Origin of the sequence: Paraclostridium bifermentans, assembly GCF_019916025.1 — a bacterium.
GTDB classification, from domain to species: Bacteria; Bacillota; Clostridia; order Peptostreptococcales; family Peptostreptococcaceae; genus Paraclostridium; species Paraclostridium bifermentans.
Map to the genome: position 1 here is coordinate 403699 of NZ_CP079737.1, position 57671 is coordinate 461369.

Annotated in this window: 50 protein-coding genes and 1 pseudogene (2 of these 51 only partly in view); 42 read left to right on the plus strand and 9 right to left on the minus strand. The window is 28.0% G+C overall.

Annotated features, from left to right (window positions below):
- Together KXZ80_RS02135 and megL are read left to right on the plus strand one after the other, a co-directional pair.
- Nucleotides 1-59: the end of a sigma 54-interacting transcriptional regulator gene (locus KXZ80_RS02135; RefSeq protein WP_021434037.1), read on the plus strand. 1519 nt of this gene lie to the left of the window's left edge; 59 of the gene's 1578 nt are visible here — the last part of the coding sequence; its start codon lies beyond the left edge, outside the window; its stop codon occupies nt 57-59.
- A 247-nt stretch (nt 60-306) separates the two neighbouring features.
- Nucleotides 307-1500, plus strand: coding sequence for a methionine gamma-lyase (gene megL, locus KXZ80_RS02140; RefSeq protein ID WP_021434036.1), 1194 nt, complete (start codon nt 307-309; stop codon nt 1498-1500).
- Nucleotides 1501-1553: 53 nt separating this feature from the next.
- Here the strand turns inward: megL and KXZ80_RS02145 are convergent, their stop codons facing one another.
- Nucleotides 1554-3488, minus strand: coding sequence for an FUSC family protein (locus KXZ80_RS02145; protein ID WP_021434035.1), 1935 nt, complete (start codon nt 3486-3488; stop codon nt 1554-1556).
- 369 nt (nt 3489-3857) lie between these two features.
- Here KXZ80_RS02145 and nhaA point away from each other — a divergent pair.
- Nucleotides 3858-4988: pseudogene (nhaA, locus tag KXZ80_RS02150) on the plus strand (Na+/H+ antiporter NhaA); the annotation flags it as partial.
- 110 nt (nt 4989-5098) lie between these two features.
- Here nhaA and KXZ80_RS02155 read toward each other — a convergent pair.
- Nucleotides 5099-5845 (minus strand): glycosyltransferase family A protein, encoded by a 747-nt coding sequence (locus KXZ80_RS02155; protein WP_021434033.1) that lies wholly within the window; start codon nt 5843-5845, stop codon nt 5099-5101.
- Nucleotides 5846-6172: 327 nt separating this feature from the next.
- Between KXZ80_RS02155 and KXZ80_RS02160 the strand changes: the two genes are divergently transcribed.
- From KXZ80_RS02160 to KXZ80_RS02215, 12 genes are all read left to right on the plus strand, one after another.
- Nucleotides 6173-7240, plus strand: a complete 1068-nt coding sequence (locus KXZ80_RS02160) for a sulfurtransferase (protein ID WP_021434032.1) — start codon at nt 6173-6175, stop codon at nt 7238-7240.
- A 95-nt stretch (nt 7241-7335) separates the two neighbouring features.
- Nucleotides 7336-7767 carry a hypothetical protein gene (locus KXZ80_RS02165; protein WP_021434031.1) on the plus strand — a complete coding sequence of 144 codons (432 nt, stop codon included), beginning with the start codon at nt 7336-7338 and terminating at the stop codon, nt 7765-7767.
- A gap of 188 nt (nt 7768-7955) precedes the next feature.
- Complete coding sequence (locus KXZ80_RS02170; RefSeq protein ID WP_021434030.1) at nt 7956-8828, plus strand: 4Fe-4S dicluster domain-containing protein; 873 nt, start codon at nt 7956-7958, stop codon at nt 8826-8828.
- 232 nt (nt 8829-9060) lie between these two features.
- On the plus strand, nt 9061-9567 hold the full coding sequence (locus KXZ80_RS02175; protein WP_021434029.1) for a CarD family transcriptional regulator: 507 nt from the start codon (nt 9061-9063) through the stop codon (nt 9565-9567).
- A gap of 104 nt (nt 9568-9671) precedes the next feature.
- On the plus strand, nt 9672-10127 hold the full coding sequence (gene bcp / locus KXZ80_RS02180) for a thioredoxin-dependent thiol peroxidase (protein WP_021434028.1): 456 nt from the start codon (nt 9672-9674) through the stop codon (nt 10125-10127).
- 102 nt (nt 10128-10229) lie between these two features.
- Complete coding sequence (locus KXZ80_RS02185; RefSeq protein WP_021434027.1) at nt 10230-10679, plus strand: GNAT family N-acetyltransferase; 450 nt, start codon at nt 10230-10232, stop codon at nt 10677-10679.
- Nucleotides 10680-10900: 221 nt separating this feature from the next.
- Entirely contained in the window at nt 10901-12796 is a 1896-nt protein-coding gene (locus KXZ80_RS02190) for a BglG family transcription antiterminator (protein ID WP_021434026.1), read from the plus strand.
- Nucleotides 12797-12808: 12 nt separating this feature from the next.
- Entirely contained in the window at nt 12809-13270 is a 462-nt protein-coding gene (locus KXZ80_RS02195) for a PTS sugar transporter subunit IIA (RefSeq protein ID WP_021434025.1), read from the plus strand.
- A 2-nt stretch (nt 13271-13272) separates the two neighbouring features.
- Entirely contained in the window at nt 13273-14670 is a 1398-nt protein-coding gene (locus tag KXZ80_RS02200; protein ID WP_021434024.1) for a PTS fructose transporter subunit IIC, read from the plus strand.
- Nucleotides 14671-14815: 145 nt separating this feature from the next.
- Nucleotides 14816-15253: a MarR family winged helix-turn-helix transcriptional regulator gene (locus KXZ80_RS02205; RefSeq protein WP_021434023.1), complete on the plus strand. Its 438-nt coding sequence runs from the start codon at nt 14816-14818 to the stop codon at nt 15251-15253.
- Nucleotides 15254-15265: 12 nt separating this feature from the next.
- Entirely contained in the window at nt 15266-16648 is a 1383-nt protein-coding gene (locus KXZ80_RS02210) for an MATE family efflux transporter (protein ID WP_021434022.1), read from the plus strand.
- Between the two features lie 159 nt (nt 16649-16807).
- Complete coding sequence (locus KXZ80_RS02215; protein WP_021434021.1) at nt 16808-17320, plus strand: superoxide dismutase family protein; 513 nt, start codon at nt 16808-16810, stop codon at nt 17318-17320.
- Between the two features lie 103 nt (nt 17321-17423).
- On the opposite strand, the gene KXZ80_RS02220 is transcribed toward KXZ80_RS02215, so the two are convergent.
- Entirely contained in the window at nt 17424-17777 is a 354-nt protein-coding gene (locus tag KXZ80_RS02220) for a hypothetical protein (RefSeq protein ID WP_021434020.1), read from the minus strand.
- Between the two features lie 238 nt (nt 17778-18015).
- Here KXZ80_RS02220 and KXZ80_RS02225 point away from each other — a divergent pair, with 238 nt between their 5' ends.
- From KXZ80_RS02225 to KXZ80_RS02300, 16 genes are all read left to right on the plus strand, one after another.
- A complete protein-coding gene (locus tag KXZ80_RS02225; protein ID WP_223132723.1) occupies nt 18016-20445 on the plus strand; it encodes a hypothetical protein in 2430 nt (809 codons plus the stop codon).
- A 1332-nt stretch (nt 20446-21777) separates the two neighbouring features.
- Nucleotides 21778-23136 (plus strand): peptide MFS transporter, encoded by a 1359-nt coding sequence (locus tag KXZ80_RS02230; RefSeq protein ID WP_021434018.1) that lies wholly within the window; start codon nt 21778-21780, stop codon nt 23134-23136.
- A gap of 182 nt (nt 23137-23318) precedes the next feature.
- Complete coding sequence (locus KXZ80_RS02235) at nt 23319-24419, plus strand: TlpA family protein disulfide reductase (protein WP_021434017.1); 1101 nt, start codon at nt 23319-23321, stop codon at nt 24417-24419.
- A gap of 9 nt (nt 24420-24428) precedes the next feature.
- Nucleotides 24429-24566 (plus strand): CD1871A family CXXC motif-containing protein, encoded by a 138-nt coding sequence (locus tag KXZ80_RS02240; protein WP_021430316.1) that lies wholly within the window; start codon nt 24429-24431, stop codon nt 24564-24566.
- Nucleotides 24559-25389, plus strand: a complete 831-nt coding sequence (locus KXZ80_RS02245) for a 4Fe-4S binding protein (protein WP_021434016.1) — start codon at nt 24559-24561, stop codon at nt 25387-25389. The genes KXZ80_RS02240 and KXZ80_RS02245 overlap by 8 nt, the downstream gene beginning before the upstream one ends.
- A gap of 118 nt (nt 25390-25507) precedes the next feature.
- The gene (locus KXZ80_RS02250; RefSeq protein ID WP_021434015.1) at nt 25508-26092 is read left to right on the plus strand and encodes a helix-turn-helix domain-containing protein; all 585 of its coding nucleotides are present in this window, start codon (nt 25508-25510) and stop codon (nt 26090-26092) included.
- Between the two features lie 149 nt (nt 26093-26241).
- A complete protein-coding gene (locus KXZ80_RS02255; RefSeq protein ID WP_021434014.1) occupies nt 26242-26967 on the plus strand; it encodes a TraX family protein in 726 nt (241 codons plus the stop codon).
- A gap of 185 nt (nt 26968-27152) precedes the next feature.
- Nucleotides 27153-27449, plus strand: a complete 297-nt coding sequence (locus KXZ80_RS02260; RefSeq protein WP_021434013.1) for a hypothetical protein — start codon at nt 27153-27155, stop codon at nt 27447-27449.
- A gap of 147 nt (nt 27450-27596) precedes the next feature.
- Complete coding sequence (locus KXZ80_RS02265; protein ID WP_021434012.1) at nt 27597-28265, plus strand: response regulator transcription factor; 669 nt, start codon at nt 27597-27599, stop codon at nt 28263-28265.
- Between the two features lie 181 nt (nt 28266-28446).
- Nucleotides 28447-29991 carry a murein biosynthesis integral membrane protein MurJ gene (gene murJ / locus KXZ80_RS02270; RefSeq protein ID WP_021434011.1) on the plus strand — a complete coding sequence of 515 codons (1545 nt, stop codon included), beginning with the start codon at nt 28447-28449 and terminating at the stop codon, nt 29989-29991.
- Nucleotides 29992-30129: 138 nt separating this feature from the next.
- A complete protein-coding gene (locus KXZ80_RS02275) occupies nt 30130-30894 on the plus strand; it encodes an ABC transporter ATP-binding protein (protein WP_021434010.1) in 765 nt (254 codons plus the stop codon).
- Nucleotides 30881-32782: an ABC transporter permease gene (locus KXZ80_RS02280; protein ID WP_021434009.1), complete on the plus strand. Its 1902-nt coding sequence runs from the start codon at nt 30881-30883 to the stop codon at nt 32780-32782. The genes KXZ80_RS02275 and KXZ80_RS02280 overlap by 14 nt, the downstream gene beginning before the upstream one ends.
- Before the next feature lie 196 nt (nt 32783-32978).
- Nucleotides 32979-33743, plus strand: coding sequence for an ABC transporter ATP-binding protein (locus tag KXZ80_RS02285; RefSeq protein WP_021434008.1), 765 nt, complete (start codon nt 32979-32981; stop codon nt 33741-33743).
- Nucleotides 33730-35649 (plus strand): ABC transporter permease, encoded by a 1920-nt coding sequence (locus KXZ80_RS02290; protein WP_021434007.1) that lies wholly within the window; start codon nt 33730-33732, stop codon nt 35647-35649. Before KXZ80_RS02285 ends, KXZ80_RS02290 begins: the two co-directional genes overlap by 14 nt.
- Before the next feature lie 10 nt (nt 35650-35659).
- Nucleotides 35660-36163, plus strand: coding sequence for a transglycosylase SLT domain-containing protein (locus KXZ80_RS02295; protein ID WP_021434006.1), 504 nt, complete (start codon nt 35660-35662; stop codon nt 36161-36163).
- A 104-nt stretch (nt 36164-36267) separates the two neighbouring features.
- Nucleotides 36268-36600: a winged helix-turn-helix transcriptional regulator gene (locus tag KXZ80_RS02300; protein ID WP_021434005.1), complete on the plus strand. Its 333-nt coding sequence runs from the start codon at nt 36268-36270 to the stop codon at nt 36598-36600.
- Nucleotides 36601-36636: 36 nt separating this feature from the next.
- On the opposite strand, the gene KXZ80_RS02305 is transcribed toward KXZ80_RS02300, so the two are convergent.
- Nucleotides 36637-37560, minus strand: coding sequence for a DUF5692 family protein (locus KXZ80_RS02305; protein ID WP_021434004.1), 924 nt, complete (start codon nt 37558-37560; stop codon nt 36637-36639).
- Nucleotides 37561-37777: 217 nt separating this feature from the next.
- Here KXZ80_RS02305 and KXZ80_RS02310 point away from each other — a divergent pair, with 217 nt between their 5' ends.
- Nucleotides 37778-38119: a hydrogenase maturation nickel metallochaperone HypA/HybF gene (locus tag KXZ80_RS02310; protein ID WP_021434003.1), complete on the plus strand. Its 342-nt coding sequence runs from the start codon at nt 37778-37780 to the stop codon at nt 38117-38119.
- Nucleotides 38120-38168: 49 nt separating this feature from the next.
- On the opposite strand, the gene KXZ80_RS02315 is transcribed toward KXZ80_RS02310, so the two are convergent.
- Both KXZ80_RS02315 and KXZ80_RS02320 read right to left on the minus strand, forming a co-directional pair.
- Nucleotides 38169-38642, minus strand: a complete 474-nt coding sequence (locus KXZ80_RS02315; RefSeq protein ID WP_021434002.1) for a cupin domain-containing protein — start codon at nt 38640-38642, stop codon at nt 38169-38171.
- A 103-nt stretch (nt 38643-38745) separates the two neighbouring features.
- A complete protein-coding gene (locus tag KXZ80_RS02320) occupies nt 38746-39303 on the minus strand; it encodes a DUF6143 family protein (protein WP_021434001.1) in 558 nt (185 codons plus the stop codon).
- A 300-nt stretch (nt 39304-39603) separates the two neighbouring features.
- Between KXZ80_RS02320 and KXZ80_RS02325 the strand changes: the two genes are divergently transcribed.
- Nucleotides 39604-41685: a methyl-accepting chemotaxis protein gene (locus KXZ80_RS02325; protein WP_021434000.1), complete on the plus strand. Its 2082-nt coding sequence runs from the start codon at nt 39604-39606 to the stop codon at nt 41683-41685.
- Nucleotides 41686-41725: 40 nt separating this feature from the next.
- On the opposite strand, the gene KXZ80_RS02330 is transcribed toward KXZ80_RS02325, so the two are convergent.
- Nucleotides 41726-42574: a patatin-like phospholipase family protein gene (locus tag KXZ80_RS02330; protein ID WP_021433999.1), complete on the minus strand. Its 849-nt coding sequence runs from the start codon at nt 42572-42574 to the stop codon at nt 41726-41728.
- Nucleotides 42575-42764: 190 nt separating this feature from the next.
- On the opposite strand from KXZ80_RS02330, the gene KXZ80_RS02335 reads away from it, so the two are divergent.
- On the plus strand, nt 42765-43640 hold the full coding sequence (locus KXZ80_RS02335; protein ID WP_021433998.1) for a hypothetical protein: 876 nt from the start codon (nt 42765-42767) through the stop codon (nt 43638-43640).
- 116 nt (nt 43641-43756) lie between these two features.
- Nucleotides 43757-44683 carry a chemotaxis protein gene (locus KXZ80_RS02340; protein ID WP_021433997.1) on the plus strand — a complete coding sequence of 309 codons (927 nt, stop codon included), beginning with the start codon at nt 43757-43759 and terminating at the stop codon, nt 44681-44683.
- Between the two features lie 33 nt (nt 44684-44716).
- On the opposite strand, the gene KXZ80_RS02345 is transcribed toward KXZ80_RS02340, so the two are convergent.
- On the minus strand, nt 44717-45247 hold the full coding sequence (locus KXZ80_RS02345; RefSeq protein WP_021433996.1) for a GNAT family N-acetyltransferase: 531 nt from the start codon (nt 45245-45247) through the stop codon (nt 44717-44719).
- A gap of 176 nt (nt 45248-45423) precedes the next feature.
- On the opposite strand from KXZ80_RS02345, the gene KXZ80_RS02350 reads away from it, so the two are divergent.
- From KXZ80_RS02350 to mprF, 6 genes are all read left to right on the plus strand, one after another.
- A complete protein-coding gene (locus tag KXZ80_RS02350) occupies nt 45424-47403 on the plus strand; it encodes a molybdopterin-dependent oxidoreductase (protein WP_021433995.1) in 1980 nt (659 codons plus the stop codon).
- A 190-nt stretch (nt 47404-47593) separates the two neighbouring features.
- On the plus strand, nt 47594-48094 hold the full coding sequence (locus KXZ80_RS02355; RefSeq protein WP_021433994.1) for a thioredoxin family protein: 501 nt from the start codon (nt 47594-47596) through the stop codon (nt 48092-48094).
- A 117-nt stretch (nt 48095-48211) separates the two neighbouring features.
- Nucleotides 48212-50272: a sigma-54 interaction domain-containing protein gene (locus KXZ80_RS02360; RefSeq protein WP_021433993.1), complete on the plus strand. Its 2061-nt coding sequence runs from the start codon at nt 48212-48214 to the stop codon at nt 50270-50272.
- Between the two features lie 132 nt (nt 50273-50404).
- The gene (locus KXZ80_RS02365) at nt 50405-51187 is read left to right on the plus strand and encodes a GH25 family lysozyme (protein ID WP_021433992.1); all 783 of its coding nucleotides are present in this window, start codon (nt 50405-50407) and stop codon (nt 51185-51187) included.
- Nucleotides 51188-51372: 185 nt separating this feature from the next.
- Complete coding sequence (locus KXZ80_RS02370; protein ID WP_021433991.1) at nt 51373-52503, plus strand: DUF975 family protein; 1131 nt, start codon at nt 51373-51375, stop codon at nt 52501-52503.
- A gap of 272 nt (nt 52504-52775) precedes the next feature.
- Nucleotides 52776-55367 carry a bifunctional lysylphosphatidylglycerol flippase/synthetase MprF gene (mprF, locus tag KXZ80_RS02375; RefSeq protein ID WP_021433990.1) on the plus strand — a complete coding sequence of 864 codons (2592 nt, stop codon included), beginning with the start codon at nt 52776-52778 and terminating at the stop codon, nt 55365-55367.
- A gap of 46 nt (nt 55368-55413) precedes the next feature.
- Here the strand turns inward: mprF and KXZ80_RS02380 are convergent, their stop codons facing one another.
- Nucleotides 55414-56241: a Cof-type HAD-IIB family hydrolase gene (locus KXZ80_RS02380; RefSeq protein ID WP_021433989.1), complete on the minus strand. Its 828-nt coding sequence runs from the start codon at nt 56239-56241 to the stop codon at nt 55414-55416.
- Nucleotides 56242-56663: 422 nt separating this feature from the next.
- On the opposite strand from KXZ80_RS02380, the gene KXZ80_RS02385 reads away from it, so the two are divergent.
- Nucleotides 56664-57671, plus strand: partial view of a MalY/PatB family protein gene (locus KXZ80_RS02385; RefSeq protein ID WP_226883827.1) — the 5' portion only. It continues 168 nt past the right edge of the window; only the first 1008 of its 1176 coding nucleotides appear in the window; its start codon is at nt 56664-56666; its stop codon lies off the right edge, out of view.

Genomic DNA, 57671 nt, shown 5'->3' on the forward strand with positions numbered 1-57671 from the left:
CTCACACTGCAGTTATGAATAAAATTAAAAAATATAATATAAAGGAAGATGATTTGTAAATAAAGCTTTACATATGTAAATAAATATTTACAGTAAGTATAATGATTTGTAAATAAAGGTTTACATTAAAAAATTATCTTTGAAAATATAAATTCCAACTTTGTGTAAACGTTTCGAAAAATAGCGTATTTTCAATGTTTTTGCGTTTTTAAAATTAAATAAATATTTTTATTCGAAAATAAAAAAGTTTGGCATGAGAGTTGCTCATATATAATAGCGTAAATAAATTTAAAGGGGGAACTCAAAATGGAAAACTTAAAGAATAAAAAATTCGCAACAAAAGCTATACACGGAGGTCATAAAAAGGATCCAGTATCAGGGGCTTTAACTACACCTATATATCAAACATCAACTTTCGTATTTGATAGTGCTGAACAAGGTGGTAGAAGATTTGCATTAGAAGAAGATGGATTTATATATTCAAGACTTGGGAACCCAACAAATGCGCAACTAGAAGAAAAAATGGCACTATTAGAAAATGGAGAAGCTTGTATGTCAACAGGTTCAGGAATAGGTGCTATAACTTCAGCATTATGGACTGCATTAAAAGCAGGAGATCATATAGTTGCAAGTAAAACTTTATATGGTTGCACTTATGCAATGTTAAACCATGGAATAAGCAGATACGGAGTAGAAGTTACTTTTGTAGATGCAACTAACTTAGATGAAGTAAAAGGAGCTATGAAAGAAAACACTAAAGTTGTTTACTTAGAAACTCCAGCTAACCCAGACTTAAAATTAGTTGATATAGAAGCTATATCTAAAATAGCTCATGAAGTAGAAGGTTGTATGGTATTTGTTGATAACACTTTCTGTACTCCATACTTACAAAGACCAATTGAATTAGGAGCTGACGTTGTTGTACACTCTGCTACTAAGTACTTAAATGGACACGGAGATGTTATAGCAGGTTTCGTTGTTGGGAAAAAAGACTTTATAACTCAAGTAAGATTATTCGGAGTTAAGGATATGACAGGTTCTGTTTTATCTCCATTTGATGCTTACTTAATATTAAGAGGTATGAAAACTTTACAAATAAGAATGGATAGACATACTAAGAATGCTATAGAAGTTGCTAAATTCTTAGAATCTCATCCAAATGTAGAAACAGTTAGCTACCCAGGATTAGAAAGTTTCCCACAATATGAATTAGCTAAAAAACAAATGGACATGCCAGGAGGTATGATAGCATTTGAAGTTAAAGGCGGACTTGAAGGTGGTAAAAAATTACTAAACTCTTTAGAGTTATGTACTCTTGCAGTTAGTTTAGGTGATTGTGAAACATTAATACAACATCCTGCTTCAATGACTCACTCTCCATATACTCAAGAAGAAAGAGCTGAAGCTGGAATATCTGAAGGATTAATAAGAATATCTGTTGGTCTTGAAGATGCAGAAGATATAATAGCAGATTTAAAACAAGGTTTAGATAGATTATAATAAATATTTATAAATAAAAAAGGCTACAATTCTATGAAATTGTAGCCTTTTTATTAATTAAAAGCAGTTAGATAGTTATATAAAGTAGATTGATTTGATTCGCTGTAATTCATGTCATTTATTATATTTAATATTCTAGATATTTTTATAAATAAAATCTTTTCTTTTATGTTAGATGTAGACTTGGTAGCTTCCTGTATTCGTGATTCCATGATATCTAGATTACTAGAATTAATTAATATAGATTCTACATTAAATAGTATTTTATTAAATACTTGATCATCTTTTTCTAGTAAATATATTTGGTATAAATCATTCATTAAAACTTTGTTTTTATTTATAAATGATTTATCCATATTTAAACCATTTTGATTTAAGTAACTTATTCTTAAATCTATTAAATCTGGGATTAAATATAATATTCCTATAACACTTGTACTTTTATTACCCTCATTAAGAAGAACTTCTCCAAGCATTTTTCTAGAAGAATCTCTTTGAATGTTGTTTAAGTTATTTTCCTCATCTAAGAGTTTACGACTAAATACGAATTTATTGGCTAATAAAGATATAGCAATACCTATAACAACAAATACTATTCTATTGATTATTATAAAGTTAGGATTTGGAACGTATAATGCAGCTGAAGCTACAGCTGATACTGTAACAAATGCAACTAAATTTCTATAATCAGATACATACGACATTAGGTATCCAGCTAGTACTAGCATTACAGTCCTTAAGCCAGGGTCGGTAACTATATTAAATAAAATAGCCATCACAATTGAGCCCATTATAGTACCTATTATCCTCTTTTTTGACTTGCGAATAGTGTACTCAGAATGTGGTTGTGATAATGCAAAAACTGTGTAAACTGCCCATTCGCCATATTCTATATTGAAGAATTTAACAATAAAGAATGTCAATGAAACAACTAAACCTAATCGTATACCATAAGCAAATCGAGGAGACTTGAGGTTCATAAGATTTTTCTGAACGTGCAGTTCTTTGAACTCTTGAGGTATAGAAAGTTCATTTTGTACATTTTTTTGATTATTAATCGTATTTTTATATATTTTTAACTCTACATTTAAAGTTTTAACTACATCAATGAAATCATAAACAACTTCGATATCTACAATATCTAGTAAGCATAAATTAAGTTCACTATACTTACACTCTAAGTCGGTTATATTAACATCAAATTTATCATTTTTTATATCATTTACTACAGTAAATATATCGTCTAGAATTTGTGAAGAATAACTTTTGTTTTCTACATTACTTAGTATATAATTTATTTTCTCTAGACAAGATAATATATTCAATGTGTTTACTCCACATTCTGTAAAATGAGATTCACTTTTCCCACTCTCAAATATTAACGATTTAAGATTAGCTATATTTAAAGATAAAGATGTATCTATATTTTTAGTATCACTTTGTGATCTTAATAAATCAATTTTAATCAATAAATCATCTACTATTTTGTTGAACATAGAATTTCTTGATTTAGTTAGTTTATTTTTATTAGCTAATAATTGAACACCCATTATCATAAATGCTCCAGCAACCAGAGATAAAAGTCTTAGAGGTAATTGAGATATTGATATAGGGGAAACTATCATTAACATATAGTGTAAGCCTACCATCATATTAACGGGTTTTTTTAATTCATAACTAAAATAATAACCTATAAATAACATTATTGAAAAGTTAAGTATTAATCCTAATAATACATTTTGAGAAACTAAAAAAGCAGATAATCCAAATGCTAAATTAAGAACTATTAAGTTCAATAGATTTTTAATTGGATTTAGTGTTAAATCCGTTTGCAATAGTACAAGCATAAGTACAACTGTCGTAACCCCTATAAGGGAATTTTCTGGCTTGAATATACTTTTAAACAAACTCACTAATAAAACTACAAATATAAAAATTAAAGTTTTAGAAAAAATTAGTGATATAATTTCTTTTTTATTTTTTTTCATTCTTCTATTTTCGCTCCTTCACATATGAACATTTTCAAAATAATATCATATGTTTTAATAAAAACCAAGTTGTTCATACGATACGTGAGTGAACTAAAAAAAATTTTATTTATAAAATGTTCTCTAGAAAATGCAATATATTTGTACTTTTCTTATTATATTTCGAATGCGTCTGTATGAATTTTAATAAATAAAGTGAATAATTCATCTGTAAAATAATTTTAAAATAAAACGAATTGACACCTATTAAGGATATAGAGTAAAATTTCTCAGTACAGTAGAACTTATAATTTTAAAAGAAAGGAAATTTGAAATGTATGAAAAGTAGGTTTAAGAATATAATTAGCTCAGAGGTGTTTACCAGGCGTATTACTTATAGTTTCAACAATAGTTTCTTTATTAATAGCAAATAGTCAACAAGGAGAAGTATACCATCATTTATTAAGTAAAATTCCCCTATTAGGAGACTTTAATATTCATATGATAATAAATGATTTTTTAATGGCAATATTTTTCTTATTTGTAGGACTTGAAATTAAAAATGAGATATTAAATGGGAATTTATCTAGTTTTAAAAAGGCTTCATTTCCTATAATAGGTGCTATTGGTGGAGTTCTGGTTCCAGCAATTATATTTTTAATATTTAATTCTAATACAAATTATTCTATTGGCGTAGGAGTGCCTATATCAACTGACATAGCCTTTGCAATAGGTATATTTATGATATTAAAAAACAAATTAAATCCAGCATTAAAGATATTTTTATTATCTTTAGCTGTTGTTGATGACTTGATATCTATTTTAGTAATAGGAGTATTGTATTCTTCAGATATAGACATAGGTTTTTTAATACTTTCAGTTATAACATTTGGGGTATTAATTTTAATGAATAGAAGAAACATAGATAAAGTTACTCCATACATGATGATAGGTATGGTTTTATGGATATTTATTTACTATAGTGGCATACATGCGACTATAAGTGGGGTACTAATTGCTATAGCTATACCATCTAAAAAAATAATAGCCTCAAAACAACCTATGATGTATAGGTTAGAACATAAGTTAGCTCCTTTATGTAACTTAGTTATATTACCTTTATTTGCTTTAGCAAATACAGCTATAAATTTAAACATAGATATAGACTTTAATTCAACTAATACATTAATAACAGGAGTAGTAATGGGGTTAGTAGTTGGAAAGCCACTTGGTATAATGTTATTCACTTGGCTAGGAACTAAACTTAATATAACAGAAAAGCCAGAAGGCATAGAATGGGCAGATATAATACCTGTTTCGTTACTAGCGGGAATAGGTTTTACAATGTCTATATTCGTGTCTGAAATAGCTTTTGTGGGTAATGGAGAACTCGTTAATATATGTAAAATATCGATATTGTCATCCTCTATAGTTTCTATAGTCGCGACATACTTAGTTTCGTCTATGATTTATTTATATAAACAAAAAACTGATCATGTAATTGAGGCTAAGAGTGCATGATCTTTATAAATAATATACAAATTTATGAAATTAATTAAGTAAAATCTAGCTCGTATGTTATATCTATAGCTATTTATAGATTCGGCGAGCTAGATTTATTTATAAAATGGTTACTTTATTTTGAAAAACTTTAAAGCTTTTTCTTTTTCTTCTTCGCTAGCAAGCCAAGTTTTTATAAATGGATATTCTAAAATAACTTGAAAATCATTACTAACATTAAGTTTATGAATGATAATCATATAACTTGGAGTAGGAATTACTTCATGAATATAGCTTATCGCACCCCAATGATCATCTTTTACAGGGTATCTTAAACCTAAAAGAAAGTTTTCTACTGTATAAATAAAAGCATAAAAAGATGGAGAAGGATGATCCATATTTGCTAAAATATCTCTATTAGCATCATACATATATCCCTTTTGAGATAAAATACATTGTAAGTTTTTATAGTTTTCAATTTTATATAATTGATCTATATAGTCAGGGCTAAACATGTTATCACTATCAATTCTTATATGAAACACGTATTTATATGGACTAATAATTTCTTTTATTAGGTTATCGGCATCATCTGTAAAAATTATATTGTCAGGTAACTTTGGATATCTAGAAAGAGAATTATCTATTATCTCTTTTGTTCCAGGTGTATGTCTTAATATACATTTGAAATTTTGATTAGTTTGATTTATGAGACTTTTAGCTGTATAATCCATAAACACATCTACTCTTGGATCTATCCATTCTTTAGTTTGAGCCTTTTGGGATATGGGGGAGTAAAGAATTTTGAACCCACACCAAAAAGGATGATCTAATATATTGAATGGAATATCTATAATCATTATCTTTTCATCAATCATGAAAATTACACTCTCCTATAGAGTTATAAGTTAGATAAAAAAATATTATCTAGTTTATAATATTCGAAGTTCACAACTATTGTCACATTTTGATTTAATATAAAAATGCACAACGAATATAGAAAATATAAATACCATTGAGATGATATATAGATTTTTTCTATAAAGATTGGCGATTTATAGTGTATATGGTAGAATGTTGGAGAAAATTTTAATAAATTTAAAATTTTTAGAATTATTTTTATTGGGAAAAGCCAAAATAAATATTGAAATCATCCGAAAGAAAAATTATTTTAAGACAATGAAAATCATAACGGAGGAAGATGTATGAAAAGAAAATTAATTAGTGCATTGGTTGGAATCACAATGGTAGCAACAATGGCAGTAGGATGTAGTAAATCTTCGAATGAATCACAAGAGTCAGCGAAGGCAAAATCAGATGTAAAAGCTGAACAAGTAGATGCAAAAAAAGTCTTTGTATCTCCTCAGTGGGTACAAAGTGTGATAGATGGTAATCAACCAGAATCTAAAAATTATGAGATTTTAGAAGTTTCTTGGGGAACTTACAAAGATAGTCCAACTTATACAAAAGGACATATTCCAGGGGCAATACATGTAGATACTTCAAGTGTTGAATCTGAACCAATTTGGAATATATCAGATCCTAAAGTAGTTGAAAAAGGAATGTTAGATTTAGGAGTTACAAAAGATAAAACTATTATATTATATGGAAATGATATTTCTGCAGTAAGTAGAGTTGCATATGCATATCTTTGGGCAGGAGTTGAAAATGTTAAAGTATTAGACGGAGGAATTGATGCTTGGGAAAAAGCTGGATACAAGACTGAAACTAAAGTAGAAAAGGCTACTCCAGCAAAAGACTTTGGAGCTAAAGTACCTTCACACCCAGAATATTGGATGTCTATAGATGAAGTTAAAAAGAAATTAAAAGACGATTCTAATTTCCGTTTAGTTAGTATAAGAAGTAAAGAAGAGTTTGATGGGAAAACAAGTGGATACACTTATATAGATAGAGCTGGAGAACCTAAAGGTGCTGTTTGGGGTCATGCAGGAAGTGATCCTTACAATATGCAAGATTACTTACACAAAGATGGAACAGTTATAAGCGCTGATGAAATGCAAAAATTATGGTCAGATTCTGATATCAAAAAAGATAATGAACTTTCATTCTATTGTGGTACAGGATGGAGAGCTTCAGTTCCTTGGTTAATTGCTTACGATGCAGGATGGGAAGGAATGACTGTTTATGATGGTGGATGGAATGAGTGGCAAATGCATGGAAATCTTCCAGTACAAGTAGGAGATCCTAATAGCGGGGATTGTCAATACACTACAGTAGATAAACTACCAACAGATAAAGCTGCAAAAAAATAAATTATATAAAATTATATAAAATATATTATAATAAGGATAAGCACTGCATAGATTGCAGTGCTTATCTTAGATTTTAGACAAGGAAGTTGATATTTATGGGAACAGCAAAGAAAATTTTTTATGTTTTAGTAACTATAGTAGAAGCACTGATGTTAGTTGGTGCATATTTAGTAAATTACTTTACCCATGCTAAAATGGGAATGTTAAGACATGTAGTACATAAAAACTATATTTGGGAGCAAGAATATCCTATTCAAACTATAAAATATGTATCTATATTAGCTTTGTTTATATTAATGATTATTGTATTAGTAATGTATTTCAAAAAAAAGAATATGCTTAAAAAAATAGTAACTACAATGAGTATTACTATGGTTTTATTTGTAATTGCATTTGCTATATTTGTATTAATGTATTCATCTGAAGAAATAAGAGCATTTTATTATATGAGTGCCATATTTGGAGCAGTAACTTTAATCCAAATTATAAAAACTTTTATAGGTGTTATATGGTATAAAATTAAATAAGAAAATTAATTGAACTGAAAAAGAGTCTCAATGATAATAAGGCAATTATTATTATTGAGACTTTTTTACTATTAAAAAAAAGTATAATTACTATAAACAATTTCAATTAATGAATGAGCAAATGTAATGATATAATTTATCAAGTATGAAATTATATATTAATTAAAGTCATATTAGGAGGTAAATACATGGAACCAATATTATCATTACAAGAAAAAAATGAATTAAAGTCTAAAGGAATAGTTCCTCAAAAACAAGATGGTTACTTTGCTATAAGAGTAATAGGTAAATCAGGAGTATTTACTTCGAAAGAATTTAGCATATTATCTAAAGTTGCAGAGCAATATGGAAACAAAGAATTGAATTTAACTAGCAGGTTAACTGTGGAAATACCGTATATAAAGTATGATGATATAGAAAAAGTTATAAACATAATACAAGAAAATGGATTAATAGTAGGTGGAGGAGGTAAGACTGTAAGAGCAATTTTATCTTGCAAAGGAAGTGTCTGCTCTAACGGTCTTATAGATACTCAAAAAATATCAAAAGAAGTACATAATGAGTTTTTTGGAAGAGAGCTACCTGCCAAATTTAAAATAGCAGTATTAGGCTGTAAAAATAGCTATGGCAAGGCTCAATCTAATGATTTGAGTATATTACCATTAACAGGGGTTAGGATAGACAATAGGAAGTGTATTGAATGTAAAGTATGTTTAAAGGTATGTCCTGATAAAGCATTTGAGTACAAGGATGGTAAGTATTCAATAATAGAGGATAAATGTAGCAATTGTGGGAAATGCATTAGTTTTTGCCCAGCACATGCAGTAGAGAGTGATAGCAAAAAAATAGATATATTAGTATTTATAGGTGGAAGAATGGGTAGAGAAGCTAGTTTAGGAAAGCCATTAAGAAAGAAATTTAAAGAAGAAGATATATTAAAAGTTATAGATACAATTGTTAATTACTTTAAAGAAAATGCAAATGAAGGTGAGAGATTTGCCAAGCTTATAGACAGAGTTGGATTTGATAAAGTAGAAGAATGTATTATGAATTCTATATAGTTTTATATAAAAAAAAGTTTTTACTTACATGAAAAGCTTAAAATGTGGTAAAATAATAATACAACGAGTAGTTTTGATGACGTAAGTCCTGTTGTCAAAACTACTTTTTTTATATAATGAATATGAAATTGTATTTTAAAATATATGTATAAATATAATTTCTATTATGGGTCAAAAAAGCCAACCTAAAAGTAGGTAGCTTTTTTATTATTTTAAGGATGGTGAAATCTTAATGTTTAAGATTGACGATTGTGTAATGTACGGTATGACAGGAGCATGTAAAGTTATAGACATAACTAATGAAAAGTTTATAAATGGAGAAGACAGAAGATATTATGTATTAAGTCCAGTTTATGCTGAAAATATAATAATAAAAGCCCCTGTGGATAATAAAAATATTCCAATGAGAAAGACTATATCTAAAAGCAGTGCAACTTCACTACTAAATGATATGGCTAATATGGATGTTTCATGGATCGACGATGATAAAACAAGAAATAAAGAGTTTAATGCAATGCTGAAAAGCGGTAAATGTGAAGAACTTATAAAACTAATAAGAAATATATATTGCAATAATGAAAAAGTAAAATCTATTGGAAAAAAACCACATCAAGTAGATGATAATGTTATGAAAGAAGCAGAAAGACTTTTAAACGAAGAACTTGCAATTGCTTTAAACATATCTCCAGATGAAGTAATTCCATATATAACAAATCATATACCGCAACAAAATATTTAATTAAATCATTTTAAATGTAGCCTAAAAAAATATAGTAAGTAAAAGTTTAATAACAAAACATATTAGGTATATATTTAATAAATATATATCGGAGGAAAAAGAATATGTTAGAAGCAGGAGTTAAAGCACCAGATTTCAGACTACAAGATAAAGATGGAAACTTAGTAAGTTTATCAGATTTTAAAAATAAAAAAGTAGTATTATATTTCTACCCTAAGGATAGTACTCCAGGGTGTACTAAGCAAGCATGTTCATTTAGAGATAATTTTGAGAGTTTTAAATCAAAAGATATGGTAGTAATAGGTATAAGTAAGGATAGTGTAAAATCACATGAAAGATTTGCACAAAAAAATGAATTACCATTTATACTTTTATCAGATCCTGATCTTGATGCAATAAAAGCTTACGATGTATGGCAAGAAAAGAAATTATATGGGAAACTTGGGTTTGGAGTTATTAGAACAACTTACATCATAGATGAAAATGGTATTATAGAAAAGGCATACAACAAAGTTAAGGCAGATAAAAATGTAGGTGAAATATTAGAATATATAGGATAGATATATATTTTATTTACATCATAGAGATAATAAAGTACATTGATATTTATCAATGTACTTTTTATTTGCAATTATTTAAAATAGTATTAGGGAGTGATAAAAATGAATTTGAACATAAAAGAAATTAATGAAAAAAATTATCAAGAAATAACTAGTTTAAAAGTAGGGAAAGAACAACTTGGATATATTGAGAGCGTAGAAGTTTGTTTAAAAGAGTCAAAGGAATTTTCGTTATGGAGACCAGTAGGAATATACGATGGAGATAAAGCTATAGGATTTGCTATGTATGGCTTATTTAAAAATGAAGGTGAGAGAGGTAGGGTTTGGCTAGACAGATTTTTAATTTCTCACGAAAATCAAGGCAAGGGATATGGAGAATCAGGAGTAAGATTTTTACTAAATAGGTTAAAAGATGAATATGGATACAATAAAATTTATTTAAGCGTATATGATAATAATATAGGAGCTATTTCTTTATATAAAAAAATTGGATTTGAATTTAATGGAGAGTTTGATATAAATGGCGAAAAAGTAATGGTAATAAACATTTAGAGAAAAATTATAAATTTATTTTAAAGATAATAAAAAAGAAGCTGAATATAGCTTCTTTTTTGATTTATAATATAAATACAAATTTAACAATTAAGAAAAATGTAGAAAATTGATATAAACACACGAAATTTTTAAAAGGGTAAATTATTGTATGTTTTACAAAAAAAGAACATAGGATAAAATTAAATCATAATAGAGAGTCTGGAGGATGAAACCTAAAGATGAAAATTAGTAAACGCCAAAGTTTAATATTAAATTACTTAAATGAGTATCATTATATTTCACTAAAGCAAGTTGCTAAAAAGTTTAAAATAACTACAGCAACAGTAAAAAATGAAATAATATTAATTAATGAAATATTGATAAATTATGATACACAGTTAGTAATACAAGAAAATAATAAAATAAAGATTATAAATAAAGAAAATTTTATAGTTTTTCTAAAAGAAGCCCAGTCTCTTATAGAGTTTCCAATTCAAAATCAAATATTGATGACAATATTATTAGAAAGAGATTTTATAACAATACAAGAAATAGCAGATAAATTATTTGTTAGTAAATCATTAATAGAAAAACAATTGGTATCAATATTAAAAGAGTATAAGGATGATATTCAATCTATTAGGCATTATGGGATAAGGTATTCATCTTCAAAATTAGATAGGATGTCTTTATTTGTAAAGTTAGTGATTCCTTATATGAAAGGAATAGATTTTTTCGAAGAAGTAAATATGTTTGATAACTTGCATTTTAATATGAGGGATTATTTTGAAGTTCGGGAAATCGATATCTGTATATTGGTTATAGATTATATAAAAGAAATCAATATATTTACATTTACAGATGAATCTATAAAACAATTATTTGTATATTTATTATATTTATTGAAAGATATAAGAGAAGAAAATCTTCATAAAGAAAATAAATCTTTCACTAGACTAATAAAAGATTTACCAAACTTCAATAAGTATTCTGAAATAGTTAGCGATATAAATAAAAGATTTGAGCTATCTTTAAGGGAAGGCGATAAGTACTATCTATGTTATTTATTTTCAGTATTGAAAAAAAATAACTCACTAAACAAAAGCGAGAAGATAGAAAAACTAAAACCGACTATAAATAGGATTTTAGACAGAATTAAAAATGAATTGTCAATTGACTTATTTATGGATGAACAATTAAAAAAAGGATTATCCATACATTTATATTCGACTATAAGTAGAGGTGGATATTCTGTATTAAGTGAAATTTATAGGGTAAGTGATATAAAAAAGTTATACCCATTTGCATTTGAAATGTCTACTATAACAGCAGATGTAATAAATGAAGATTATAAATATCGCTTTTTAGATAATGAGCTTATATATTTATCACTACATTTTCAAACAGCGATAGAGAGAGCAAAGAGCAATAAAGATAAGATTAGAGTATTAATTGTTTGCCATTTAGGACAAGTATCAATGGATTTAATAGTAAACAGAATACAAAATATATACAAAGATATAGAAATTATTGGAGCATATTCAGTTCAAACTTTTTTAAAGATGAAAAAAAATTGCTATGATTTTATAATATCAACTGAAAAACTTCCAAATCAACATAAAGATGTAATTTACGTATCACCTCTTATTAAAGACCAAGATAAAGAAAATATCGAAGCTTATATAAAAAGAAGTGAAAGTAAAAAATTATTTGAAGAATTATTACAAAAAGGAGCATTTATAGAAATTGAAAATGCTAAAACCTATGAAGATGTTTTAAAAGAAATGGTAAAAGTTTTTAATAAAAACTCTAGTGTAGATGATAAATATTTAGATAGTGTTATAAATAGAGAAAAACTATCTACAACTAATATAAATAACATAGCAATTCCACATGGAAAAGCTAGTCATGTTATTGAAAGCTCAATATGTATAGCGTATATAAAAGATGGAGTAAAGTGGGGAGACACAACAGTGTACCATGTATTCTTAATTGCTTTTGATAATGGTTTATTAGAACAAAATCCAGAGTTTTTTAATAATTTTTATAGGAAAATTGCACAAATAGATAGTGAAGAATCTATAGAAAATATGGAAGCTATAGATAAAAATAAATTAATTGAATTAATGTATTAGGAGGAAATAAAAATGATAAAAAATTTATTAAAAAAAGAATTAATATTTGATGGTATAAAAGTAAATGGAAGCAACAAAGATGAAGCATTAAAGGTTATAAGTGAATTAGTTGTAAATAGTTCAGATGTATGTTCACAAGATTTATTAAATGGATTTTTAAAGAGAGAAGAAGAATCATCAACTGGATTTGGTGGATATGTGGCAATACCACATACAAAACTTGAAGGAGTTAAGAATCCATTTATATCTATAGTTAAATTTGAAAATGATATAGAGTGGGAGTCGTTAGATGATGAACCTGTAAAAGTTGCAATAGCCTTAGTTATGCCTGCTACAGATGAAGGCAATATTCACCTTCAAATTATATCAAAGTTTGCAAGAAAACTTATGGATGATGACTTTGTAGAAGTATTACTAAATGAAAGTGATAAAGAAAAGTTATACAACTATATAATATCTGAAATGGAGGGATAAGTATGAAAATATTGGGAGTTACTAAATGCCCAGTGGGGGTAGCTCATACCTATATGGCAGCTGAAAAGCTTGAAATTGTAGGTAAAAAATTAGGACACGAAATGAAAATTGAAACTCAAGGATCACAAGGTGTAGAAAATTCACTTACTGATGAAGATATAAAAAATTGTGATTATATAATAATCGCAGCAGATGTTGCAATAGAAGGAAAAGAGAGGTTTGCAGGTAAAAAGGTTATAGAGGTTCCGATAAAAGAATCTATAAAAAATGCAAAATCTCTTATAGAAAATTTATCTACTACTGCAAAAATACAAGAAGGAAAAGTTGAAAATAAGTCGGATAAAAAATCTGCTTCAGGTGGGTCTGTAAAAGAACTTATGAATGGAGTTTCACATATGATACCATTCGTTGTTGTAGGTGGATTATTTATAGCATTGGCTATTGCAATAGGAGGAAACCCTACTGCATCTGGAATGGTGATACCAGAAGGTTCTATATGGAACAAAGTTAGTGCAATAGGCGGAATTGGATTTACATTAATGATACCTATACTTGCTGGATTTATAGCAATGTCTATAGCAGGAAGAGCTGCATTAGCACCAGCTATGATATGTGCTATGGTTGCAAATGATGGAGCAATATTAGGAACTTCAAATGGTACAGGATTTATAGGTGCAATAATAGTTGGATTTATGGCTGGATATTTAGTTAAATGGATGAACACATGGAAAGTGCCAAAAGATTTAAGAGCAGTTATGCCTATATTTGTTATTCCAATAATAAGTGTTTCAATTATATCAGCAGCTTTAATATTAGTATTAGGAGCACCAATTTCATGGATTATGGATGGTTTAAACTTAATGTTATCATCTCTTGCAGCAAATCCAGCATTAAGCGTTGTTTTAGGATTAGTACTTGGAGCTATGGTTGCAATAGATATGGGTGGTCCAATTAATAAAACTGCGTTCCTATTTGGAGTTGCATCAATAGCAGCAGGAAACCCTTTAGTAATGGGAGCTGTGGCTTGTGCTATACCTGTTCCACCATTAGCTATGGGGCTTGCAACATTTATAGCTAAGGACAAGTTTACGGAAGAAGAAAGAGGAGCTGGATTATCAGCATTCTTAATGGGACTTATAGGAATTACAGAAGGGGCAATACCTTTTGCATCAGGAGATCCTAAACGTGTTATACCTTCTATAGTAGTAGGAAGTGCAATAGCGGGTGCTATGGGAATGGTATTTAAAATAACTGATAATGTTCCTCATGGAGGTCCAATTGTTGGATTGCTAGGAGCAACAAGTAACTTACTGTTATTCTTAGCTGCAATAGCAATAGGAACAGTTGTAGCAGCATTACTTTTAATAGCGATTAAGAAAAAAAGCTTAAATGCAAACTAAATATATTAATTAAAAAGACTTGGAAAATCCAAGTCTTTTTTACGTTTAAGCAAATTATGATTACTAAAAATATTAGTTGTATATGCAACTAATATATGATAAACTAATATAGTTGCATATACAACTAATGAAAGGTGATAAAAACATGTGTGAAAAAAAATGTGATGACAAAAAATATGTTGGTAAGTTTATTTCTCAATTATATAGAAAATCTAGAGTATTTATAAATAGAGAAGTTGCAAAGTATGATTTAAGCTCAGGTCAACTTATGTATTTAATGGATTTATATGTTAAAGATGGGAAAAATCAAGAGGAAATATCAGAAGTTTTAAAAATTGATAAAGGAACGACTGCTAGAGCTATAAAAAAATTAGAAAAACAAAATCTTATAACTAGAGTAAAAAATAGTGAAGATAAAAGATCTAATAAAATTTTTTTAACACAAAAAGCTAATGATATTAAACCAAACATTTATAGTGTTTTTAATGATTGGAATAAAATTATCAGTGAAAGTTTAACTGATGAAGAGGAAATTATGTTGAAGAATTTACTTGAAAAAGTATGTAATCATATAGACATATAAAGGAGGATTTGTATGGACAATAGTAAAAATATATTAGGGACAGAGTCAATAGGTCGATTATTACTTAAATACTCAGTTCCAGCAATTATTGGGATGATGGTGAATGCACTTTATAATGTTGTAGATAGAGTATTTATAGGAAACATACCAGGGGTTGGGCCTTTGGCTATAACAGGACTTGGAGTAACAATGCCAATAATGTCTATAATAATTGCTTTTGGAACTTTAATAGGTGTTGGAGCTACAACTAATGTATCATTAAAATTAGGGCAAGGAGATAGAAACAAAGCTGAACAAATAGTAGGAAATGCAATGAGTTTGTCAGTTTTAATAGGTATACTAATAGCTATATTTGGGACTATATTTTTAAATAAAATGCTTATGGTATTTGGAGCAAGTCAATCGACGATAGGATATGCAAAAGATTATATGGGTATAATCTTAATAGGAGCAACATTCAATATAATGTCAATGATGTTTAGTAACTTAATAAGAGGTGATGGAAATCCAAAACTTTCAGCGGCTATAATGGCAGCAGGATGTTTTATGAATATAGTTTTAGATGCAATTTTTATATTTGGGTTTAATATGGGTATACAAGGTGCAGCACTTGCGACTATAATATCTCAAGCTGTTTCAACAATTTGGGGTTTAACATACTACCTCAGAGGAAAGTCAAATGTTGAATTTAAAAAAATAAATTTAAAATTAGATAAAACAATTATAAAAACTATATTTGCAATAGGAATGTCGCCATTTGCAATGCAGCTAGCTAATAGTATGGTTCAGCTTATGTTCAACACTTCATTAAAAGTATATGGCGGAGATTTGGCAATAGGGGCAATGGCAACAATAAGTTCTATAAATATGTTGTTTGTAATGCCTGCATTTGGGTTTGTTCAAGGAATGCAACCTATAGTCGGATTCAACTATGGAGCCAAAAAATATGATAGAGCCAAGAAAACTTTACAAATAAGCCTAATGTTAGCAACTGTTGTATTTATAATAGGAGCTTTAGTTATTCAGATTGCACCACAACTTTTAGTAGGAGCATTTAATAAAGATCAAGAGCTTATGAATATAACTGTAAATGGACTTAGAAAATATGCATTTGCAATGCCTATAGTAGGAATATCAATAGTAGGAAGTAATTTTATCCAATCAATAGGAAAGGCTAAAATGTCTATGCTATTGGGATTACTAAGACAAGTTATTGTGTTAATACCAATGATAATGATATTACCAAACTTTATAGGGTTAAATGGAATTTGGTTAGCTCAACCTACTGCAGATATTGCATCAGCAATTATAACTGGTATAGTTTTAGTTAAAGAAATAAAAAAATATGATTTAGATGAAGAAGTAGAATGTATTGAAGAATTAGAAGTTGTATAAATAAAATAATTTAATTAAAATGGAAATTATTTTAAAATGGATATTATCGTTTAGATAATATCCATTTTTATGTTTAAGTAAAAGTACATATTAACATTTTGAAAGTTCTAATCATAAGATAGAGAGCGAGAAAATTTATTACAACTTAAGGAGGATATTATGGACAATTCTTGTAAAAAGTATGATATTCAAAAAGTTTTTTCAAACTATAATCCATCTAAACCAGATGCATATGCAAAAATAACTGGAGGCCCATTAGCACCTTGTATAAAGGGAATGGTATATTTATATCAATTAGATAAAGGCGTATATGTAAAAGCATATATAACTGGAATTCCTAATAAAAACAATCAAACTAGCGCATTTCATGGATTCCATATTCATGAGGTTGGAGATTGTTCAGTAGGAAATGAAAAGGAAACATTTATGGCAGCTAAATCTCACTATAATCCAACTAAAGTGGAACATCCTATGCATTCAGGGGATTTACCACCAATACTATCTGCTGATGGAGTAGGCTTGCTTTCTACATTTAGCAATAGGTTTACTGTTGATGAAATAATAGGAAAATCCTTTATAATTCATGAAGGATATGATGATTTTACTTCTCAACCAGCAGGAAATGCAGGAGCTAGGTTAGCCTGTGGTTTAATTATTTCTAATTATATGTAAAATTAAAATAGATAAAAAAGTTATTATATAATGAGAAATGGTGAGCTTGTTTAATGCTCACCATTTCATTTTAGACTATTTCAATTTTAAAATTTATAATAAACTATTTTTCATCTACAACTTTGCCATTATGAACATGTTGGTACTTATGGTCAGATGAATGCTTACTATTCTTAGAAGGTTTAAAATCATCATCATCGTCTACAATTTCACCATTATGAACATGTTGGTGTTGATGATCAGATATATGATTATTATTAGAGTTAGATTCGATACCATCACTAGGGATATTATTAAAATCATCCTCTATAACTTCACCATTAAGAATATACTTGTGTTTAACATCGTCTTGTATAACTTCACCATTATGAATGCGTTGGCGTTTAACAGTTGATATATGGTGACTCTCTTTTTTAGGAGCTTGATTTTTATTATTTACATTTTTTTCTTGATTCATAGTACTTAATCCCCTTTACAATTAATCTTCTATATTCTCGTCTTCACATTCTTCACTTGTAGTAACTTCTATATCAGGATTAGATCTAAACACTCCACCTCTATTACAGAAATGTGTTTCACAATGATCTGTTTGACAGTGATGTGTTTTACCACAACATGGACAAGTTATATATATATTTATAGGTGTACTAACAGTTATTGGCCCAACGTTATTAGTTGCAGTAGATTGGTTATTATTGTTTGCATTAGATTCAGCTGCAGAATCAACATTAGCAGTAGAAGTAGTATCAGCATCAGCAGTAGCATCTACAGTAGAGTTAGAGTCAGATACAGAAGCTGAATCAGTATCTGCAGTAGAAGTTGAATCAGAAGTAGTATTAGCGTCAGCATTATTATCTACAGTAGAAGTTGAGTCAGCGTCAGCAGTAGAAGTAGTGTCAGCATCGGCAGTAGAGTTAGCAGCTGAATCAGAGTCAGAAGTAGCATCTACAGTAGAAGTAGCATCTGAACCAGAAAGAGAAGCTGAGTCAGTATCTGCAGTAGAAGTAGTATCAGCATCAGCAGTAGAATTAGCAGCTGAGTCAGAGTCAGAAGTAGTATCTACAGTAGAGTTGGCAGCTGAATCAGAAGTAGAATCAGTGTCAGCAGTAGAAGTAGCATCTGAACCAGAAAGAGAAGCTGAATCAGTATCTGCAGTAGAAGTAGTATCAGCATCAGCAGTAGAATTAGCAGCTGAGTCAGAGTCAGAAGTAGTATCTACAGTAGAGTTGGCAGCTGAATCAGAAGTAGAATCAGTGTCAGCAGTAGAAGTAGCATCTGAACCAGAAAGAGAAGCTGAATCAGTATCTGCAGTAGAAGTAGTATCAGCATCAGCAGTAGAATTAGCAGCTGAGTCAGAGTCAGAAGTAGTATCTACAGTAGAGTTGGCAGCTGAATCAGAAGTAGAATCAGTGTCAGCAGTAGAAGTAGCATCTGAACCAGAAAGAGAAGCTGAATCAGTATCTGCAGTAGAAGTAGTATCAGCATCAGCAGTAGAATTAGCAGCTGAGTCAGAGTCAGAAGTAGTATCTACAGTAGAGTTGGCAGCTGAATCAGAAGTAGAATCAGTGTCAGCAGTAGAAGTAGCATCTGAACCAGAAAGAGAAGCTGAATCAGTATCTGCAGTAGAAGTAGTATCAGCATCAGCAGTAGAATTAGCAGCTGAGTCAGAGTCAGAAGTAGTATCTACAGTAGAGTTGGCAGCTGAATCAGAAGTAGAATCAGTGTCAGCAGTAGAAGTAGCATCTGAACCAGAAAGAGAAGCTGAATCAGTATCTGCAGTAGAAGTAGTATCAGCATCAGCAGTAGAATTAGCAGCTGAGTCAGAGTCAGAAGTAGTATCTACAGTAGAGTTGGCAGCTGAATCAGAAGTAGAATCAGTGTCAGCAGTAGAAGTAGCATCTGAACCAGAAAGAGAAGCTGAATCAGTATCTGCAGTAGAAGTAGTATCAGCATCAGCAGTAGAATTAGCAGCTGAGTCAGAGTCAGAAGTAGTATCTACAGTAGAGTTGGCAGCTGAATCAGAAGTAGAATCAGTGTCAGCAGTAGAAGTAGCATCTGAACCAGAAAGAGAAGCTGAGTCAGTATCTGCAGTAGAAGTAGTATCAGCATCAGCAGTAGAATTAGCAGCTGAGTCAGAGTCAGAAGTAGTATCTACAGTAGAGTTGGCAGCTGAATCAGAAGTAGAATCAGTGTCAGCAGTAGAAGTAGCATCTGAACCAGAAAGAGAAGCTGAATCAGTATCTGCAGTAGAAGTAGTATCAGCATCAGCAGTAGAATTAGCAGCTGAGTCAGAGTCAGAAGTAGTATCTACAGTAGAGTTGGCAGCTGAGTCAGAAGTAGAATCAGTGTCGGCAGTAGAATTAGCAGTAGCGTCTGAGTCAGAAGTAGAATCAGAGTTAGCATCGGCATCAGCAGTAGCGTCTGAGTCAGAAGTGGAATCAGAGTTAGCATCGGCATCAGCAGTAGCATCTGAGTCAGAAGTAGAATCAGAGTTAGCATCGGCATCAGCAGTAGCGTCTGAGTCAGAAGTAGAATCAGAGTTAGCGTCGGCATCAGCAGTAGCGTCTGAGTCAGAAGTAGAATCAGAGTTAGCGTCGGCATCAGCAGTAGCATCTGAGTCAGAAGTAGAATCAGAGTTAGCATCGGCATCAGCAGTAGCGTCTGAGTCAGAAGTAGAATCGGAGTTAGCGTCAGCATCAGCAGTAGCATCTGAGTCAGAAGTAGAATCAGAGTTAGCATCAGCAGTAGCATCTGAATCAGCAGTAGAATCAGAGTTAGCGTCAGCATCAGCAGTAGCATCTGAGTCAGAAGTAGAATCAGAGTTAGCATCGGCATCAGCAGTAGCGTCTGAGTCAGAAGTAGAATCGGAGTTAGCGTCAGCATCAGCAGTAGCATCTGAGTCAGAAGTAGAATCAGAGTTAGCATCAGCAGTAGCATCTGAATCAGCAGTAGAATCAGAGTTAGCGTCAGCATCAGCAGTAGCATCTGAGTCAGAAGTAGAATCAGAGTTAGCGTCGGCATCAGCAGTAGAGCAAGAATCTGAATCTGCATCAGCACAAGAACAAGATTTAGAATCATTATCTAAGCTAGTGTTTATATCTAAATTTGCGCTTGGATTTATATAATCATCGTCATCATCAAAATGACAACTATTTTTTCTTTTACATTGAGCTTCTTCAAGCATTTTTATTAAATCTCTAAGAGAACTCATTTGATCATTATTGTTTTTACAACAAGACTTTGGCATAGATCTATTCTCAATTATTGGTTTGCGCATATATTTCTCTCCTATATGTGTTTTTTAGTGTAGGTAGCTTTTATCTACCCATATAATATGTATATAGAATTTTGCAAAATTTGACACTCAAATTAACAATTTTGTGTAAAAAAATGGGGGATTTTATATAAGTGATTTTATATTAAAGAAAAGCTATATAAAAAGCATGTTAAATTTTTTTATTGTGTACATATAACAGTTAGTTTTCGAATAAGTTTATTGTGAGATAATTAATAATATATTTATATTTTCTCACAATAATTTTAAATAAATGAGGAAGTGATGTTTCATGTGAAATTATTTATTTAGAAGTCGTGTAAAATTAGTTTATTAGTAAAGAAATAAGTGTACCAATTTAATAAATAAACCATAATGATGATATTGATTAATTATAAATTGGACCTTAGATTTAAAATGTTTATATTAAAAAGACATGTGTAGAAATAAGTTTTTAATATAAAGAATATTTATATTGACAGTAAAATGTTTTTTTGATAAATTTCTCATAAGGGGGTAAACAGTTTAAGGGAGGGTATAATGTAAATTGTTGGAAAATTGTTAAAATTGGATGTGATTATAATCATCACTTTTATTTTAACAAAAACGATATAGTACACGCATAAATATTTAACAGAAAAAAGTACTCAAATTTCAACTAGTGTAGTGAAATACTACTTCATAAAATGACTAAATTAAAAAATATATAGCGAAAAGTTAATCTTACATATTATTTAAATGCAGCTATATAGACATCTAAAATTTATAATGAAATTTATCAATTCAGACATAATCTTAACAGACTAAATAAAATTAGTTTTCAAATTCTTAAAAGTATCAGAGAACATCTAAGTGTATCAAACAATAATTCAAGAAATATTGAAAAAATCATATTAAGAATTCAAGTTAAAAAGCAGTGTCTAAGTCAAAATGGAATCATTACATTTATTTATTATATTCAGAATATTTATACTTAATTGACACTGATGAGTAGTAAAAAATGAAATTATAACGTTAATAGTTGGATAGGTATATCCAACGAAATTTAACAGGGGGTAGCTAGTTATCTTTTAGAGACACTAGCAATTTGTATATGCAATAATTAAAGTTTCATTATGTAGGGGTATGTAATGAAATTAGCCATGTACAAGAAAATATTATATTAAATATTTTGGAGGGGAATATGGAAAGCGCAGTAAAAAATAAAAAGAAATATCCTTTTGGGTTTTATGTTTGTTCATTCTCATATACATTAGAACGTATGGCATTTTATTCTTCTAAATGGTTAATCGGAATATTCATAGTTGCGGCAGTTGCAAAAGGGGGGCTTGGACTAAGTGCATCAGATGGAGCTAAAATGATTGCAAACTTAGTAGCATTTACTTATGTAACTCCTATACTTGGAGGATATATAGCGGATAAATGGTTAAGTCCAAGATTATGTGTTCCTATAGGAACAGTACTTATGGGACTTGGATATATGTGTGGATGGCAAGCATCTGCTCAAACATCAATCGGACTTGTATGGGCAATGATAATACTTGTATCAATAGGTACAGGATTATTTAAAGGGAATCTAGCAGGTATAAATGGTAGATTATTTGAAAACAAAGAAGATCTTGACGGTGCATTTTCTGTTCAATATTCTTTTGTTAACATAGGTGCATTTATAGGAACAACAGCTGTATCTTTTATAGCTTATTCTGCAGTAGGATTTGGGGGAACATTTTTAATATGTGGATTGCTTTTATTCTTAGATACAGTATGGTTTGTAGTTGGAGGAAAAGCTTCATTTGGAGATGTTGGTAAAAAACCATTTAAAATAAATGAAGCTAACGCTGCATCAGAATCAGAAGCGCAAAAATCTTCTGAAGAACCTTTAACTAAAAAAGATAAATTAAGAGTAAGTGCAATTATATTCCTTACAGTATTCTCTATAGCATTTTGGTTAGTTTATTACTTAGCAACGCTACCAATATTATATCATTGGGGGCCAGATTTTGCTGATGCTAATAAAGCTAATTGGATGATAGGAACATTTAGAGTACCATCAGCTTGGTTTGACTCATTAAATTCTCTTTCTTGTATAATTCTTGGACCAATACTAGCTATGGTTTGGAATAAGCGTGCAAGATCTCCTAAAGGAGACTTAAGTATGTTCAAGAAAACTGCATTAGGTATGGTATTACTAGGATTATCATTTGCGGTAATGGCATTAGCAGAAGTATTAAGAGGCGATGGTCAAGCAAGTTTAATATGGATAGTTATGTTTGGAGTATTAATGACTCTTGGGGAAATGGTATTCTCTCCACTTGGAAACTCATTTATAAGTAAATTTTCACCTGCTAAAGTGCTAGGTTTAATGATGGGTATATGGCCGTTAGCAGTATTTATAGCTGCTAAAGCACATGGGTATTTATATGAATTCTTATCAAAATTCTCATTTGCACCTGCATATGCTATAGTAGGAGCTGTAGTAATTGTATGTGGAATAGTACTATGGAGCTGTGATAAAAAACTAAGTAAACTTGTAGAAGATTAATATAAATAAAAACATCGGATGCTAAAAAGCATCCGATGTTTTTTTATGCTTAAAAACTATTAATTTTAATAAAGGTGTTAAAAATTTATTTTTTAAGGTTTATTTAAGCTTAAGTTTAATTACAGTTAAAGTTAATCATTTAATATGTATAGTGTAAATAATAAAAAACGAGGAGCGATAAAATGAAAAGAAGATTTCTAATGACAGGTTTTTTAATAGCAGCTTTAGCATTAGGGGGATGTAGCAATTTAGGAAGCAAAACTTCTGATAAAAATAAGTCAGCACAAACACAAAGCAGTAATCAAGAAAGTTCTGATGAAACAGTAATACAAGATTTAGGTGTTAAGTTTAAATTACCTACTTCTTGGGAAAAAATTGGTGTCGAAGGAATATTAGCAGGTGAAAATGAAATGTCATTTAGTTTCATATGCCCTGATGATGCAAAAGAACTAGCTGAACTATCTAAAAAAATAGATGAAAAGAAAGTAGATAATAACGGGAAAAAAGACAAAGCAGATGAAGAAAAATTAATGAATTTATATATGGAAAAAATGAAAAATATAGGTTCTATATTAAGATTAAATAAAAATGACGCTGAGAAAGTATTAAAAAGTGAGGAGTATTCAAATTATAGTAAAAAAGATAAAGTTGGAGAGTTAAATAACTCTGTGTACTATTTTGTATATAACGAAAAAATAGATGATAGTAACTTATCAGATGCTTCAAAATCTGAAGTTAAAAATATTGAAAAATCTATAAATGAGTTTAAGAATAGTATAAAACCAATTGATCCATCTAAAATAAAGTCTAATGATAAAGGTGAAAAAGCAAGTGAAGAGAGTATAAATGGAACTATATCTTTTAAATCAAAAACTATTCAAGGAAAAAGTATAGATAGTTCTATATTTAAAGATAGTAAACTTACAATGATAAATATATGGGGTACATCATGTATGCCATGTATAGACGAAATGCCAGAATTACAGAAATTATATAAAGATGTTAAATCTAAAGGAGTTAATATTATAGGAGTTGTAGCAGATACACCAGATGAAGACAATGAGGCATTAGCTAAATCTATATTAGATAAAAAAGGTGTTAAATTCGATAATGTAATACCAGATAAAGATTTACATGAGTGGATACTTAAAAATGTTAAGGGAACTCCAACTACAATATTCGTAGATAAAGACGGTAAAATAGTAAGCACAGCTTTAGTAGGAACAGCGAGTAAAGCTGAATACAATGCAAAAATAGATGAAGTTTTAAAATCTATTAAGTAGGATTAGTATATGAAAGAGAAATTAACAAGATATATAGTGTTAGCTATGAGTATTTGTTTTATTGTAGTAGGATCTAGTAGAGGTGAGGTTAAAGTAGTATTAAAGAAAGCTGTTAACATATGCTTGGAGTGTATTGGAATTGGATAAAAGGAATATAACTCAATTAATAGCTACTTTACTCACAAATGCTAACTTCAAAGGATTCATTGAAAAAGGTATATATCAAGGAGATACTAAGAAATTGTGTGTTCCAGGACTTAATTGCTACTCATGTCCTGGAGCATTAGGTTCATGCCCTATAGGATCATTACAAGCTGTTTTAGGAAGTATAAAGTACAATTTTTCCTATTATATAGTAGGATTAATGACTTTATTTGGTGTTGTATTTGGAAGATTTATATGTGGGTGGTTATGCCCATTTGGATTTATCCAAGATTTATTATACAAAGTTAAGGTAAAAAAAGTTAAAGTGAATAAAACGCTGGATGGAGCTTTAAAATATCTTAAATATGTAATATTATTGGTATTTGTAATAATTTTACCTATGTTTGTTACTAATGAGTTTGGATTATCAAAGCCATATTTCTGTGAATTTATATGTCCAGCAGGTACTTTAGAGGGAGGTATACCCCTAGTACTATTAAATGAATCTTTAAGAAGCACTATAGGGTTTTTATATGCTTGGAAATTATTTATACTTATAGCAATCATTATATTATCTATATTTGTATATAGACCGTTTTGTAGATACCTTTGCCCATTAGGAGCATTTTATTCAATCTTTAATAAATTTAGCTTTTATAAATACAGTATTGATAAAGAGAAGTGCGTAGGATGTAATGCATGTACTAAAAAATGTCATATGGAAATAGAAGTTTATAAAAAGCCCAATAGCATAGATTGCATAAGATGTGGAGAATGTGTTAAGTCATGTCCAACTAATGCTATAAAAAAAGGATTTAAACTATAATATTTAAAATAAATTGAGGCATACTTGAATTATCAGGTATGTCTTTTGTTTTACTCTACGATTCGTTTATTGAATAAAATCTTTAAGTAGTTTAAATTATTATTAAGAGGTGGGGCCGATGGATTGTAAAAAAATTGGTAATTTAATTTATCAGTTAAGAAAAGAAAAAAATATGACGCAAAAACAAGTTGCTGATGAAATGAATATAAGTGATAAAACGATAAGCAAATGGGAACGAGGGCAAGGTTGCCCAGATATTTCATTATTACCAGAGTTAGCACAAATATTAGGAACAAGTGTTGATGGAATTTTATCAGGAGAAATAAATTTAAACGAATTCGTAGGAGGAAATATGAACAAATTAAAATTTTATGTATGTCCACAATGTAATAATTTAATGACTGCTACAGGTGATGCAAGTATATCATGTTGTGGGAAAAAAATAGAACCGTTAGAAGTTAAAAAAGCAGATGAGAAACATTCCCTTAATATAGAACCTGTTGAAGATGAATTATTCGTAACTTCTGAACATGAGATGAATAAGGAACATTATATTTCATTTGTAGCATACGTAAGAGGTGATAGAGCACTTATCGTAAAGCAATACCCTGAATGGAATATGCAATTTAGATTCCGAAAACAAGGACATGGAAGATTATATTTTTACTGCACAAATGATGGACTATATTATCAAATAGTTTAAAACTATAAATTAGAGAAACTCATATCAAACAAGATATGAGTTTTTTCTTTATTCTTTCAAATATGTAATGTTAATGTAAGTATGGTGTCAATTCAAATTAAAATGTATTAGGTATAATAAACGTATCATTGTATGAGAAGGAGAAAGATATGAAAAAATTTAATGCATTTCAAATAAAAATAGTATTATTAATACTTATGCTATTAGATCACTTATGGTTTGCATTTCCAACAGTATTTCCATCGTATATTCATGGAATAACTAGATTAGTATCGCCGATGTTTGCATACTTTTTAGTTGAAGGGTTCTTTTATACAAGGAGCAGAACTAAGTATGGGTTTAGATTACTTGGATTTGCTATATTTATGGAGGCTGGAAATTATATTTTGAACTTAATGCTTGCATCAAAACATGTTAGTGTTCATAACAATATTATGGCTACACTATTTATAGGTTTTGTTATTATTAATTTATTTGAATTAAGTAAAAATAAAGCAGGTATGAAAAAAGTATTTTTTATAATTTTAGGAATAACTGTATCTATAATAGCATTTCTAGAGGCTGGAATATTAGAAGGCTCAAACTCAATCATACCATTTATAATAATAACATATTGTTTTAGAGGGAACTTAAAAAAGCAATCAATAGGATATTTAATTATAGCTTTGATATTAGCAATTATTACACTAAGTGTTGATACAAGTTTTGATACTATCATGTTCAATTCGGACTTTTTATTGGTATTAGTTATACCAGTTATATTATTATATAATGGAGAAAGAGGCTTAAATAATAAGTTTAGTAAATATATGTTCTATGTATTCTACCCGTTACACTTATGGATATTAGCGATTATAAAATTTATGGTATCTTAATTTTAGCTAAAATTAGTATCAACAGTATTTTATGATAAAAACATTAAAAATAAATAAATTATTAGAAATATAAAATAATGAGCTCGTATCAATTGATATGAGCTTATTTTTTATGCTTAAAAAAATTGTAAAGTAACAAGGTTAAGAATAATTCATATTATGGTAAAGGAAGGAGATGAAAAAAGATGAATACAGCTAGAAATATAAATAAAATGCAAGAAAAATGTAAAGACCTAAAAGACTTTCATGTAATTATAAATTTAAAAGATGGAAGTAAATTTGATGGAATAATAACAGATTCAGACGACTATGGGGTAACTGTGTTAGTTGGAGAGGATGTTATAGATAATGAAGGCGAAATGACATCAAGACAAATGCCTAGAAGATATAGACGTTATAGAAGTAGAAGATTTCCATTTACATCATTAGTTGGACTATCATTATTACTTTATCCATTTATTGCACCGCCTTATCCATATTAATAAATATAGCCCATATAAAAAATTATGTGGGCTATATTTATTAATATGGACTTTTAGAGAAAATATTTTAATAACAATATAATAAAATTTAATTTATTAATATATAATATTTATTAAGGTTAATGATATCTATAGAAAGGATTTCATATGAAAAAGATACTTATAATAGAGGATGAAAAAAATATATCTTCATTTGTTAAAATGGAATTAGAATTTGAAGGATATATAACTCAAGTTATAGAGGATGGAAAACAAGGATTAGATGAAGCTATAAATAAAGATTATGATTTGATTTTATTAGATTTGATGCTTCCAAGTCTTAATGGTATAGAGATATGCAGAAGATTAAAAAAAGAAAAAAATACACCGATAATTATGTTGAGTGCAAAAGATAGTATTATGGATAAAGTATCGGGGCTTCAGATGGGAGCTGACGACTATGTAGCAAAGCCATTTGCAATTGAGGAGTTATTAGCAAGAATTCAAGTTGTTTTTAGAAGAGAAAATAAATCAAATTCTAAAAAATTAATTTTTAAAGATTTATCTATAAATATAGAATCTAGGTTAGTAAAAAAAGGTGATGAAGAATTGAACTTAACTAATAAGGAATATGAACTATTATTATATCTTATGGAAAATAAAGAGAAAGTTATATCGAGAGTTAGTTTACTAGAAAGTGTATGGGGATATAACTATGAAACAGAAACAAATGTTGTAGATGTTTATGTAAGACATTTAAGAAATAAGTTAGATACTGAAGATAAGGAAGAATATATAAAAACAGTAAGATCTATAGGATACGTAATGAGGTCTTAGTAATATTAAAGTGTGAAAAACAAAACATATAACCTGATTTTATTAGGATATATGTTTTGTTTTTTTATTTTGTTTTTAATCAAATTTTCATTTTTAGTTAATTTTATTTTAACTTTTGATAATTATAATAGTATGAAGAGTAAAATAATAAGATTAAATAAAAATATAAGGAGAAGTATGTATGTCAAAAGTAGCAAAAGCAGCTGTCGGATTAATGATAGCTACACTAATAGCGAAAGTTTTAGGGTTTGCAAGAGAGCTTACATTAGCTTCAGTATATGGAGCTTCTGGGACAAGCGATGCATTTTTAGTAGCTATGAATATACCTGCGGTTATATTTGCAGCAATAGGAACCTCTTTAGATACAGCGTTTATTCCTTTGTATCATGATATAAGAAAAAATGGCGGTAAAGAAGAATCAAATAAATTTACAAATAATGTATTAAATACAGTAATACTAATTTGTTTAGGACTTTCTGTGATAGGATTAATATTTACACCTCAAATTGTAAAATTATTTGCAGTTGGATTTAAAGGTGATGTATTTAACCAGGCAGTTTACTTTACAAGGGTCATGATACTTGGATTATCAGTTTTAGGTATGAGTTATATTATGACTGCATATTTACAGGTTAAAGATAATTTTGTAATTCCAGGATTGATGAGTGTACCAAATAATATTATAGTAATAGCTTCTATTATTTTAAGTGCAACAATAAATATACACTTACTTCCATGGGGAGCTTTACTAGGACTATCATTACAGTTTTTATTCCAATATCCCTTTGCAAGAAAAAAAGGATTTAAATACAAGCTATTTGTGGATTTTAATGATAAGTACCTAAGAAGATTACTTTGGCTTGTAATACCAGTTTTAATAGGTGTTGCAGTAAACCAAGTAAGTATTATTGTCGACAGAACTATAGCATCTACACTTGGTGAAGGAAGTATATCTGCATTAAACTATGCCAGCAAATTAAATCAATTCGTAATGGGTATGTTTATAGTATCAATTTCATCTGTAATTTATCCTATGTTATCTAAATTAACTACAGAAAATAATAAAGAAGAATTTTATAAGTCTATAAAAACATCTGTAAATACAGTAACACTTTTAGTTATACCTATATCAGCAGGAGCTATGATACTTGCTGAACCAATAGTAAGAATGCTTTTTGAAAGAGGAGAATTTGATGCAAGAGCAACACAAATGACTGCAATAGCTCTTGTGTTTTACTCTATAGGAATGATAGGTTTTGGGCTTAGAGATATACTTGGAAAAGTATTTTATTCACTACAAGATACAAAAACACCTATGAAAAATGCTATAATAACAATTGTCTTAAATATAGTATTAAATTTATTGTTTGTAAACTTTACTAATATGGGAATAGCTGGATTGGCGTTTGCAACTAGTATATCTGCTATTGTTACTATAGTATTGTTGTTTATAAGTTTAAGAAAAAAAATTGGACAATTTGGTGGCAAAGAAATTCTAATAGTTTTAATAAAATCAATTGTGTCAGCAGGATTAATGTCAGTAGTTACAATGTTTATATATAAGTTTTTAGGCGGAATGTTACCAGTTGGAAAATTATACGAAACTATATCGTTAGCTATATCTATAGGATGTGGAGCATTGACATATGGTATATGTATAATATTACTAAAGGTAGATGAAGTAAATTTAATTTTAGAGACTTTAAAAAACAAAATAAAAAGATAAGCAAAAAGGTATTGATGAAGATCAATGCCTTTTTTGATAAGCTTACAAATATGTAACAGTAATGATATATTAATCGATATTAGAAATTTAAAAAAGATTATATACTAGCCTTGTAATAATAAAAGGAGGTTGGTTAATATGGAAAAGATACTTGAAGTTAGAAATTTAATGAAATCATATGGGATAAATAAAAATACACAAACAGTATTAAATGGTATAGATCTTGATATAAACAAAGGTGAATTTGTAGGAGTAATGGGACCATCTGGGGCAGGAAAAAGTACACTTTTAAATATAGTATCAACTATAGACACTGCAACTAGCGGAGATGTGAAAATAGAAGGTAAAAACATAACAAACTTAAATAATAAACAAATATCAAAGTTTAGAAGAGAAAGTTTAGGATTTATATTCCAAGATTTTAACTTACTAGATACATTATCAGTAAAAGATAATATTGCACTACCTTTAGCACTTGCTCGTGCAAATGAAAAGACAATAAACAAGACTGTATTTTCAATTTCTAAAACACTAGGGATTGAAATGTTACTTGATAAATACCCCTATGAAATATCAGGAGGACAAAAACAAAGAACGGCTTGTGCAAGAGCTATAATTACAAATCCATCGTTGATATTAGCAGATGAGCCAACAGGAGCACTTGATTCTAAGTCATCAACAGATCTTTTAAATGCAATGACAAAGTTAAATGAAGAGCAAGATGCAACTATAATGATGGTTACACATGATGCATTTGCAGCTAGTTATTGTAAGAGAGTTTTATTTATTAAAGATGGATTAATATTTAAAGAAATAAATAGAAGAGGAACAAGAAAAGAATTTTTTAAAGAAATTTTAGATATATTATCGTTGATAGGTGGTGGAGATAATGATCTTATTTAATATAGCTAAGAAAAATGTACAAAAAAATTTTAAAGGATACTTTTTATACTTTTTTTCTATAGTTTTCACAGTAGCAATATATTATTCATTTAAAAATCTTCAATATAATCAAAGTTTAGGCGGTGCTTTAAAATTACTTGATAGGGCAGGAATAATATTTAATACAGCATCAATTGTAATAGCATTATTTTCAATTTTATTTATATGGTATTCAAATAGTTTTTTTATAAAAAAAAGAAAACAAGAGATTGGATTATATGCACTTTTAGGAATTGAAAATAAAGAGATAGGACTTTTACTATTCTTTGAAACATTAATAATAGGATTAACTGCACTTGTAATAGGCATATTATCTGGAGTGTTAATCTCTAAAGTAATGATAGATATACTTATACATCTTATCGGACTAGATTTAGATATAGCGCTTACTATATCATTAAAGGGAATAATTGACACATCAATATTATTTATTGGAATATTTTTAGTTATTGCGTATCAAAGTAATAGAATAATATACAAATTTAAGTTAATAGATTTATTTAAGGCTGAAAATATTTCAGAAAAACCTATAAAAGAATCTAAATTATTAGCTTTAATGTCAATGATATTTATACTTGGTGGATATTGTGTATATCTGTCAGTATTAAAAGGGTTTAGCGTAGTTGCAGCATCGTTTACAACTTTAATAATGGTAATAATCGGGACGATGTTATTTTTTAGCTCTTTGTTATACTTTATAATAAAAATGCAAAAAAAGAATGAGGCAAAATATTATAAAGGATTAAATATGTTATCGACATCTCAATTACTTTATAGAATAAGAAGCAATGCAAAAATGTTAGCTACAATAGCTATATTAAGTGCTACAACATTAACAGCTATAGGAGCGTCAATTTCGCTTTACTATTCTACTTATGATGCGGTAGAAAGAGAAACTCCATATTCATACACTATAATGAAAGATGATAAAAATTATGTAAAAGAATTTGAACAAGCTTTAAGTAAATCTAAAAACAATAAGTTAATTAATAAGTCTATATTCACTTATATAACATTAAATGCACCAAAAGAAACTAAAAATGGGTTTAGACCAAAATATATAGTAATATCACAATCCAATTTAAATCAAATATTAAAGATAAATAAACATAAAGAAGTAGACAAGATAAAGAATAATGAATTTATTTATGTAAATCCTAAAAGTTCAGGGTTTGATGGTGAAAAATTTAATGCTATAGATAAAGATGGTAAAAATATAGAATTAAAATTAAAATCAAATTCAAAAGAAAGACTATACAATTTATTCTCATCAGATGAAACTTTTGTTGTATCAGATAGTCAATTTGAAAATTTGAAATCTAATAATGAAACTAGTAATTATTACACATACAATATAACAAACCCAAAAGATGAAACTTTTAATCAAACTATTTTGAAATTATTAAAAAAATATGAAACATCTAATGAGCTGTTAATTGTATCATATTATGAAAATTTAAAAAGTGAATTTTCAATTTCAGGATTGTTGATGTTTATAGGTGTATTTATAGGACTGGTATTTATAATTTGTACAGGAAGTATAATCTTCTTTAAATTACTATCTGAAGGTCAAGATGAGGCACCTAGATATGCTATATTAAAGAAAATAGGGGTAGAAGATGAGGACATAAAGACATCTGTGTATAAACAAGTTGGAGTTAACTTTTTGATACCTTTAGCGGTAGGGAGTATGCACAGTACTGTAGCTAACTATGTTATTTGTCGTTCGGCTGGTCAAAACTTATCTGTAATAATGATGTGGACATTAATCCCATATTCAATAATTTATATAATATACTATTTAATTACTTCTAAGTTTTACTTTAATATAGTAACAAAATCAAAATAAGCAAAGAAGAATTAAAATTAAATATATAGGATATTTAGTATATAAAATTTGCTCAAAAAGATATTGATTTTTATCAATATCTTTTTTATTTTAATAAACTTACAAATCTGTAATTTTAATGATAGATAAATCGATATTAGAAAGTCATAAAAAATTATATACTTAGTATTGTAATAATCAAAGGAGGTTAACAAACATGACAAAAATACTTGAAGTTAGAAATTTAATGAAATCATATGGAACAAATAAAAATACACAAACAGTATTAAATGGTATAGATCTTGATATAAACAAAGGTGAGTTTGTAGGAGTAATGGGACCATCTGGGGCAGGGAAAAGTACACTTTTAAATATAGTATCAACTATAGATACTGCAACTAGCGGAGATGTGAAAATAGAAGGTAAAAATATAACAAACTTAAATAATAAACAAATATCAAAGTTTAGAAGAGAAAGTTTAGGATTTATATTCCAAGATTTTAACTTACTAGATACATTATCAGTAAAAGATAATATTGCACTACCTTTAGCACTTGCTCGTGCAAACGAAAAGACAATAAACAAAACTGTATTTTCAATTTCTAAAACACTAGGGATTGAAACATTACTTGATAAATACCCTTATGAAATATCAGGAGGACAAAAACAAAGAACGGCTTGTGCAAGAGCTATAATTACAAATCCATCGTTGATATTAGCAGATGAGCCAACAGGAGCACTTGATTCTAAGTCATCAACAGATCTTTTAAATGCAATGACAAAGTTAAATGAGGAACAGGATGCAACGATAATGATGGTTACACACGATGCATTTGCAGCTAGTTATTGTAAACGAGTTTTATTTATTAAAGACGGATTAATATTTAAAGAGATAAATAGAAGAGGAACAAGAAAAGAATTTTTTAAAGAAATTTTAGATGTATTATCATTGATAGGTGGTGGGGATAGTGATCTTATTTAATATAGCTAAGAAAAATGTACAAAAAAATCTTAAAGGATATTTTTTATACTTTTTCTCTATAGTTTTTACAGTAGGAATATATTATGCATTTAAAAACTTACAATATAATCCCAGTATAGATGCAGCTTTATCAGCAAGTTCTAAAGCATCAGCAGCATTTAATGCAGCATCAATTGTAATAGCATTATTCTCAGTACTGTTTATATGGTACTCAAATAGTTTCTTCATTAAAAAGAGGAAAAAAGAGATTGGACTATATGCATTATTAGGAATTGAAAACAAGGAGATAGGACTTTTATTATTCTTTGAAACATTAATAATAGGGGTAGCGGCTATTGTAATAGGTATAATATCGGGAATAGTATTTTCTAAACTGATGCTAGGAATACTTATAAAGCTTATAGGATTAGATTTAAGTATAAATTTTGCGGTTTCAATAAAAGGAATTTTTGACACATTTGTATTATTTATATTAATATTTTTAGTTATTGCGTATCAAAGTAATAGAATAATATATAAATTTAAGCTTATTGAATTATTTAAAGCTTCGAGCACATCTGAAAAAGCTAAAAAAGGATCAAAGCTATTAGCTATACTATCGATAGTTTTTATATTAGTTGGATATGGAGTGTATCTTTCTACAACAAATGGAATAGATTTAATTATTGGAGCATTTGTTACATTATTTATGGAAGTTATTGGTACATTTTTATTCTTTAGCTCATTTATGTTTTTTATAATTAAAAAACAACAAAAAAATGGGGCAAATTATTATAAAGGATTAAATATGATATCAACATCTCAATTACTATATAGAATAAAAAGTAATGCAAAGATGTTATCAGTAATAGCTATATTAAGTGCTACTACATTAACTGCAATAGGGGTATCTATATCGGTTTACTTTATGAGTTCTCAAGTTGTTGAAGAACAAGCACCATACTCTTATACTTTATCACTTGATAATAGAGAGTATATAAAAGAATTTGAAAAGACTTTATCAGATTCAAAAGATCACAAACTAGTTGATAAATTTGTAATTAGCTATATAAATTTAGATTCATATAAGGAAAATTCGCATGGATTTAAAGATTCATATCAAATAATATCTTTATCAAATTTAAATGAAATATTAAATTTAAATGGAGATAAAGAAATAGGTAATATAAACGATAATGAGTTTATTCATGTGTATCCTAAAGAAAGAGGATTTGATGCTAAATCATCTATAAATATAAACAATAATGGAAAAGATGTTGAATTAAATCTTAAATCACATATAGATGAAAAATTATATAATTCATTTAGTCCAGTAGATATGATTGTTGTTTCAGATACTGAATTTGAAAACTTAAAAATAAACAATAAAGTAGAAAATTATTACACATATAATATAACAAATCAAAAAGATGGAGAAAAATTTGATAAAGAAGTATTGAAATTAACAGAAAAATACTATACTGGAGATCAAAAAAGGCCAGCTTCAAGTTATGTTTTATCTTATTATGAAGCTTTTAAAGATGGATTTACAACTTCAGGAATTATGGTGTTTATAGGTGTATTTGTAGGTTTAGTATTCTTAGTTTGTACAGGTAGTGTAATTTTCTTCAAATTACTATCAGAAGCTCAAGATGAAGCACCTAGATACACTGTGTTAAATAAAATAGGAGTAGATGAAGATGATATAAAGTCATCTGTATATAAACAAGTTGGATTTAATTTCTTTTTACCTTTAGTATTAGGAGGTTTACACAGTGTTGTGGCAAATTATGTTGTTTGCCATATACTTGGACAAAATTTATCGGTAGTAATGTTGTGGACGTTAATTCCATATTCGATAATTTATATAACATATTATTTAATTACTTCTAAGTTCTATTTCAACATAGTAACTAAACGAAATTAGGAGGAATATTATGAAAAAAACATTATCTATAATAATAATATCACTACTAGTATTAATAGTAGGAGGAGTTGTTGTTGCAAGAACTGTTGTATATCCAGTAAAAGATATATCTGAAATAAAATCTATATCTAAAGAATATAATATTGATCCATACTTCTTAGCAGCGATAGGACACTTTGAATCTAGATTTGATGAAAAAGATTATGCAAAGAATGATAATAATGGGATATTAAGGCTTAGTGATGAAACTTCAATAAAATTAGCACATGAATTAAATATGAAAAATTTTAAACCAAGTGACTTAGTAGATGATAGAACAAGTTTAAAATTAGGTGCATATTATTTATCTAAATTTAAAGATGAAGGTTTAAGCAAAATGGTACAAGAATGGAATGTAAGAAATAAAGTAGATGATACTATGGATAGAAGAGCATATGCTAAAGAATATTATGTTCCTAAGATAGAAAATAACATAAAAATAATTAAAATGTTATACCCAGAAATGAGTTTTTAATAAAAGCGTAGATTATTCTACGCTTTTATTTTTGAAATATATAAGTATAATAGGTATAATAAAGTTTAAATTAAACAAAATTATGATAAGTAGGAGGAGTGAGAATGTACAACGTAGAGGATATGATATATGATTGTCCGGTTGAAGCTCTATCTAGTATTTTAGGTAAAAAATGGATACCTGCTATAATATGGCAAATCCAAGATACCAAAATAAGATTTGGAGAGTTGCAAAGATCTATAGAAGGATGTAGTAAGAAAATGCTAATCCAACAACTAGAAGTATTAATAGAAAATGGTATCATAATTAATGAAAAAAATACTGATAGCAAAGTAGTTGAATCTATTTATTATTTAAGCGAATCTGGATTAAGCTTATTACCAATAATGAAGAATATGATAATTTGGAGCAATAAAAATCTTGAATGTGGCAAATAAAAAAACCATCTCAAAATTATTGAGATGGCTTTTTATTTATTCAGCATATGCTTTTACTTCTTCATAGCACTGTAAATCAGTGTAAAGTTCTGAAGTATATGGATTACGTTTAGTTTTTCTTATTTTATAAATCATATAAATGAATAATGCTACATTAGCAATTAAAGCAACTGAACTTATTACAAGAAGTGCAGTTGGATTTTGTGTAGACTTAACAGCGAACTGTGATTCATCTATAAAAGAAGGACATGTCATTGCAAACATACACCATAGTGCTAGTGTTTGAGCACGATGTTGTAGCCAAGCTCCTTTTTTCAAAGTGAAAGCAGCTACAGTTGGAGCAACGAGTAAAGCAATTCCACAATACCAAGCATGATCACTTAAACAGTTGTAAGTGTATGCAAAGTTCCAAAGGTCATAAGCTATAATCCAGAACCAACACATATCTGGCCATAACATATCTTTACTTTTATCTTTACTAATACATATTCCCATCCAACCTGTGATAGTAATAATATTTAAAATTCCAGCAACACCGTTTAAGTAGTTCCAAGAACCACTGTATGTCATCATACCTTCAAAAACTTGTCTTGTAAGTCCAAGAGAACCTATTTGGAAATCACGAGCAACAGCCTCCATAATATTAATTGCAAGTATTAATGGTGGAAAGCATAAAACCCATTTATGCTTAGTAGCTCCATCTATATGACGTAATAACCAGAAACCTACACAACCAGCTAAGGCAGAGTAAACTTTTGCATAATGGAACCAATCATTTACGCTAGTACCTTTTGTAGTTTTAGGCCAAACAAAGAACGTAAGAATAATTGGAAGTATTATAAATAGTGAAACCCCACCCCACTTATAACGTCGCCCAACTTCATTTAATAGAACTAATACTATAAATACAAAAAATAACATTAGCCAATTTGATATTGGCTGAGATTCGAATAAAAACATTTTAATTATCCCCCCATCAACTGTAAAGTGTTTATTCACGAATATTGTAGCACTATTTATTTATAAATGAAAGCGATTTACCAAAAAAAGTAAGAAAACGAACAAAATATGTTCTTGAGTAATGAATTGACAAAAAAATGGTGTTATAATACTAGCGAGGGATTTATATTGTAAATATACCTTAAAAAATCAGCAGAAATAGGGGTAGGTGAATGACTTGCATGAGTTAGGGGTTGTAATTGAGGTTGTAAAAACTGTAGAAAGAGTTGTGTTAGAGCAAAATTTAAATAAGGTTGACACTATAGTACTTCAAATAGGAGAATTATCATCTATGATACCAAAATATATTAGAGAGTGTTATCCTGCTGCAGTTGATGGGACTATGTTACATGATACAAAGTTAGAAATAGAAATTTTACCAGGTAACGGTATTTGTAAAAAGTGTAATAAGGTATTTAATTTACTTGAAAATAATCGTAAATGCCCAAACTGTAATAGTGCAGAGTGGGAAATTTTAGGTGGGAAAGAATTTTTTATAAAAGAAATTATTGCTTGTTGATGCAAAACTTAAATAAAGAGTATGCAATATAATTGCATACTCTTTTTGATTAATTTCTAGTTAATTTGATTATTACATCTTCAAGATGAGGATACATTTTTAATAAATCATTTCTTTTGAATAATTCAAAGTCTTCAAATGTAAATGCAGGTGCTACCATACATCCAACTAATGCAAAACCATCATTATTCATTGAAGATCCAAATATATATCCTTTAGGAACTAAAATTTGTGGAAGTTCTCCGTTTTCAATATCTAGCCCTAATTGTTTAGTAATTAGCTCACCCTCTGGAGTAATCATATATATAGTAAGGGGTTGCCCATCATGATAGTACCACATTTCATCTGACTTTAGTCTATGAAAATTAGACACCTCTCCAGTCTCAAGTAAGAAGTATATACTAGTAAATAAATTTTTATCTTCTCTAAATAAATCTTTTGAAACTACTGACTCCTTATAGTAACCACCTTCAACATGAGGTGTCATACCTAGGTTTTCTATATAATATTTTGCTGATTTCATACTGTACCTCCTATGTATAATGTTTTCATTATAACATAAATCAAGGCACTCTGATCTTAGTTTAACAAGAGTGCCTTTAGTTAGATTTAATTAAAATATAAAATTAGCAAGTATGCTCATGATAATAGTATTTACAAGTATAAGGATATTCTTCCCACCATCCAAAAGCAACTACAACGTTTGAAGTAGTAGTCAATCCAGTTAAGTAAACAACTAGAGATTGACCTGGAGGAAGTATTATTTGTCCACCATCTACGATTTCTGTTGAAACAGGACCTACCACTCTAGAAAAAATTGGAACACCAGAAGGTGTAGAAGCATTAATCATATATTGTACTTGACCATAAGGAACAGGTTGGGGATTAATAGTTAAATTAGTTACGTTTACTAGATTACTAGTACTCATTCCAACTGGCAAAGTAGAATTAACGTAGAAAGCAGCATCTACTGCAGCACCTGATGGATTTTTTATAGTTATCACATTTACAAATAAATTTCTAGCAGAACCAGCTGGGTTAACTAATGCAGCTATAGCTGTAGTATTTACTCCTGTTGGATTCAATGCTGGAGTTTGACCTATAAAATATCTTCCTAATTCAGATTGATACAAAGCATAAGGGATAGAAATTTCTCTTTCAAATGAATTATTACCACATGTCATATATTATCACCTTTATATATATATTAGGGATAATAGTTATCCCTAATATATATTATTCAAAATTATTTAAAATGTGTTAAAAAATTTAATTAAATATACGAAAAATATCGAAGAAAGATGATTAAAAAATTATAAAAAATAATGATGAATTATTGAATTTAGTGTTAAAGAAAATCATCGATGGTTCGTAATATTATAAGTAGAACATTTTAGAGGTTAAATGTTGAAAATGGGTTGTTAAAAAGTTGTTAATATAAATTATATGTTAACAAATAAGGTTAAAAAAGGAGGAATAATTGTATGAAATCAAAAATTAAAACTAATATTAAGTACAAAAATAAAAGTATAAAAACTCAGCTTACTTTTATAATAGTATGTGTAGTAGTAGTTTGTTGTTTACTGTTAGGATCAATTACGAGTTACTTAAACTATAAAACTTCGAATGAGATTTTAGCAAATGCTGCTTTAGAAAATACTAAACAAGCATCACAAACAGTTGCACAAAAGATAAAGAATCTTAAAGATGCAACAATACAAACTGGTACAATAAAGGAACTTTCAGATCCTAAGGTAAGTGTTGAGGAGAAGAAAAATATTATAGCTAGAGAAGAGAAACTTACAGGATTAACTCTAGGACAAATTATATATGCAGATGGAAAGGATCTTTTCAGTGGAAAAGATTATTCATCTAGAGACTATTTTAAAATATCTATGCAAGGAGACGCATACATGAGTAGTCCTGTTGTAAGTAAAGTAACAGGAGATCTTACAATGGTAGTTTCAGCACCTATTTGGGAAAATGGAATACAAGGAAGCAAGATTGTAGGTATAGTAACTTTTGACGTAGATAAAAACTTTTTAAATGATATAGTTAATAATATAAAGATAAGTAAAAATAGTTATGCTTATTTAATAGATAGCAAGGGAACAACTATTGCACATAAGGATGTGAGTCTTGTAGCTGTTCAAAACTCTATAAAAGAGGCAAAAACAAATTCAAGTGTAAAATCATTTGCAGAAGCTGATAAAAAACTTATATCAGGTGAAACAGGAAATGCAGATGTAGAATTAAAAGGAGAAAAATGGATACTATCATATGCTCCAGTTGAAAATACTGATGGATGGGGAGTTGGAATAATGACCAACAAAGCAGATTTCCTTGGGCCGGTATATACTTCAATTGGGACAACTATTGGATTAGCAATAATATTTACTATAGTATCATTTATAGCAGCTATAAAGTTTGCTAATAAGATAGGAAATCCACTAAAAGCTTGTAGCGAAAGACTTAAAAAATTAGCAGAAGGAGATTTAAACTCAGAAACTCCACAAATAAATGAAGAAAATGAAATTGGATTATTAGCTAATGCTACAAATAAAATAGTTATTGATATGAGTGAAATGATTAGTACATTAATGTATGTATTAACAGAGATAAGTAATGGAAATTTAGATTTAGATACAAATGATGAAAAATTAAGTCATTTATTCATAAATGATTTTGAACCTATGTTAGTAGCTGTAAATAAAATTATTGATAGTTTAAATAGTACATTAGATCAAATAAACATAGCTGGAGAACAAGTTGCAATTAGCTCGATACAGTTATCAGAAGGAGCTCAAGTTCTTTCTCAAGGAGCAACGGAACAAGCTAGTTCTATCCAAGAACTTTCTGCAACTATAAGTGAAGTATCAGATCAAATTCAACAAACAGCTAAAAATGCAGTAAAAGCTAAGGCTATTTCAACAAAATCAAGTGTTGCTACAGATAAAGGTAAAAAGCAAATGCAAGAGATGATTACAGCTATGGATGAAATAAGCAGCACTTCAAATAGAATTGGAGATATAATTAAAAATATTGATGACATAGCATTCCAAACTAATATTTTAGCATTAAATGCAGCAGTAGAAGCAGCTCGTGCTGGAGAAGCAGGTAAAGGATTTGCAGTAGTTGCGGATGAAGTAAGAAATCTAGCTGAAAAATCAGCACAAAGTGCAAAAGATACAGCTGAGCTAATTGAAAGATCTTTACTAGCTATAGAAAATGGATCAAAGATTGTATCAGAAACAGCAATATCTCTTGAAGAAGTTGTTAATGGAGCTAAGACTTCATCTGAAGTTATACAAGAAATAGCGGACGCAAGTAATGAACAAGCTCAGCATATAAATCAAGTAAATACTGGAATGGAACAAATTTCAGTAGTAGTTCAAACAAACTCAGCAACTTCTGAAGAAAGTGCTGCAGCAAGCGAAGAACTATCAAGCCAAGCTAATATGTTAAGAGATCTTATTGGACAGTTTAAATTAAAAAATAATCAAGATAAGAAAGATAAGTATTTTGATGGAAAAATGTTATTTGACACAGAAGATTTTGAAATGTAACATTAAATAAAAATAACTGAACTTACATAAGTAAGTTCAGTTATTTTTTTATAAAATCTAAAATTTTATCATATAACTCCTTAGCATCATCATATCCTTCTTCATATAATGATGTGAGTTTTTTAGCATTCTTTTCAATTTGGCTAACATTAACTGGTTTTTTAGGTCTAATAACTAAGACATCCCCATCTTTTTCTAATTGATTTACTAAAGTAAGACTTTTGTTATAATTTAAATGTCTATTTTCAATTACTTTAATAAGATTTGGGTATTTCTTGTATTTTTTATTTACAATAGGAAGAAATTTTTGTTTGTTTTTTTTGTAAGTAACATCTCTAGTTAAAACAACTATATTCTTTTTATATCCTTGATTTAAAGAATACTCGATAGGTATTGAATCGGATACACCACCATCTACCAATTTAAAATCATCTATTTCTACTATATTTGCAAACATAGGTATTGAACAAGATGCTTGCATATAAATTATTTCTTTTTTCAAATCTTTTAACTCAAAGTATTCTGGAGATCCAGTTTCACAATTAGTAGCAACCACTACGAATTTAGATTTAGATTTAGCAAAAGTATCATAGTCATAAATATTTAGTTCATTAGGAATTTTATTGAACATAAAATCCATACCAAAAATTGATCCAGTTTTAATTAAATTAGAAAAACTTAAATACCTTTTATCGTTTAGATAGTCTACAGTAGCATTATATGCTCTTTTATATTGTTTTGATAAATACGAAGAAGCATGACAACTACCAGCAGATACACCGATTGTTATATCAACTTCTATATTTTTTTCTATAAAAAAATCTAAAACTCCAGCGGTGTATATACCACGCATACCGCCACCTTCTAATATTAAGCCTATTTTATTCATAGTATATCCTTTCTACAAAAACATTGATATATGCAAAGTTATTAACTTATAAATTGCTTTAAATATAAAATTATTATAAATTAATAACTTTATATTGTCTAGCTTTGAAGAATTTAACTTAGCTATAAATTATTTAATCCGTATATAAATAATATGATTATAAATTATTATCATATTTAGGAGTGAACTGATGATTAATAGTATAAATAAAAATTCTTATGATGTAGGAAATAAAACAAATATGGCTACAAGTAATAAAGAACAGTTAAAACAACAAATAAAAACTCCAAGCCAAGAATGTGAAGCTATAGTAAGTAGAATTAAAGATGAATTGAAAAAATCAACCTTAATAGCGATAAAAATTATAAGTGGAGAAAATATAAATAAATCAGAAGAAAAATTTATAAACCTTAAATATCCTGATATAAAAAAATTAGCTGAAAAATTGAACAAAGATATAAAGCAATTAAAGATTTTAATAAAAAATTGTAATTCAGATGAAGAAAGAAAAGAATTAATAAATAGAGAAATAAATAATGTAAAGCTTATGGGGAAAAAGGGGTTAATATCGGAAGTTGAAGTGAAGTTAAAATTAGGAGCTTTAAGTGAAGTAGAAAAATTTTCGAATACAGTGAAAATAGAAAATAAAAAGATTGAGGTTATAGCAATAAAGTTATTGAAGAATCAAAATTTAACTTCAAAAGAACTTGCTTTAATAGAAGAAAAAATACCAGATATAAAGCAAATAATTAACAAAATAATTAAAGAGAATAAATCATTAAAAGATGAGATTAACAATTGTAATAGAACTGAAGAAAAACAACAAAAAATATCAAAGACTTTTAATGACTTAGACAGTTTATTTAAGAATAATAGAATTTCAGATTTAGAGTTTAAGTTAAATTTATTTTATATAAATAGTTTAGAAAAGGAAATTAAAAAAGAAAAAAATAAACAGATTTGGATTAATCCTTATTTTTATTTAAATACTTCATCACTAGTTGATAATTTAAGTGGAGTGTTAATAATTATAGTAATTATTATAGCTATTTTAAAATTTATATAATATTTTAATAATAGATACACGAATATAGGTAAATACGTATCTCTAGATTTAAAAGAATCTTCCGTATATATAGAAAGTATATTTTATAGTTGAAAATAAGAAATCGGGAGGTAACTATGGGCGTTTCAGAGAACACTAGTAAAACAAAAATTCTTTTAGAATCGGGAACAAATGAACTTGAAATTATGGAGTTTACTATAGCAGGTGAATTATTTGGTATAAATGTTGCGAAAGTTAGAGAAATAATGATTGCGCAACCAGTAAAACAAATGCCTAACTCACATGAATTAGTAGAAGGTGTATTTAAGCCTAGAAATGAAATTATAACAGTTATAGATTTAGGTAGATATCTAAACTTACCTAAAACAGAAAATAAAAATAATGATATATTTATTGTAACTCATTTTAACAAATTAAACTTTGCTTTCCATGTTGAATCTGTAGTAGGTATTGCAAGAGTATCATGGCAAGCTATAAAAAAACCAGATAAAGTAATTTACGGTGGAGATGAAGGAGTATCAACTGGTATAGCAGAATATAAAGATAGACTTATAACTATACTAGACTTTGAAAAAATTATTGCAGAAATAAGTCCTGAGTCAAGTATTCAATATGAAGAAATAGATAGATTAGGTAAGCGTAAAGACACTGACAAAACTATACTAATAGTAGAAGATTCAATGTTACTTTCTAAGATGATAGTTGAATGTTTACACAAAGCGGGATACAAAAACACAATAAAAGTTGATAATGGGCAAGAGGCATGGGAATACTTAGAAGAAGTTAAGACTTGCGGAGAGCCAGTTAAAAAGCATGTTTCATGTATAGTTTCAGACATTGAAATGCCATTAATGGATGGACATAGATTAACAAAACTTGTAAAAGATGATAGTGTGCTTAAAGACATACCTTTAATATTATTCTCTTCATTAATAAGTGAAGAAATGAGAATAAAAGGTAAATCTATAGGTGCAGACGAACAAATAACTAAACCAGAAATTGCTAATTTAGTTAGCATAATTGATAGATTAGTAGAAAAATAAATAAAATAGGTACATGCTAGCATGTACCTATTTTTATATTTCAGAGTATTTCATTACTGTATTAGTTAAAAAATTACTAAAATTATTAAACTCAGACTTATTTATATCATTTGGATAAGTCATGATTTTTAGTTCATGAGCAGGTGTATCTTTTCTATAAGATGGATGAGTATGATCAAAACATTGTAATTTAAACCCTAATTTTGAATAAAAATTTAATCTCTTAATAGATACATCATCCAAAGGTGGATCTATTTCTAAAATTACATTTTTATTAATTTGACAAAACTCTTTAATGACTTTAGAGCCATAGCTTTTTCCTCTTAAATTTGAAGAAATTGCAAAATGCTCTATATATACAAATTCGCCTAAATTCCAATAAAATAAAAGTCCAATTAGTGACTCAGATTCACAAAGGGCCATGCAGTAATATCTTTCATCTTGTAAAGCTAAAACTTGATCCTCTAAAGTTCTTTGTTCAAATAATGGAAAGCTTGTATTATACATATTTATTATATCGTTCCAATATTTATTATTCTCAGATTGAATTCTTAAAAATTCCATATTATCACCTCATAAAAGTTATCTATATTTTGGTTAAATTGTCTAACATTATATCATATCTAAAAATTTATGCAAATTAAGCATATAAAGTATTGATTGTGTGTATAGATGTTTATATTATTATCTATAAAGAAAATATTATTTATCAAAATAAATAAGAGGGATGGGAATCATTAATGAAAATTTTAAGTCATGGATGTACGCTAGATTGTTTTGATTGTTGTAAGTTTAATGTATATGTAGAAGATGAAAAAGTTATAAAAATAGAGGGTGATAAAAACCACCCTTATACAAAAGGATTTATATGCAATAAAGGAAGAGCTCATTTAAAAAGACTAAATCATCCAGAAAGAATATATAATCCGTTGATAAAAATAGATGGAGTTTGGAATGAAATTAGTTTTGAAGAAGCTATAAATATAATTGCCCAAAAATTAAAGATATATAAAGATAAATACTCATCAAAATCTATACTATATTACACTCAATACGGAAGTGGTTCAGTTTTAAAAGATATAGGTGATATCTTCTTTAATTTTTATGGCGGAGTAAGTAAAAGCAAGGGAGGCCCTTGTTGGAGTGCTGGAATAAAAGCTCAAAAATATGATTATGGTACCTGTAAAAGTCATTCGTTAGAAGGTATGTTAAATAGTAAAAGTATTTTTATATGGGGAAAAAATCCTGCGTATACTACAATACATACATTTCAAATGATAAAAAAAGCAAAATCTAAAGGAGCAAAGGTAGTTGTTATAGATCCAATATACACAGATACAGCTAAGATTGCAGATAGATATATACGAATAAACCCAGGTACAGATGGAGCATTAGCTATGGCTATGACAAAAATTATAATACAAAAAGGAATTTGTGATAATGATTATATAGATAAATACGTATTAGGATTTGATATATATAAAGATTATATACTTAATTTAGATTTAGATGAATTATTAAATGAATGTGGAGTACAGCTCAATATAGTAGAAGAATTAGTAGAATTATATACAGATAGGTATTCTACTATATATATAGGGTATGGAACACAAAAATATAAAAATGGAGGAAATAATATAAGAGCTATAGATGCTTTAGGGGCTATAACTGGGCAAATAGGATTTGCTGGTGGAGGTATTAATTATGCAAACAAAGTATATCCATCAGTTTTAAATACAGATCCATTTAATAGTGAAGATTATTGTGATAATAGATTTTTCTATACTAGCCACATTAGTAAGTTTATAAAAGAATCTATGAATAGTAAAACTCCTATCAAAATGGCAGTTATAACAAAGAGTAATTTATTAAATCAACTAGCTGATGTAGTAGATATAAAACAAGCTTTTAATTATATAGAGTTCAAAGTGTGTTTCGATATGTTTATGACAGATACTGCAAAAGAGTGTGATTTATTTATACCATGTACAAATACTTTGGAGAGTGAAGATTTATTATATTCATCAATGACAAATCCTTATATTATATATAATGAAAAAGTAGTAAATCCTCAAAATAAACTAATGGATGAATATTATTTTTTTATGGAATTAGCAAAACGTTTAAACATAAAAGATTATCCAATGGTATCTAAGTTAGAATATATATGTGAGGTAATAAAGCCATTGATGGAACTTGATAGAAATATAAATTTAGATACAATAAAAAATAATTATTTGACTATACATAACCCTATAGCATGGGAAGATAAAATATTTGAAACTCCATCAAAAAAAATTGAACTATATTCAAACGATGCTATCCTAGATGGTGCAAATCCAATTCCTAGATATATAAAATCTGAGAAAAGAAATAAGTATAGATTACTAACTAATCACTGCAGAGATAGTATTTCTAGTCAGCATATGATGGATAAAGAGGAAATAGCAAAAGCGTATATAAATGAAGAAATGGCAGATAGAGAAGATATTAAAGAAAATGATATTGTAAAACTAGTTAGTAAAAATAGAAGTATAAAAGTTCAAATTAAAATAACTGACAGTGTAGGAGATAATACAATTTTAATTTATGTTGGATGGTGGAAAAAACATGGTAATCCAAATGTTTTAACATATAGTGGAATTTCAGATATGGGAGGGCAAGTAACCTATAATGAAACATTTGTGGAAATAGATAAATGGGTTAACAGGGTTAAATAAGAACCATAATAACCAATAAAACTAAAGCTAAAAATTAAATTGAAAAATTTTGAACAAATTATAGTTCTACGAAATATTGCATTTTCAGTATGTTGAAAATTATAAATAAGATTTAATGTAAAACTTTAAAACTGGCATAGTAATTGCTCTATATTAATAGTACAAAATTATATATGGAGGATTTATTAATATGGAAATGAACATCAAAGAGTTATTTGAAGTAGGAGTAAGTTTTGAGTCAGCTGTAGGAGTAGGAACAAAAGAAGAAAGATCTAGAGTAGTAAAAAATACTTCTCGTATTAACTTGCCAAATGATTTAGTAGAAGAGGTTAAAAACTTCGATAAAGAAATAAACTTTTTAGTTTCAGGTGAAATCTTTTGTCCAGATTTCCAACTTAATGTAAGTGTAGTTAAAAGACTTTGTGATTTAAATCAAAATTTCAATATGTCAGTAATAAGTATAACAAGAGGTAAAAAGTTTTTAGCACCTATTTTAAAAATTGAAAATTATAAAGCTCCTACAATTGCAGTTTTAGATAAAGAAATGAATGTTTTAGGAGTATTCGAGGAAACTCCTAAAGTTGTTTCAGCAATTGGTAACTTTGAAGAAATCAAATTAAATTATTTTAAAGGCGAGTACTTAACTGATACAGCAAAAGAGATTGTTGACTATATAAAAAAATGTAATTAAAAATATAGTAAAGAGAGATAAAGTTAATTTATCTCTCTTTCTTATATTTTGCAATTTATATATGATATTGTTATAATTTATTTAATGATTATAGACTATTAGATATGAGGGATAAAAATGAAAAAAAGAGAATTAGCTATAGTAACATTAAAAAAAGATGCAGGAGAAATATATGCAAATCAAATAAATTATTTTTTAGGAGACAGTATAAAGATAAACCTGTATTCTTTTGAAGAGGGCGGATTTACTTTCTTTGAAGAAAAACTAATTCTTCTTTCTGTGAATTTAAAATATGAAGAAATTTTAAATATGTGCAATCCAGATGCACAGATAATCATACCTAATTTAACTTTTGAAAAATCTAGTTTTGAAAAAATATGTAAGATAAATAAAAATGAAACTATATTTGTTTATAATTTATCAAAAAGTATGGCGTTAGAAACAATAGCAATTATATATAGATTAGGAGTAGATATTCCAAATCTTATACCTTGCTATCCTGAGATGAAAAAGGTACCACAAAACTCAATAGTTCTTACACCAGGAGAAAAAGTAAATATAGAAGCTAAAAATTGCAAAATTATAGATTTAGAATATAGAATAATAGATTTAAGTTCTATTGCAGATATAGCTATGAAGCTCAACTTAGAAAGTCTTATTCAAGAGGATTTAGTAAAAAAATTTATGGATAAGATTGTTCCAATTAGCTATATAACAGAAAAGCTTTTAGTAACCCAAACTAAATTAGAAAATCAATTTGATTTTTTATTATCTGCAATTGACGATGGCATTATTGGAGTTAGCAATGAGGGGATAGTACAGTTTTATAGTCACGTAGCAAGAGAAATATTATCTATTAATGGAAATGAAATGATAGGAAAATATATAGGTGAATATGTAAAATCTCTAGACTTTGATCAAATAATTAAAAAAGAAGTTCCGTATTTTCAAAAACTTATTAAAGTAAATAATATAGATATAAATATGGAGGTTAAATACACACACATAAGTGTTTTTAATGGATTTATAATAAAAGTATCTAAATTCCATCAAGCTGAAAAAAAACAAGCAAAGTTAAGGGCACAGCTAATGAGCTCAGGAAATATAAGCAAATATAACTTTGACGATATAATTGGATGCAGTGAATCTATACAAAATACAAAAAAAATTGCATATAAAATGGCTCAATCTGATTCATCGATTCTTATAATTGGTGAAAGTGGGACTGGTAAAGAGTTATTTGCTCAATCGATACATAGTGCATCAAGACGAAGCCAAGGCCCTTTTGTAGCTGTAAACTGCAGTACTTTTCAAGAAGGATTATTACAAAGTGAACTTTTCGGATATGATGAGGGGGCATTCACAGGAGCTAGAAAAGGTGGTAAAATTGGATTATTTGAACTAGCGAATAAAGGTACTATATTTTTAGATGAAATAGGAGAGATGGACTTAAACTCTCAAGCAACACTTCTTAGGGTAATTCAAGAAAAACAAATTAGAAGAGTTGGTTCAGATAAGATTATAGATGTGGATATAAGAATCATAGCAGCTACCAATAGAGATTTAAAAAAGTTAGTATGCGAAAATAAATTTAGAAAAGATTTATTTTATAGATTAAATGTATTGCCATTAAAAATTGCACCACTTAGAAATCGAAATGAAGATGTATTTTTAATTTTTGAATCATTTAAGAAAAATCTTGATGTGAAGTTTAATCTCTCGAATGAACTTGTTGAAATTTTTAAAACGTATAGCTGGGAAGGCAATATAAGGGAATTAAGAAATTTAGTAGAATATTGTTCATATTTAGATAAAAGTACGATAGAAGTATATGATTTGCCTGAGTATATGTTAGAGTCAATAAAACATAAAGATTACTGTTTGGAATTATCAAATAAAAATGAAATTAAAAAAATATCTAATTTAAAAAGAGATTTGAGAGATTATATATTTGTATTAGAAAAAATAAAAAATGCATATGATTTAAAGCAAAGAATTGGAAGAAGAAAAATATATGAATATGCATTATCAGAAAAGATATTTTTAACTGAGCAACAAATTAGAAGCATATTGATAGAGTTACAAGAGTTTGGATTTGTAAAAATTTTGTCTGGCCGAGGGGGGTCGGTAATAACAGAAAAAGGAATTATATTTTTAGAAGAAAACAAAAGAGTTTGATAGATAATATATATTATCTATCAAACTCTTTTTTCATTTAAAATTATTTAATATAAAGTAACATAAAAAAAAATTTTTAATATTATATAGATTAGGGGGACTTTACTTGGAAAATTTTAAAGGAGGTTTTTTATGAATAAATTAAAAGGTATTGATGTCAGTCATTGGACAGGCTATGTTAACTTTAAAGATGTTTTAAATAGTGGAATTCAAGTTGTTTATATAAAAGCAACAGAAGGAACTAATTATATAGATCCTAGATTTAAAGAGTACTATAATGAAGCAAGAGAAGCAGGCCTAAAGATAGGGTTTTACCATTTTTTTAATCCTGTAAACCCTGGAATCCCTAAAGAACAAGCTCAACATTTTGTAAGTACAATAAATGGATTAAAATGTGATTGTAAGTTAGTTTTAGATTTAGAAAAAACGGGAGGACTAAGCAAATCGAAACTATCTAGACAGGCGATAGAGTTTTTAGAAGAAGTTAAAGGATTAAGCGGATTGGACGTAGCTATTTATACGTATACTAATTTTGCTCAAAATAATTTAGATTCAGAATCTGGACTAGGAAAGTATCCTTTGTGGATAGCTCAATATGGAACAAGTAAACCGGAAAGCAATCCTATATGGGGAGAACAATATGCTGGATGGCAATATTCTGAATCAGGAATAGTTAGAGGGATTGAAAGCAAAACGGACCTAGATGTATTTACTGAACAAATACTATTAAATGAATATAAAGAAGCGGACATTAAGGATAAAAAATCTGAAAATATTTATTACACAGTAAAAAGTGGAGATACTTTAAGTAAGATAGCTAAAATATATAATACTAACTATCAATATTTAGCAAATATTAATAACATACCTGATCCAAACTTAATATATCCAGGACAAAAAATTAGAATAAATTAAAGGAATTTCGAGATATTACCATAATATTTATGGTAATATCTTTTTTTAAAATATAAAAAAAGACATGAAAAATAAATTTTAGATAAGTTTTTATATTTGTAGGAATGTTGTAACTAAAGTTAAGCATAAAATATATATAATTTATAATAAATAGATTATATAGCAACAAATCAGGGGGGAATAAAATGAGTAAAAGTGAATTAAGGGTGGATATGAAAGAAGAAGCTAGGAGACAGTTAGCCGATAATAAAATAGATATTACTATAGCTACTGTATTAGTTGGAATGATTACATTTATACCACAGTTTTTAAGTGAAGAAATTTTCACATCTTATAGAATGACATTAGTTATAAGTATTATATCAATGCTTGTGTCTACTCCGTTAGTAGTAGGATTAAATATAGTATCTTTAGATTGTATAAAAGGGGAGAAAATCAAAGCAAAAGATATATTAAAAGGATTTAATATATTATATCAATCATATGGATCTATATTACTTCAGATGGCTATAACTTTTATTATGACTGCTCCTTTTGTAGCTATACCCATATTTTTAGTAAAAGATAGTCATACAAGATTAACTATGATTGCATTTATAAGTAGTATATCAAATTTATTTTTTTCTATAGTATTTTCGCAACTTCAATATATTATTGCAGATAAAAAAGATATTTCATTAATTGAAGCTATTAAAAAATCTATCAGTATTATTAAAAATTATATTTGGGACTATATATTACTTTCATTAAGTTTTATTGGATGGATGCTTTTAGTTGGATTTACCTTTGGGATAGCATATATTTGGGTAGGACCTTATATTCAGTTAACATTTACAAATTTTTATGAATATATAAAAAAAGATGAGTTGGATACATATGAAAAATCAAAATATAGTAATTTAAAATCAGGTATATTAGTAGGAATTTTATTATGTGCATATATGATGATAGAAGCAAATGTATCTCAAAGAATACTTACACCACCTATTGTAAAAAGAATTATAGAAGACAATGATCTAAGACTTATAAGTTTTGATGAAGAGAAAAGTTATTATATATCTGAAGAAGAAGGGATAGCGTATAAAATTGAACCTAATTACAACAATTTAAGTGATTTAAGTAAATATACAGTTGTTGTCAAAAAACATCCACTAGATGCTAAAAAAGGAGATAAAGTTAATTCGACAGTTATGTATATAATAGCAGATGGAGATAAGTTATTGGGTATTAGTTGTGATCCAAATAGTCCAGATAAAAAAATAGAATCTTATAATCCATTGCCAGGAAAATTTGATATAAAAGGAAAAAAACTATAAAACAAGAAATTGGCATATAACACAATGTGTTATATGCCAATTTCTTGTTTTTGAAAATATAAATTAGAATAAAAAAATTAAGAAAAAATTAAGAAAAAATAAAGGTTAAATTAAGAATTATATCTCAAAATAGTTAAGTTATTTATATTAAGATGATACTAGAGAGTGCCTAGTTTACAGTAATGTTACATGTACATAACAAATTTGTAATAAAGCTAAAAAGTGGAGTTTAATATGGTAGACTTTATAAATAAAAATAAATTGGAGAGGTGATGGTTATTAAAACGAATAAAGATAAATTAATATTAGGATTAAAGATATTATTTGTAGTAATTATTTTAGGAATAACAGCTAAAGAGTCAGCTAGTATTATTAGAGGGTTTAACGTCGAAACATTTTATACTTATGCAGACCAGCTTACTTTAGGTAATATACTTATTATTGTTTCGCTGGGCATAATTTCATATATACCTTTAACTTTTTATGATTTTATAATCAAGAAAAGAGTTGGAATAAATTTAGATAATAAAAAATTATATAAATATTCATGGATTGCAAGTTCTGTATCTAGTATCGTTGGATTTGGAGGAAGTAGTGCTATTGCTTTAAAAAGCCATTTTTACAATCCTTATGTTAAAGATAAAAAGATTTTAGCAAAAGAGGTATCTAAAGTAGTAGCTTTAAATCTAACTGGTTTTTCAATGACATGTTTTATATATTTAATAATGATGAAATTTAATCTTGGTAAAATTAGTATTACAAATGTTTTAACTATATGTATAAGTATGTATTTACCAATTTTGACATTAATTTTAATAGGTAGATATATAAAATATAAAAATGAAGTAAGAAGAGATGTTGCTGATACATTTAAAATAATAGGAATATCATTATTAGAGTGGATTACAACTATAACTTTAGTATACTCAATAATCATTATATTAGGAGAAAGTATATCTATAGCACAATTTTTTCCAATATTCGTAGCTGCAATAGCTGTAGCTATAATAAGTATGTCTCCTGGTGGAGTAGGAACGTTTGACTTAACTTTATTAACTGGACTTAATGCTTTAGGTGTTTCATCAGAAAAGGTAATATTAGCTATATTTTTATATAGGTTAACTTACTATATAATACCATTACTTATAGGAGTAGTATTATATATATCTGAGCTATGGACTAAAGTAGATAAAAATAAAAAACATGTAGTTTCTATAGTATCATCAAAATTTGCTCATTATGGATTGATTGTATTAGTATTTTCTGCTGGATTATTACTTCTAGCATCTCAGGCTATACCTGGTATGGTGGAAAGAATACATGTAGTGAATAAAATCTTAGGATTTAAAATTACATGTATGTCAGGCGGAGTATCTATAATAATTGGATTTTTATTAATTGCTATGTCTAGAGTAATAAGTTTTAAATCTAAAAATGTATATAAGATAACTATGGCATTGGTTATAATCGGGATTTTCGTGTCCTTAATAATTAGATTTGAATATCAAGTTAGTATGTATCTAATTATTGTAGGGATAGTACTAAAAATTAGTAAAAATCAATTTTATAGAGATGGATTTGTTATGAAGTGGGGAGATATATTAAAAAACACGTTAATATTACTATTTTTCCAAGGGTTATATATATATGTAGCATACAATAATACACATTTAAAAGTTGCTAGTAACTCAATATTTAACTTAAGTAATTATCATACTTTGGAACAAGTAAAAAAATTCGGGGCAATGAGTGCAATTGGATTTTTAATTGCAGTAGCATTCTTAGGTATTCTATACTATTTAAATAAAAAGAATGATTTTAAAAAAGTTAAGTTGTATCAGTGTAAAGATAAAGTAGATAGTATACTAAAAAAATATAATGGAAGTTCCGTTATTCACTTTATAAATTTAAATGATAAATTTGTATATATGAATAAAGATGAAGATGTTATGCTCCAATACCAAGTATATGCAAATAAATTAGTAGTGCTTGGCAACCTTGTAGGGAATGAAAATAAGTTTTTTGAATCTATCCAAGAATTTTATGAAATGTCTGATAGATATGGATATATACCTGTATTTACTGCAATAGATGAAAAAATGATACCTCATCTACATGAAACTGGATATGAATTTATTAAATTAGGTGAAGAAGCATCTGTAAATTTAGAAAGCTTTACTTTAGAGGGTCGAAAAATGAAGAGTGTAAGAAATGCACTTTCTAGAGTTGAAAAAGAAGGATATACATTTGAAATGATATATCCACCGTTTAGCAATGATTTTCTTGAGGAAATTAAAAATATTTCTGATGAATGGCTTGAAGGAAGACCGGAAAAAGGATTCTCAGTTGGATTCTTTGATGAAGAGTACTTAAGTTTAGATGCTATTGCTATAGTAAAAAACAAAGATGGAGAAATTAAAGGATTTACAAATTTAATGCCTATGTATGATGGTAATAAAACTTTATCTATAGATTTAATGCGTTTCTCAAAAGATAGTTGTAATGGGATAATGGATTTTATATTTGTAAATTTATTTAAGCATGGAATAGAACATGGATATTCAAGATTTAATATGGGAATGGCACCTTTATCTAATGTAGGAAGATCTAAATATTCATTTTTAAGAGAAAAGATGGCTGCTAAGATTTATTCTCATGGACAACATTTTTATTCTTTTGAAGGATTAAAGAAGTTTAAAGAAAAGTATTGTGAGTCTTGGGATGGAAGGTATATGGCCTATAAAAAAAGAACTTCCCTTATATTTACAATGGTTCAAGTTATAATGTTAGTATCTAATGGTAAAAAGTATAGATATGAAAGTTGCAATATTGAAAGTGAATCATTAAAGGAAGAGTTAGCTTAAGTATTAAAAATAAAAAAACACTATTTTAAAAATAGTGTTTTTTTATTTATTTTAAAACAAATTTTTCTATAGCTTTAGCTACTCCAGATTCTGTATTTGGAAGAGTTACATATTGAGCAGAGTTTTTTACTATATCTATAGCGTTACCCATAGCTACTCCTATTCCTGCATATTCAATCATAGATAAATCATTTTCGCTATCACCTATACACATAACTTCATCTTTTTTTAAATTAAAATATTTTGCAAGTTGAGCAACAGCCTCTCCTTTAGAGCTACCTTTTTTCATTATTTCAAAATTATCATCCCAAGAAGAAACAATTTCAAGTTCAGGATTTAATTGTTTTAATTCTTTTTTCACTTTCATTAATTTTGAAATATTATTTTTTTCTATACAAACACCTTTTAATAATTGATTTGGATATAATTTAAAAGCATTATCTATATTATCAATAACCTCAAATTTAATTTTTTCTTCATCTTTAAGACGTTTATTTAAAACTTTATATATATGATTATCTGGAAGTTCCATAGTAGATACGATACCAAAATTACCAGTTAAGTAAGATAATAATCCATACTGTTTTGTAAGACTTAAAAAGTCTTTTATCTCATTAGCACTTAATGGGTTATTATATATAGTTTCACCATTACTTCCACCGATAAAAGCTCCATTTGAAGCTATGATAGGAGTTTTTAAACCTATTTCATCAGAATATAATTTTGCACAATTATAAACTCTACCAGTAGTAATCGCTACGTGAACACCTCTAGAAACAGCTTCTTTTATAGCCCTTTTATTTTCTTCTGATACATTTTGTTGATCCATTAGAAGAGTTCCATCCATATCTATACATATTAATTTTATAGCCATTTCAAATACCTTCTTTCGATATATTAAATGTATTTATTACAATTAATATTATATTACTTTAGAATTAAGATGTTAAATAGTAAAATTACATGATAATTATAGGGAAAACTTATAATTGTTAAAAATCATTTTGAGAATTTACTTGAAAGGATGAAATATATAGTTTAATAAAGAGGGTTAATGGGTTGAATTGTTTAGCCTGTTAAACCTATTTTTATTTATTTAACATCAAATTAAGAACATATTTTTAAATTTATCCAAATAATATTAAAAATATAAAGAACATATTAATTAGTTTGCTTATTATATTGTTGGAATTTCAATGATTATAAAGTTATGATGAAAATGAAATACGTATTGAAAAGATTTGGCATAGATATTGCTTATATATCTAAGTATAAAGAATTTATTGGAGGTAGTAAATGATGAATTATAACTTTGACACTATAATTGATAGAAGTAATAACTTTGCAGCTAAATGGTCAGAAATGGATAAGAAATATGGAACAAATGATCTTATTCCTATGTGGGTTGCAGATATGGATTTTAAAGCAGCTCCATGCATAATAGATGCTTTAAGAAATAGATTAGAACAAGGTATTTATGGATACACAACTAGACCAAATTCTTACAATGAATCAATAGTAAATTGGGTATCTAGAAGATTTGGATGGAATATAAAAAGTGAATGGCTAGTTTTTAGTCCAGGAGTTATTCCGGCAATTAGTATATTAATACAAGAACTTACTAATGAAGGGGACAAGATAATGATACAAGAACCAGTATACAGTCCTTTCAATAGTGTAGTAAAAGATAATAAAAGAGAATTAGTTATAAGCCCTTTAAAGAAACTAGAAGATGGAAATTATGTTATGGACTATGAAGATATAGAATCTAAAATAAAAGATGTAAAAATATTTATACTTTGTAACCCTCATAATCCAGTTGGTAGAGTTTGGACAAAAGAAGAACTAAAGCAATTAGGTGATATATGTATTAAGCACAATGTAAAAGTTATTTCAGATGAGATACATAGTGATATAATTTTCAAAGGTTATAAACATATACCTTTTGCATCAATATGTAAGGAATTTGAACAAAATAGTATTACTTGTATGGCTCCTACTAAAACGTTCAATATAGCAGGACTTCAAATGTCTCAAGTTATACTTCCTAACGAAGATGATTACAAAGCACTAGATTCAGCTTTTGCAAGAATAGATATTAGAAGAAATAATGCATTTAGTTTAGTTGCAACAGAATCAGCATATAACAATGGAGAAGAATGGCTAACAGATTTTATTGATTATTTAGAAGGTAATATGGATTTTGCAGTTGATTATATTGAGAAAAATATGCCTAAGTTAAAGGTAAGAAAACCACAAGGAACTTACTTATTATGGGTAGATTTTAGTGAACTTGGATTAAGT

Bases quoted from the DNA above. Each gene is read 5' to 3' on its own strand.
- KXZ80_RS02265 (WP_021434012.1), top strand. From the start codon at position 27,597: ATGAAAAAGATACTTATAATAGAGGATGAAAAAAATATATCTTCATTT.
- KXZ80_RS02335 (WP_021433998.1), top strand. From the start codon at position 42,765: ATGATTAATAGTATAAATAAAAATTCTTATGATGTAGGAAATAAAACA.
- KXZ80_RS02155 (WP_021434033.1), bottom strand. From the start codon at position 5,845: ATGATTGATGAAAAGATAATGATTATAGATATTCCATTCAATATATTA.
- KXZ80_RS02260 (WP_021434013.1), top strand. From the start codon at position 27,153: ATGAATACAGCTAGAAATATAAATAAAATGCAAGAAAAATGTAAAGAC.
- KXZ80_RS02315 (WP_021434002.1), bottom strand. From the start codon at position 38,642: ATGAAATCAGCAAAATATTATATAGAAAACCTAGGTATGACACCTCAT.
- KXZ80_RS02320 (WP_021434001.1), bottom strand. From the start codon at position 39,303: ATGACATGTGGTAATAATTCATTTGAAAGAGAAATTTCTATCCCTTAT.
- KXZ80_RS02215 (WP_021434021.1), top strand. From the start codon at position 16,808: ATGGACAATTCTTGTAAAAAGTATGATATTCAAAAAGTTTTTTCAAAC.
- KXZ80_RS02175 (WP_021434029.1), top strand. From the start codon at position 9,061: ATGTTTAAGATTGACGATTGTGTAATGTACGGTATGACAGGAGCATGT.
- murJ (WP_021434011.1), top strand. From the start codon at position 28,447: ATGTCAAAAGTAGCAAAAGCAGCTGTCGGATTAATGATAGCTACACTA.
- KXZ80_RS02275 (WP_021434010.1), top strand. From the start codon at position 30,130: ATGGAAAAGATACTTGAAGTTAGAAATTTAATGAAATCATATGGGATA.
- KXZ80_RS02195 (WP_021434025.1), top strand. From the start codon at position 12,809: ATGATAAAAAATTTATTAAAAAAAGAATTAATATTTGATGGTATAAAA.
- KXZ80_RS02305 (WP_021434004.1), bottom strand. From the start codon at position 37,560: ATGTTTTTATTCGAATCTCAGCCAATATCAAATTGGCTAATGTTATTT.
- KXZ80_RS02220 (WP_021434020.1), bottom strand. From the start codon at position 17,777: ATGAATCAAGAAAAAAATGTAAATAATAAAAATCAAGCTCCTAAAAAA.
- KXZ80_RS02370 (WP_021433991.1), top strand. From the start codon at position 51,373: ATGAGTAAAAGTGAATTAAGGGTGGATATGAAAGAAGAAGCTAGGAGA.
- KXZ80_RS02350 (WP_021433995.1), top strand. From the start codon at position 45,424: ATGAAAATTTTAAGTCATGGATGTACGCTAGATTGTTTTGATTGTTGT.
- KXZ80_RS02190 (WP_021434026.1), top strand. From the start codon at position 10,901: ATGAAAATTAGTAAACGCCAAAGTTTAATATTAAATTACTTAAATGAG.
- KXZ80_RS02185 (WP_021434027.1), top strand. From the start codon at position 10,230: ATGAATTTGAACATAAAAGAAATTAATGAAAAAAATTATCAAGAAATA.
- KXZ80_RS02345 (WP_021433996.1), bottom strand. From the start codon at position 45,247: ATGGAATTTTTAAGAATTCAATCTGAGAATAATAAATATTGGAACGAT.
- KXZ80_RS02210 (WP_021434022.1), top strand. From the start codon at position 15,266: ATGGACAATAGTAAAAATATATTAGGGACAGAGTCAATAGGTCGATTA.
- KXZ80_RS02145 (WP_021434035.1), bottom strand. From the start codon at position 3,488: ATGAAAAAAAATAAAAAAGAAATTATATCACTAATTTTTTCTAAAACT.
- KXZ80_RS02250 (WP_021434015.1), top strand. From the start codon at position 25,508: ATGGATTGTAAAAAAATTGGTAATTTAATTTATCAGTTAAGAAAAGAA.
- KXZ80_RS02365 (WP_021433992.1), top strand. From the start codon at position 50,405: ATGAATAAATTAAAAGGTATTGATGTCAGTCATTGGACAGGCTATGTT.
- KXZ80_RS02235 (WP_021434017.1), top strand. From the start codon at position 23,319: ATGAAAAGAAGATTTCTAATGACAGGTTTTTTAATAGCAGCTTTAGCA.
- KXZ80_RS02240 (WP_021430316.1), top strand. From the start codon at position 24,429: ATGAAAGAGAAATTAACAAGATATATAGTGTTAGCTATGAGTATTTGT.
- mprF (WP_021433990.1), top strand. From the start codon at position 52,776: ATGGTTATTAAAACGAATAAAGATAAATTAATATTAGGATTAAAGATA.
- KXZ80_RS02165 (WP_021434031.1), top strand. From the start codon at position 7,336: ATGGGAACAGCAAAGAAAATTTTTTATGTTTTAGTAACTATAGTAGAA.
- KXZ80_RS02380 (WP_021433989.1), bottom strand. From the start codon at position 56,241: ATGGCTATAAAATTAATATGTATAGATATGGATGGAACTCTTCTAATG.
- KXZ80_RS02330 (WP_021433999.1), bottom strand. From the start codon at position 42,574: ATGAATAAAATAGGCTTAATATTAGAAGGTGGCGGTATGCGTGGTATA.
- KXZ80_RS02355 (WP_021433994.1), top strand. From the start codon at position 47,594: ATGGAAATGAACATCAAAGAGTTATTTGAAGTAGGAGTAAGTTTTGAG.
- KXZ80_RS02255 (WP_021434014.1), top strand. From the start codon at position 26,242: ATGAAAAAATTTAATGCATTTCAAATAAAAATAGTATTATTAATACTT.
- KXZ80_RS02300 (WP_021434005.1), top strand. From the start codon at position 36,268: ATGTACAACGTAGAGGATATGATATATGATTGTCCGGTTGAAGCTCTA.
- KXZ80_RS02160 (WP_021434032.1), top strand. From the start codon at position 6,173: ATGAAAAGAAAATTAATTAGTGCATTGGTTGGAATCACAATGGTAGCA.
- KXZ80_RS02280 (WP_021434009.1), top strand. From the start codon at position 30,881: ATGATCTTATTTAATATAGCTAAGAAAAATGTACAAAAAAATTTTAAA.
- KXZ80_RS02230 (WP_021434018.1), top strand. From the start codon at position 21,778: ATGGAAAGCGCAGTAAAAAATAAAAAGAAATATCCTTTTGGGTTTTAT.
- megL (WP_021434036.1), top strand. From the start codon at position 307: ATGGAAAACTTAAAGAATAAAAAATTCGCAACAAAAGCTATACACGGA.
- KXZ80_RS02340 (WP_021433997.1), top strand. From the start codon at position 43,757: ATGGGCGTTTCAGAGAACACTAGTAAAACAAAAATTCTTTTAGAATCG.
- bcp (WP_021434028.1), top strand. From the start codon at position 9,672: ATGTTAGAAGCAGGAGTTAAAGCACCAGATTTCAGACTACAAGATAAA.
- KXZ80_RS02205 (WP_021434023.1), top strand. From the start codon at position 14,816: ATGTGTGAAAAAAAATGTGATGACAAAAAATATGTTGGTAAGTTTATT.
- KXZ80_RS02200 (WP_021434024.1), top strand. From the start codon at position 13,273: ATGAAAATATTGGGAGTTACTAAATGCCCAGTGGGGGTAGCTCATACC.
- KXZ80_RS02285 (WP_021434008.1), top strand. From the start codon at position 32,979: ATGACAAAAATACTTGAAGTTAGAAATTTAATGAAATCATATGGAACA.
- KXZ80_RS02295 (WP_021434006.1), top strand. From the start codon at position 35,660: ATGAAAAAAACATTATCTATAATAATAATATCACTACTAGTATTAATA.
- KXZ80_RS02170 (WP_021434030.1), top strand. From the start codon at position 7,956: ATGGAACCAATATTATCATTACAAGAAAAAAATGAATTAAAGTCTAAA.
- KXZ80_RS02325 (WP_021434000.1), top strand. From the start codon at position 39,604: ATGAAATCAAAAATTAAAACTAATATTAAGTACAAAAATAAAAGTATA.
- KXZ80_RS02360 (WP_021433993.1), top strand. From the start codon at position 48,212: ATGAAAAAAAGAGAATTAGCTATAGTAACATTAAAAAAAGATGCAGGA.